Genomic DNA, 55,198 nt, shown 5'->3' on the forward strand with positions numbered 1-55,198 from the left:
AAACTTTCTGGGCATGGGTGAATTCCCTTTCTGGGCGGAAAGTTGGAATTAGTTGAGGCCGCCAGTCGGCGAGGTGGACAGCTGGTAGCGGATGGTCTTGCTGCCCTGGTGGTATTGCTGGAGGGCATGCCAGGTGAACCCGTATGCCCGCAGCATCGGGAGGCCCCGGCCGGACTCGGTCAGCAGGTCGAGCGCGGTGGGGGTGGGTTCGGGCAGAAGCGGTATGGCCGGGCTGGGGTCGGTGACGTCGATGCAGAACCCGGTGGGCGTCCGGTCGATCACCAGGCGGTATGACCATGCGCTGCCCTGGCGGTTGACGGCGGCGGCGGCCCGCACCGCGTTGGTGGCCAGCTCGGAGACAACCACCTCCAGGTCTTCGGGGTCGAGCGTGCCGGAAGGCAGCCAGCCCGGGGACTCGTAGAGGAGGCTCCGGAGCCATTTCCTGGCCTGGGAGACCGATTCGGGGACCGGCTGGAACAAGCACCACGCCGGCAATTCGTGATTCAGCGTCTGCATGACGCCTCCGTTTGTGCCTGGGCCCGCGATGGGCCACGCGCGAAGCATCGGAGGTTGGTGACGGTCAGTCAAAAACCTCTCGTGTCTGAGAGTGTGGGTTATATAACCTCTTGATCGCAAGCCGCTGAGTCATACTCACTCATGTGAGTGAACGACCTCCGCGTGGCGCGCTAGAGTTGCGGATGTTATGGACCGTCAGGAGGTGAGAGCGCTGTCGCAGGACCCGAGCGCGATGGTGCTCATGCAGTCCCTCGGGGCCGACCTCCGCAGGTTCCGCAAGGAACGCACGCAGTACAGCCAAGTGCAAGTGGCCCAGGCACTGGGCTGTACGCAGGCGTGGATCAGCAACATCGAGGCCGGCAAGAAGTCACCCACCGATGAGCAGCTGCGCGCGATGTGCGCGCTCTACGGTGTCGACCAGCGCACCCGGGGTCGCCTTGAGGGCCAGTTGGACGCGATGCGGACGCTGCGGCAGAAGTGGTGGCTCAGCCCCGAGTACCGGAACTTCTTCGATGCCGATGACCAGCGGTACTTCGCTCTGGAGGACGCGGCGCAGCGGATCCAGACCCACTCGGGTACATACGTGCCTGGCCTGCTCCAGACCGAGGAGTACATCCGCTCCATTGCCGAGTTCGGTCGTACCCATGAGAGCGCGGCAAGACGGAACCTGTTCGTGGAGATCCGCCTGCGGCGGCAAGCAGAGCTGTTGAACAAGCCCAACCCGCCGAGGTTGGAGGTAGTGATGCTTCAGGCCGCCCTGGTTGCACGCGTTGGCGGAGTCCGGGTGATGCGTAAGCAGTTGACGCATCTTCGGGAGGCTGTAGAAGAGCCGAATGTGACGCTCCGGGTGGTGCCGCTCAGTGTCGGAGCGGCAAGTGCCATGGGGATGCCGATCAGTATCCTGGAGTACCCGGCAAGCGAGTCGCCCCCGGTAGTCGTCACCGAGGGAGACATCGGATCACGCCTCTCTCGTGATGCCGGCCTCATTTCGTGGTCCCGGCGGAGACTCCAGGCATTGCGGGGAGAAGCCTTGTCCGCAGCCGACTCAAGCAAGTTGATCGAGAGAGTCAAGGAAGAACTGTGAGTAGCAGCAAGGCGATCGTCCTTCCCAGCGGCGCGATTAAGTCGTCCCACAGCGGGGCCAACGGCAACGGCTGTGTTTCGCTCCGAGCAGACGGGGATGCCGTGGTGATTGCCCACTCCGTGCGTCCTGAACTCGGTTCGGTGGCCTTCACGCCGCATGAGCTCGCTGCGTTCATCCTTGGAGTCCGGGATGGCGAGTTTGATCATCTTGCAGACTTCAGCGAGTTCGAGCGGTAGGCGTTCGGCAGGCGGCCTGAAGGCGCCGGTTCGCCTGCCATGGTGATCGGACGCTAAGGCTGGGATGGTTACTCCAGTGGCACCCAGACCTGCACGGCGTCGAAGGATTCGATTGCCATCCTGACGGCTTCCACCCCGTCCTCGTCGGGGCCCAGGCCGCTGGTCATGATCAGCAGGAATCCTGCTTGCTGCTGGATCAGGGCCCTCAGCATCGGGGTCAGGCCGGCGCTCCAGACCTCCACCGCATATCTCACTGCAATTTCGGTGCTGCTGAAGTGGACCGCAAGTCGGTCCGGGGCGACTGTCGGGATCTGCGCCTTCCATAGTGGGGCAGCACCGCTCGACAGGGCATGGTTCCAGGGATCGGCGCTTCCGACCATCCTCCAGGTGTCGCCGTCCAGAGTCAGGGAACTCTGTTCGAGGCGCGGGTTGACGATCAGGGCTGGGCGGAGGACCCCGTCGTGATCAGGAACTGCTGCCGAGTGCGACCGCCAATTCAGCCCTGCGTTGCGCGTGAATTCTTGAAGGGCTGAGTCGTTCCAACGGGGGTACCGACAAACGGCGAGGTGGTACAGGTTCGCGCGTCCACCGGTGTAATCGTCGGTGACTTGCAGGGCGGGGATGCTCTCGCCCAGTGGGAAGCCGCAGTCGAAGCAGTCTCCGGCCCACAACGTGCTCATCAGGAGCTGGACCTCCTCCGGTCCGAGCTTCGCGAGGGTCGTGTCGTCGATTGCGATTCGGCTGAGGCCGAGTGCTCCCTCATGCCCGTGGATGATCTGCCAGGGAGCGCTGTAGCCGTCAGCCTGTGCCAGTTCCCACCAATGGGTAGCGCCATCCGTGTCCTGGATGGCGTTGGCGATGAGCCCCGCGATGCCAGCCTGTACCGCGTCGCCGAGTCGGGCTTCTCGTACTGCGAGATCGTAGGCACGTACCAGGTAGTCGTTGGCTGACTCCGGGTCCTGCCTGATGAGGAGCGTTCCGGCGTAGGACAACATGGCGATGGGCAGGCCGGCATCAGCGGCCACGCGAAGGGCGGCCAGGGCTTCGTCGGATTCCCATTTTGAGCGGAGCCAGTGTGAGTAGCTGAAAGCGCTGGCAGCGTCGCCGTGTTCGGAACCGATTCGCCATTGGGCCGCAGCCCCGTCCTCGTCTCCGAGGCGTTCGAGCACCAGCCCGAGAGGTGCACGTGACTGTTCCAGTCCTGCGTCGATGGCGCGCTGGAACCAGGCTTGGGCCGATTCCAACTCCCCGTTCTCCTGGGCCAGGACGCCGGCATTGTGGGCACCCATGGGGTCGCCACAGTCTGCGGCCTTCTCGAACCACTGCGCCGCTTCGTCGGTCTGGCCAAGCCGTACGAGCATGGCACCGAGGTTGATCATCCCGTCAGGGTTGCCTTGGGTCGCCTCGGTGCGCCACAGCGTGGCCGCTATGTCGTATCGGCGGGCAGCCTGAGCGACCAGCATCACGACGTCTCGGCGTTTCTCGTCCACCAGGGACAAAGCCTCGTGCCAGACCAGGTCAGGAATGGTCTTGGGGTCGTTGTTGCGTGCGACGTCGGAAACGAGGTAGTCAAACGGGCGCCACCGCTGGCCGGTAGCGGGGATGAGTGGGCTGGTGACACCCAGGACGATGGCACTGGCCCACTCCCATGCCTTCTGCAAGGGTTCGGGACGCAAGGCGGGACCGCCGTAGGCGTCAAGATAGTGCTCGTGGAGCCGCTCGATGGAATCGGCAGGCGAAGCCACATCAAGTCCCGTTCTGGCCAGGTCGATCGAGGCCGCGACCAGAGCGGCGCCGCGTGGGTGCCCGCCAGCTCGGACGGCCCGCTTCCACCGCTGGAGTACCTGCGGTCCCGAAGCGAGGTATTCCGCCAGACCGTGTGCTCGATCAGCGCGAAGAGCTTCGCGAACACGCGGATCTGACAGCGCGGCAGCAGCCTCTCGCTCCGGATCTTCCCATTGGCGTTTGATCTCTATCGTCGCGGCCCGGCGCAAGATGAGCCATGCCGAGCTGGTTCCGCCGGCTATCTGTCGACCGCCGTTGTCAACGTCCGGTGGCTGGCTCAGAAAGTCGACGTACTCGGAGCGAAGGGTTCCCAGGACCACCACTCGGGCCTGCTGGAGACCGGCCAAGGTGGTAGAGGTGAGTCCATCGGGGCGAAGGAAGAGATGTATCTCGTCCAACCACAGGACAGCAGATCCAGCTGTGCCACGGGACAGCAGCGGGATCAGCTGACGCAGATCTGCATCGGGCTCAGGAATGTAGACCTGATGTGCCGGGAAGAGGCGCTTCATGGCCTCGAACATTGATCTGCTCTTGCCTGCGGCGGAATCGCCGGTAGCGATGAGGAGGCCACCTGTGGGCGCGATGGCAGCTAGCTTTCGGTCGAGCTCGCTATCGATCAACCGTGGAATGTAGGGGAGTTGAGTGGGAAGACTCTCTATCTCGGCAAGCGGGTGCATGCCGAAGTCACGTGCCACGGAGTCGGATACGGCCATGCGGACGAAGGAACTTCCCGCTGCGTCCGACTGCTCCGCATGGATGCTTGCGAGTACCGGAGGAGTGCCCGCATGCTCGGTCAGGAGCTGTACGAAAGCGGGATCCGCCAGTAAGGAGGATGCAGGAACGGCTTCGACGCGGCCGTGGGCCCAGTTGGTCGGGTCACCCGAAACCACACCGACCAGCGCCGACCTCGCGAAGACGGCCGCGCCGGACATCCCGGCCCATGGCGAGCCTGTCGCAGTGCTTGGGGGACTGGAGTGTGCACTGTCCAGAACGTATCGGCCCCGCAGGATCGAGGAGCCTGGCTTGAGGGTTCCCACCAACTGCTCGGTGTCAGGCAGGGCCTGTGAGTTGCGCGCGACAGCCGGGAAACCCACTGCCTCGCATCCAGGGACGGCGCTCAGGTCGTCAGTAGTTCCCCAAGCCATCTGTGCGAGGTGTTCCCCCGCCTCGATGAGGTCGGTCGATGACAGTAGGAGCGCGCCATCGCACTGGTCGTCCAGACGCCGCCACACCACTGAGCAGGGATGCAGACCGGTCTGTCCCGGAACGGCCACCGAAACCTGGTCTCCGACGACAACATGAGCCGAGGTGAGGATCAGACGCCGAGTCAGCAGATAGCCACTCCCCTGTCTGGCAGCGTGAACGAAAACGATGCGGTGCTTGGAAAGGACGCTCACGGGTGTCTACCTGCCTGTCAGTCGACGACTCCTCAACCGAATGCGGACAGATCCGCTGGTTCTTCGTTGGCGATGTCCAGAACGGCTCCGGTGTGCCGGTTCCGGGGCTTCAGCGTGAGGGAGACCGTATGCGTCTGTCGTCGCTCCCGCGTCGCTGAGGCTTCGCCTGTGAGAACCCAGGCCTTGAAGCCAGCCTTGGCGGTCACATCGACCTGGATCTCCACGGTGAACTCCAAGTGGATCTCGCCGACTTCGAGGGCTATCGGATCATCGGCGCCGTCTTGGGCTGCTGCCCGCAGCTCGTCGCGCAAGCCCTGTACGACGGTGGACAGCTCCACTCTGCTCAACGGCTGCTCCATGGTGACCCATCTCTATCTGAACACCGACTGACGCTTGGCTGCTTCTGGTGAGCCTTCATGACTACCATGCTTTGCCCTTAGCCACTTGCTGGTCTGAGAAAGCCGACGAACAACGCGCCCCGCCCGCACTGTCACAGGTGCCAAGTAAACTCTGCGGCTCGGGACGTAACCCCTGGTCAGTCGCAGGCGTACGGCGCCAGGGTGCCTGCGGCGAAGTCGGCGTAGAGGCCGAGGACGTCGTAGAGCAGTAGGGCCGCTGTGATGACTAGGAGCAGGACGGCGACGGCGATGGTGCCACCGGTGCGGCGGGCATAGAGGGCGGAGAGAGGACGGCTGTCACCGCTGCCGCCAGGGTCAGGGTGAGAGCGCTGTAGCCGGATGTCCAGGACATCACCGAGACCTTGCCGATGGTGTGGCAGTGGCTCAGCGGTGTGACCGTGCGCAGGTAGAGGATGCCGTGGTAGGTCTGCCAGATGGCGGCCAGGAGCAGCAGGCCGCAGGTGGTGGGGGTCTGCCAGGAGCGGCCCGGTGGGCGGGTGTAGTGGATCACGTGCCGGGACTGTAGCGGTCAGTGGCCGGGGAGGCTGCCGCCGCCCTCCAGGTGCAGGGCCTGGCCGGTGATGAAGCCCGCATCGCGGCATTGAGGTCGAGCATCGGTCCGGAGGCTGTCCGGGGAGAGCGGAACGGCCGGTCGGCCCTCCCCGATGGGCGGGCCGACCGGCCGTCAGGCGGGTGAGTGTCAGTACTCCTTGACGACCACGGTCTTGCCCGCCTTGTCGTGGAAGCACTGCTGCAGCGGCTTGTCCCAGGTCAGCGAGAGCACGTTGATCAGGAAGAAGAGCGAGCCGAGGCAGTAGACGGCCTGTGGGAGGGCGAACACCGCGGCGCGGCTCACGAGCTGGTTGTCGGTGGGGCGGCCGCCGTCGGCGACGGCGACCACGCGCAGCTTCATGGCCTTCTTGCCGACGCTCTGCTGGCCCTGGGTGAGCAGCATCAGGGCTTCGTAGCCGAAGTAGATGGCCGCGTCGACGAGCGCCGTCACCCAGATGCCGAGGGTGGCGCTGACCGCGACCTGGAGGATCACGACCGGGATCGCCAGGATGACCGCGTCGATCAGGCGGGCCAGGAAGCGGTCGGCCGCGCTGGCCAGGGTGCGGCTGCCGGGCTGCGGCGGACCGTACGGGCTGGGCGGCGTCATCCAGTAAGGGAGCTGGGGGTACGCCGGGTTGGGGGCGTACCCCGTGGGCTGCTGGGGGTAGCCGGGCTGCGGGGGAGCGGCGTAGTCGGGTTGGGGCTGGTGCGTGTAGCCGGGCTGCGGGTCGTACGGACCCTGCGGCACGCCGTAGCCGGGCTGCGGGGACGACGGCTGCTGGCCGTAGGGGTTCTGGGGGTTCTGGGGGTCCGAAGGGTAGCCGTAGCCGGGAGGTGGGTTGGTCATATCGCCGCTCGTCTCGTAATGACTTGACCCTCAGAGGTTCTACCGGGTTTGACAATCCTTTAGGAAGAGCATTTTCTCAACTGGTATGAGAACAGCCGAGATTTATTGGCAGCGCCTGCTTGACGGCTGAGGTGAACGCGGCGACCGCCGGATGCCCGCTCGCGCCCTCCCGGACCGCCACCGCGGTGCGGCGCGACATCGGCAGCCGGTGCAGCCGCACCCCGGGCGGCGGGGCCAGCAGCGCCAAGTCCGGCACCAGCGCCACGCCTTGGCCGGCCGCGACCAGGGCCAGCACGGTGTCGAAGTCGTCCGCCCGGTGCCGGATCCGGGGAGTGAACCCGGCGGCCTGGCAGGCCCGGATCGCCATCGCGTGGCAGAGGGTGCCGTGGGTGGCCAGGATCCACGGCTGGTCGCGGTAGTCGACCAGCCGGTCACTGCCCCCCTGTCGATGAGCACTGCCCGGGGCGGCCAGGTGCATCGCCTCCGCGAACAGCGGTTGCCGCTCGATCCCGGGCTCGGCGGTGGGCGGCACGAAGTCGTAGTCGTGCACCAGCGCCACGTCCAGCTCCCCGGAGCGCAGCAGGTCGCCCACCCCGGCCGGGTCGACCTCGGACACCATCGGCTCCAGCTCCGGGCAGTCGACGGCCAGCGCCGCCAGCGCGGGCGGGATCAGCACCCGGGCGGCGGACGGGAAGGTGCCGATCCGCAGCGGCCCGGCCGGACTCCGCCGGGCGCCGGCCAGTTCGCTCTCGGCCAGCTCCAGCCGGGCCAGCACCGCCTCGGCGTGGCCGACCAGCTTCTCGGCGGCCGGGGTGAGCCGCACCCGGCGCCCGGTGCGCTCCAGCAGCGCCACGCCGGCCTCCCGTTCCAGGGCGGTGAGCTGCTGGGAGACGGCGGAGGCGCTGAAGGCGAGGGCCTCGGCGACGGCGGCGATGGTGCCCCGGTGGGCCAGCTCCCGCAGCAGTCGCAGACGACGGACATCGAGCATCGGCTCAGCTTACGCTTTGCATCGGAAATGCGAACTGGACCTGCACGATCGCCATCGGCGAGGGTCAGAAGCATGGAAACCACGTTGCGCGGGATCTACGTCCCCCTGGTCACCCCTTTCACCGCCGACGGCCGCCTCGACCTGGCCGCCCTGGAGAAGCTCGCCAACGGCGTGCTGGACGACGGCGCGGCCGGCCTGGTCGCGCTGGGCACCACCGGCGAGCCCGGCGCGCTGGACACGGCCGAGCAGTCCGCCGTGGTCGAGACCTGCACCCGGGTCTGCCAGGACCGCGGAGCCGCCCTGGTGGTCGGCGTCGGCGGCGGCGCGACCCGTCAGGTGGCCGCCGCGCTCCGGGAGCTGACCCCGGCGGCGACGGCCGCGCTCACCCTGGTGCCGCCGTTCGTCCGGCCCGGGGCGGCCGGGGTGCTGGCGCACTTCAAGGAGCTGGTGGCGGCCAGCCCGGTGCCGCTGGTCGCGTACCACATCCCGTACCGCACCGGGCAGTCGCTGGACGCCGAGGCGCTGCGCGAACTGGCCGCGCTGCCCGGCATCGCGGGCGTCAAGCTGGCCACCGGTGCGGTCGACCCGGAGGTCGTGGCGCTGCTCGGCGGTGAGCTGCCGCCGCACTTCGCCGTGCTGGGCGGGGACGACGTGGTGCTCCCGCCGCTGCTGGCGCTCGGGGCGGCCGGCGGCATCATGGCCTCCGCGCACATCGCGACCGCCCGCTGGGCGGAGCTGGTGGACGCCTGGCAGGCCGGTGACGTCGCCCGGGCGCGCGACCTCGGGCACCGCCTCTCCCGGCTGGCCGCCGCGCTGTTCACCGAGCCCAACCCCACCGTGGTCAAGGGCGTGCTGCACGCCCAGGGCCGCATCTCCTCGCCGGCGGTCCGCCTGCCGCTGCTGCCCGCGAGCGAGGCCTCGGTGTCCCGGGCACTGGACCTCGCGGTGTCCACTGGGTGAAAGCCATGCCGGTTCGGAACCGGTGACCAGGCAAGATGAGTCTGAGCAGGTAGGCAGGAGGAGGAAGTATGAAGATCGGTATCGTCGGTGCCACCGGGCAGGTGGGCAGCGTGGTCCGCGAGATCCTGGCCGAGAGGGCCTTCCCGGTGACGCAGCTGCGGCTGTTCGCCTCGGCGAGGTCGGCGGGCAAGACGCTGCCCTGGCAGGGTGGCGAGGTGGTCGTGGAGGACGCGGCGACCGCCGACTACGCCGGTCTGGACATCGTGATCATGTCGGCCGGCGGCGGCACCTCCAGGGCGCTGGCGCCCAAGGTCGCCGCTGCGGGCGCCGTGGTGATCGACAACTCCTCGGCCTGGCGCCGTGACCCCGAGGTCCCGCTGGTGGTGGCCGAGGTCAACCCGCAGGCGATCGCCGACCGCCCCAAGGGCATCATCGCCAACCCGAACTGCACCACCATGGCCGCCATGCCGGTGCTGCGCCCGCTGCACGCCGAGGCCGGACTGACCGCCCTGGTGGTCGCCACCTACCAGGCGGTCTCCGGCAGCGGCGTGGCCGGCGTCGCCGAGCTGCAGGAGCAGACCGCCAAGGTGGTGGACGGCGCGGCCGCGCTGGCCCTGGACGGCAGCGCCGTGCCGTTCCCCGAGCCCAAGGTCTACGCCCGCCCGATCGCCTTCAACGTGATCCCGCTGGCCGGCTCGCTGGTGGACGACGGGCTGAACGAGACCGACGAGGAGCAGAAGCTCCGCTTCGAGAGCCGCAAGATCCTTCAGATCCCGGAGCTCAAGGTGGCCGGCACCTGCGTCCGGGTGCCGGTCTTCACCGGCCACTCGCTGCAGGTGCACGCCCGGTTCGCCGGCCCGATCAGCCCGGAGCGGGCGGCGGAGCTGCTCGCCGCCGCGCCCGGCGTGGTGCTGACCGACATCCCGACCCCGCTGCAGGCGGCCGGGCAGGACCCGAGCTACGTCGGCCGGATCCGCCGGGACGAGACCGTGGAGCACGGCCTGTCGCTCTTCATCTCGAACGACAACCTGCGCAAGGGCGCCGCGCTGAACACCGTGCAGCTGGCCGAGCTGGTCGCGGCCGAGCTGAGCCGCTGAGGAGCTCGACCAAGTAGCTCAACGCGGCGGGCCGGGCACCACCCCCATGGGTGCCCGGCCCGCCGCTCTCCGTTCGGATTTCCGTTCGGAGCTACGCCGCCAGCGCCGGCTGCGCCACCTCGGCCCGCCGCTCCCGCAGCAGCACCGCCGCCGCGACGAAGGCGAGCGCCAGCAGCCCGGCGGCCACCGCGAAGGAGAGCCGGTAGCCGCCGGCCAGCGCGCCGACCGCGTCGTGCCCGGCGGCCCGCAGCCCCGCGGTGTGCCCGGCCGCCACGGTGGAGAGAACGGCCACGCCGAGCGCCGAGGCCACCGTCTGCGAGGTGTTGAACAGACCGGAGGCGACCCCCGAGTCCTCCGGGGTGGCGTCCGCCATCGCCAGCCCGGCCAGCGTCGGCAGCACCAGGCCGCCGCCGGCGATCAGCAGCAGCGCGGGCAGCACGTCCACCGGGTAGGACGCGTGCTCGGGCAGCCGGGCCAGGTAGGCCAGCGACAGCACCAGCATCCCGGCGCCGGTCAGCAGCACCCTGCGGGCGCCGAAGGCCCGGGTGAGCCGGGCCGACAGGCCCAACGCGACGGCGGCGATGGCCAGTCCGGTGGGCAGCATCCCGAAGCCGGTGGCCGCCGCGCCGTAGCCGAGCACGTTCTGCAGGTAGAGCGCGATCAGCACCTGGAAGCCGAACATCGCCGAAATCATCAGCAGTTGCACCAGGTTGGCCCCCGAGGTGCGCCGGGACCGGAAGAGCCGCAGCGGCAGCAGCGGACGGGCCGCCCGGGCCTGCCGCACCAGGAAGGCGGCCAGCAGCACCAGCGCCGCCACGCCGTAGCCCAGGGTGTGCGCCGAACTCCAGCCGTGGGTACCGGTGCTGACGATGGTGTAGACGGCGAGCATCAGGCCGGCCGTGACCAGCAGCGCGCCCAGCGCGTCGGCGCCCTGCCGCAGGCCCTGGCCCGGCTCCGGGGCGAGCAGCCGCATCGCGGGCAGGCCGGCGGCCAGCGCGATCGGCAGGTTCACCAGGAAGATCCAGTGCCAGTCCAGGAGTTGGGTCAGCACCCCGCCGAGCACCATGCCGAGGGAGGCGCCGGCCGCGCCGACGAAGCTGAACGCGCCGATCGCGCGGCCCCGTTCGGCCGGGTCGGGGAAGAGCGTGACGATCATGCCGAGGCTGACCGCCGAGACCAGCGCCCCGCCCGCGCCCTGCACGAAGCGGGCGGCGATCAGCATGCCCGCCGAGCTCGCCAGCCCGCACAGCGCCGAGGCGGCGGCGAACAGCACGAGGCCTGCCAGGAAGACCCGCTTGCGACCGAGCAGGTCGCCGAGCCGTCCGGCCAGCAACAGCAGTCCGGCAAAGGGGATCTGATAGCCGTTCATCACCCAGGACAGCCCGGTGTCGCTGAAGCCCAGGTCGTGCTGGATGGCGGGCTGGGCCACCGTCACGATCGTCCCGTCCAGGATGATCATCAAAGTGCCGGCGCAGAGCACCAGCAGGGCGTACCAGCGGCGCCGATCGGCCCCAACAGGCTTGCCGGATATGACTTCGCCAGGCTTGGCAGACATGGCTTGACCTCCGAAGGTGCACGTCTTGTTACGTGGACCATCCTGTGTGACCATCAGATCCCATGGAAGAAGGCACTTTTTTGTCACAGGGGAACACCTGTGTACCGGGACCGCTCAGGGCGGGTGACACGGTGGAGCGTGGCGCGTGCGCGGTCACCGAGGTGCTCGACCGGGTGGGCAGCAAGTGGAGCATCATGGTGATCGTCTCCGCGGCGGCCGGACCGATCCGGTTCACCGAGCTGGAGCGCAAGATCACCGGCATCAGTCGGCGGATGCTCACCCTGACGCTCCGCAACCTGGAGCGGGACGGGCTGATCTCCCGCACCGTCTATCCGACCGCGCCGCCCAAGGTGGAGTACGCCCTCACCGAGGTCGGCATCGAGCTCAACGAGTACCTGGCGCAGCTCACTACGTGGGCCGAGCGGCACCGCACCACCATCCACCAGGCCCGCACCGCCTACGACGCCGCGCGTGCGGCGGGCTGACGCCGGACGCGCCGTACCGGCTGTGAAAGCGCCGCAGGTCGACACCGAAAGCGCCGCGGGCTGATAGCACGAATGTTCGGTCGAACCGGACTTGGCGGTTTGTGCACCGACCGCGCACCCGGGTGATTCACACCGCCTTCGGGGGGTAAAGGTGATCGCAACGGTCAGACCGGGTGCCAGGTGAGACCTCGCTCGGGCAGACTGCCTCCAGGCGGCGTCAGCGGGCACAACCACGGGGGCCGACCGGGAGAAAGGTGCGGAATGTGGACCGCTGCGTTGTCCTTGTGGACGCCGGGTACCTGCTGGGTGCCTCCGCCAGCCTGCTCGCCGGAGAACCATCCCGCTCCCGGGTGATGGTGGACCACACCGCGCTGATCGCCTCGTTGCGCGAACGGGCCGAGGAGGAGACCGGCCTGCCGCTGCTGCGGATCTACTGGTTCGACGCCGCCCCGGAGCGCCGGCCGCTGCCCGAGCACCGCCGCCTGCGGGTGCTGCCCCGGGTCACCGTGCGGCTCGGTGCGCTCACCCGGGCCGAGGGCCGCTGGGTGCAGAAGGGCGTGGACGCCGCGATGCACGCCGAACTCTCCGAGCTCGCCCGCAACCGGGCCTGCGCCGACGTGGTGCTGGTCACCGGGGACGGTGATCTGCTGCCCGGCATGATGAGCGCCAAGGAACACGGCGTGGCCGTCCACCTGTGGGCGCTGCAGGCCGCCGACGGCGACTTCAACCAGTCGGAGGACCTGGTCGGCGAGGCCGACGAGCGCCGGGTGCTGGACCGCGACTGGATCACCCGCTCGGTCAGCCTGCGCGAGCAGCTGCCGCCGTTCCCGTCCTCGGGGCCGCCGCCCGAGATCGCCAAGATCCTCGCCGCCCCGCCCGCCTCGCCTCGCCCGGCCGCCGCCGAGACGCCCGCCCCGCCCGCCGAGCCGGAGCCGTCCGCGCCGCACAAGGTCGTCCCCACTCCCAAGGACCTGGCCGGCCGCGCCCAGGCCCACGTCCAGCCGGCGCCGCAACCGGTCGCCCCCGCCGCTGCCAACGGCCCGGTGCTGCGCTGGTCCTCCGACCGCGGCTACGTCGACCGCCCCGCCGAGCAGCCCTGCGCCGCCGACTCGCTGCCCACCCTGGCCCAGTTGACCACCGCCGAGCAGCGCTGGGCCGACCGCGAGGAGGACATCACGGCGATCGGCGGCGACCCGCACGAGGTCGGCCAGGTCTTCGCCCGCCGCTGGACCGAGCGGCTGGGCGACAAGGAGCGGCTGACCGTCATCTGGTCCGACTATCCGCGGATCCCGCACAAGGTCGACGGCGAACTGCTGCGCTATGCCGCCCGGTTCGGCCTGCTCGCCCACAAGGACGACCAGATCGACGAGCACGACCGGTACGCGATCCGGGCCGGCTTCTGGAAGGAGCTCGCCGCCCGGGTGCCGGGCGGCGAGCAGATCGTGGTGGACGACTGACGGCGAGGACGGGTCGTGGTGGACGACTGGCGCCGAGGGCGGGTCGTGGTGGACGGTTGGCGCCGCCACCGAAGACGACTGCCACCGCTGCCGAAAACTGCTGACGCCGCTGCCGAAGACTGCTGACGCCTGTCGGTACAGCTGATCACCGGCCGGGGTGACCCCGGTCCGCTTTGCGCGCAATCGGCGCGTAGAGTCTTCGGTCGTGAGCCACGCCCCCCTGCCCTGCTGCTCCGTCCGGGGCCTCACCAAGAGTCACGGTGAGATCCGCGCCAACGACGGGGTCGACCTGGAGATCCGCCAGGGCGAGATCTTCGGCCTGCTCGGGCCGAACGGGGCCGGCAAGTCCACCCTGGTCCGCCAGCTCACCGGACTGCTGCGGCCCGACGCGGGCAGCGTGCAGATCCTCGGCCACGACATCGTGCGCCACCCGGAGCGGGCCGCCCGCCTGCTCGGCTACCTCGGCCAGGAGTCCACCGCGCTCGACGAGCTGACCGTCGCGCTCGCCGCCGAGACCACCGGCCGGCTGCGCGGGCTCAGCCGCTCGGCGGCCCGCGCCGAGACCGCCGAGGTGCTCGCCGAACTGGGCCTGGAGCCGCTGGCCGCCCGCCCGCTGGCCAAGCTCTCCGGCGGCCAGCGCCGACTCGCCTGCTTCGCGGCCACCCTGGTGGGGGAGCGGCCGCTGCTGGTGCTCGACGAACCCACCACCGGCATGGACCCGGTCGCCCGCCGCGCCGTCTGGTCGGCCGTGGACCGCCGCCGTGCGGAGCGCGGCACCACCGTGCTGCTGGTCACCCACAACGTCATCGAGGCCGAGACCGTGCTCGACCGGGTCGCGGTGCTGGACGAGGGCCGGGTGATCGCCTGCGACACCCCCGGCGGACTGAAGGCGCTGGTCGACGGCGACGTCCGGCTCGACCTGGTGTGGCGCGGCGAGGCCCCGCTGACCGTCCCGGCCGTGGCCCGGCTCGCCGAGCGCGCCGACTGCTCCGGCCGCCGCTGGACCGTGCGCACCACCCCGGAGGAGGCCAGGGAACTGGTCGCCGCCGTCACCGCCGGGCCGGCGTTCGCCGCCCTCGACGACTTCACCCTGGCCACCCCGAGCCTGGAGGACGCCTACCTCCGGCTCGGCGGCCGCCACCAAGGACTGGCGAAGTGACCGCCGTGCTCACGTACTCAGCTCGCGAGGACCGGTGACGTGACCGTACTCACCCCTGCCCCCGCGGCCCCCGCCGCCGCGCCGACCGCCGCCCCGCTGGGCCCGGCGGCCCGCCTGCTGCCCGCGCTGGCCGCCGTCTACCGGGCGCAGCTGGCCCGGGCCAAGGTCGCCCGGATCCCGCTGATGTTCGTCGCCACCTTCCAGTCCGTGGGCATCCTGGTGATGATGCGCGGCGTGGTGGACAGCGGCGACAACCCGTCGTCCCGGGCCGTGGTGGCCGGTTCCGCCGTGCTGGTGGTCGCCTTCGTGGCGCTCAACCTGCTCGCCCAGTACTTCGGCAAGCTGCGCGCCACCGGCGGCCTCGATCACTACGCCACGCTGCCGGTGCCGGCAGCTGCTGTGGTGCTCGGCGCGGCCGGTGCCTACGCCTCCTTCACCCTGCCCGGCGCGCTGGTCACGGCCGGCTTCGGCGCAGTGCTGTTCGGGTTGCCGCTGGCCCATCTGTGGGTGCTGCTGGCGGTGGTGCCGCTGGCCGGGGCAGCCCTGTCGGGGCTGGGCGCGGCGCTCGGCCTGCTCGCGCCCAAGCAGGAGATCGCCACCATGCTCGGCCAGCTGGGCATGTCCGCCGCGCTGCTGCTCGGCGTGCTCCCGGCTTCCCGGCTGCCCGGCGCCGTCCAGGTGCTGCGCGATCTGCTGCCGTCCACGTACGGCGTCAACGCCTTCGCCGACAGCTTCGCGGCCCGCCCCGACTGGGGTGCCGTGCTGGGCGACCTCGGGGTCTGCGCGGCGGTCGGGCTGCTGGCGCTCACCCTGGCGACGTACGCGTACCGGCGGGTGGCGACGCGGTAGGTGCCGCGGTAGCCGGGGCGTGGGCTGGGTGCCGTGGGCCCGAGTAGCCGGTTCGCGGGGCCGACGTGAAACGATGGTCGGGTGACCGTACCGAACACTCCTGCGGAACCCGACCCGCTGTCGACGGCCCCGGGCGAGCTGATCTCGGAGCCCCGCAGCAGCACCGTCCTGACCCGCCTCTGGGCCGAGCTGCGGATCGCCCTCCCGATCGGGTTCGGCTGCCTGCTGCTCGGGCTGCTGATGGGCGCGCTCTGGTACTGGCTGGCGCCCGAGGTGCCGCTGGTGGTGCAGGGCAACTCGGTGCTGTACGGGGACCCGGAGGGCGAGCAGTCGGCCGGCGCGGTCGGCACCTTCGTGCTGCTCGGCCTGGCCTTCGGGCTGGTCACCGCGCTGGTCGCGTTCCTGCTCACCCGGCGGCGCGGCGGCGGCATCGCGATGGCCGTCGCGCTCGGGCTCGGCGGGGTGGGCGGCTCGCTGATCGCCGTCTGGCTGGGCGAGAAGCTCGGTCCGACCAGCAACATCATCGCGCACGCCAAGCAGGTCGGGGACGGGCACACCTTCTACGAGAACCTGACGCTGCCCGCCCACGGGGCGCTGCTGGCCTGGCCGATCGCCGCCATGGTGCTGCTGCTCGCCCTGACCGCCACCTTCGGCAGGCGCGAGGAGCAGCCGGAGCCGCAGTGGGTCGGGCCGCTGCCGCCCGCCGCCGACGGATCGGACAACCCGTGGGCCCCGCCGGCCGCCTCGCCGCCCGCTGACGGGTCACAGGCGCCGTCGCACACCGAAACCGGCCGCTGAGCGCCCGCTCCTAGCTGCTGCCAGCTGTGCTCCTAGCTGCTGCGGCTGATCTCCGCGCTGACCGCGCCGGTGAGCCGCAGCAGCTCCGCCGGGGCCAGCTCCACCTCGAGGCCCCGGCGCCCGGCCGAGACGTAGACGGTCGGGTGGGCCAGCGCCCCGGCGTCCACCACCGTGCGCAGCGGCTTGCGCTGGCCCAGCGGTGAGATCCCGCCCCGGACGTACCCGCTGCTGCGCTCGGCCGCCGCCGGATCCGCCATCGCGGCCCGCTTGCCGCCCACCGCGGCGGCCAGCGCCTTGAGGTCCAGCTGCCCGGCGACCGGGACCACGCCCACCGTGAGCGCGCCGTCCACCTCGGCCACCAGGGTCTTGAACACCCGCTCCGGCGCCACTCCGAGCGCCTCGGCCGCCTCGGTGCCGTAGGACGGCGCGGCGGGGTCGTGCTGGTAGGCGTGCACGGTGAACGCCACGCCGGCCTTCTCCAGGGCCACCGTCGCCGGGGTGCCCTTGCCGCCGGCGCCGTTCTTCTTCGCCACGGGCCCTGGTCCTCTCCTGTCGGGGGTGCTGCTCAGTTGGGGCTGAACGGCTGCCGGGTCAGCTCCACGGCCGGCACTGACGGCAGCCAGTTGATCAGGGCGGTCTCCTTGCGCAGCAGCTCCAGCTCGGTGCTCAGCCGGGAGGCGGTGTCCGGGCAGGCCAGCAGCTTCTGCTTGACCGGCACCTCCAGCACCGCGGCGGCGGCCACCAGGTAGGAGAGCACCTGCGGGTCGTCCGGCAGCTCCTGCTCGCCGGCCAGGCTCGCCTGCCGGGCCCCGGCCAGCCGCTTCTGGTAGGCCCGGAACGCCCGCTCGACCCCGCCGGCCAGCACGCCGGCGCCGCTGCCGTCCTGCTCCTCCAGCGGTTCGCAGTCGCCGATCAGGTACGGCCCGCTGGTGTCCACCGCGCTCAGCCGGAACCGGGTGGTGCCGGTGACCAGCAGCTCGTAGCGGCCGTCGGTGTGCGGGGTCACCGATGCCACGTCGGCGACGCAGCCGATGTGGTACAGCGCCTCCAGCGGGTCCCCGGTGGGCGTGCCGAGGCCGTCCAGCGGCCCGGCGGGCTTGTCGCTCTCGGTGACCGGCGCGACCTCCCGCCCGTCCTTGATCGCCAGCACCCCGAACCGCTGCGGCTGGCCCTCCGGCAGCGCCACCAGATCGGCGACCAGTCGCCGGTAGCGCTCCTCGAACACCTGCAGCGGGAACACCAGCCCCGGGTAGAGCACCGCGTCGAGCGGGAAGATCGGCAGCCGTTCTGTCACGGCGCACAGCGTAGCCGCCCGCGGGGACAGGGCGGCGACCCGTCTCGCCCGTTCCCGTCGGTTCCCGCCCGCTGACCGGCCGGCCCGGCCGGCTCGTGCTCCCCGCGCGCGGGTGGTCAGCCGTGCGGGCGGCCCAGGTCCGCGATGGCCATCGCCCAGGCGTAGAACGCGGCTCTCTCACCGGACTTGATCCGCAGGTGCGCAGGTATCCAATCGGCGGTGGCGGCGTCGAGCAGGTCGGCGAGGCCGAGGTGGTGCCAGTCCTGGTGGACGGCGTTGTAGGCGCGCATGACCGGGGCGACCCTGGCCCGGATGCCGGCCACCTCGTCCGCACCCAGGTCGGCCCGGCCCAGGCGGACCTGGGCGGCGGCCTGGCGCTCCGTGGTGAACTCGGTGTCAAGGAAGGGTTCGAGGAGGTCGCCCCACACATCGGGTCGGGACCGCAGGGGAATCCGGTTGGCTGCGCAGAAGTTCTCCAACTCGGCACGCTGTTCGGCCGGGACGAAGAGGGTCGCTCCCGAGACGGTGCGGATCTCCGGTGGAGCGGCGTCCGGATCGGCGTCCCGTACGGCCGCGGCGGGGATGGTGCCCTGTGGAGCGGAACCGGCGGGCACGACGGCGGATTTGGGAAGGCGGACGTGGTCACCGGCGAACACGACGTGGAGGTTCACGCGGCCATCCTGGCCGATGACGGGCGAGACGAGGGGCGGGTGGCGATGACGCGGTCGGCGAGCACGGTGGTGCTGATGTGCGGGCTTCCGGGGTCCGGCAAGACCACGTACGCGATGGGGTTGGTGCGCGAGGGGTACGTACGGCTGTCGATCGACGAGGCGGTCTGGCAGCGGATCGGGCAGCGGGACGCCGGGTTGGTGCTGGACGCGGCGCGGTACGACGAGCTCAAGGACGCGGTGCGGCGCGAACAGCGGCTGGAACTGGTCGAGTTGATGCGGGCGGGGCGCGATGTGGTGGTGGACTACAGCTTCTGGAGCCGCGCTGCCCGGGACGACTACAAGGCGCTGGTCGAAAGCCACGGCGGCCGCTGGGAGTTGCTCCACCTGAAGGCCGACCGGTCAACACTGGAGCGCCGCCTCGCGGTGCGCAACCGCGAGGTCGGCGCCAACGCCGTCACCGTGGACGAGCGCTTGTTCGCCCGCTACTGGGCGCACTTCGAGGAGCCGGTGGGGGAGGGCGAGGTGGTGCTGGCGCAGCCGGCGGCGTGACGGCGCCTGGCTCGACGAGATCGGGTGCGGGCCCGTGCCCGCCTGACTCGCTCATATGTTCGATATCTGGGTTAGCCTGGAGGCATGACCGTGCACCTCCAGGCCTCCCTGTTCGACTCCGCCGAGGCTGCGCCGCTGCGGTTGACCGACCTGGCGGCGTTGCGGCGCACCGAGCTGTCGCACGGCGCCTGGATCGACGTGCTGCCCGGCTGGCTCACCGGGTCGGACGCACTGTTCGAACACCTGGCGGCCCAGGTGCCCTGGCGGGCCGAGCGGCGCCAGATGTACGACAACGTGGTGAGCGTGCCCCGCCTGCTGGCCCACTACCGGAAGGGGGAGCCGCTGCCCCACCCCGTGCTCGCCGCGGCCCGCGACGCGCTGAGCGCCCACTACGCCGAGGAACTCGGCGAGCCCTTCGTCACCGCCGGCCTCTGCCTCTACCGCGACGGGCGGGACAGCGTCGCCTGGCACGGCGACCGCATCGGGCGCGGCCGCACCCACGACACGATGGTGGCGATCCTCTCCGTCGGCGAGCCGAGGGCCCTGGCGCTGCGCCCCTGTGACGGCGGGGCGGCGCAGCACCGGTTCCCGCTGGGCCACGGGGACCTGGTGGTGATGGGCGGCAGCTGCCAGCGCACCTGGGAGCATGCCGTCCCCAAGACCGCCCGCGGCGCCGGGCCGCGCATCAGTATCCAGTTCCGGCCGCGCAATGTCGGCTGAACGGAGCTGAGCCGGCGGCAACTACTCTTGGCGCATGCTCGACCTGCACAGTGCCCTGGAGTGCCGCGAAGCCGCACTCCGGCGGTGGCTGCCGCGCGCGCTCCGCACGGCCGGGTTCCTGCTGCTGCCCTGGATCCTGGTGCTGGCGCTGAACGTCAGGGGGCACTTCGGCAAGCGGAACCTCTCCAACGCCTGGGTCTGGTTCGACGCGATCGAGGTGGTCGCGCTCTTCGTGCTCGCCGCGCTGGTCGGCCGCCGCCACCGGGCCACCAGTCCGCTGGCCGCGGCGACGGCGGTGCTGCTCGCCACGGACGCGTTCTTCGACCTGTGGTCGGCGCACCGCGGCTCGGCCTACCTGCTCGCCCAGGTGCTGGCCTACACCGCGGAGCTGCCGAGCGCCGCGGTCCTGGCGGTGCTGTCGTGGTACTCGCTGGCGTGGGCTGCCGAGCCGCGTGCCCCGGGACGGCAGCGCGGCACGGCAGAGCACCAGGGGTAGGCGGACGCTACGCGCCCACCACCCCGTCGACGCCCTCGCGCAGGAAGTCCGCGTGGCCATTGTGGCGGCCGTACTCCAGCAGCACGTGCAGCATCACCATCCGCAGCGAGACCTCCTCCTCCCAACGGGGCTGGTAGCCGGGCGAGTCCAGGGACTCCACCGCTGCCTCGACCGCGCGGGAGTGGGCGACCTCGGCCTCCCAGGCGGCGAACGCCTCGGCGCGGGTCGAGTTGCTCGCGTCGTAGGCGGCCTGGAAGTCGACCTTGTCCGACCAGACCATCGGCGCCTCGTGGTCGTCGAAGACGCGGCGGAACCAAGCCCGTTCGACCTCGGCCATGTGGCGGACCAGGCCGAGCAGGGTCAGGGTGGACGGGGGCATGGAGCGCTCTCGGAGCTGCTCGTCCGTCAAGCCCTGGCACTTCAGCGCCAGGGTGGCGCGGTGGAGGTCCAGGAAGGCGCGGAGCATGTCCCGCTCGGGCGCGAAGTGGGGCGGGCCGATCCGGTCGTCGTCGATCATGGCGAGACCATATCCGCCTCGGCAAGTCGCTCCCGGAGGCGGGCGTGCCGGAACTCGTAGACGGGGCCGACCTGGCGCAGGATGCCCAGCCGGTGGGCGTCGGCGAGGAAGGCGGAGAGGCGGAGGGGGAGGCGGCCGGCGAGGGCGAGTTGGAGGCGGGCTTGCAATGCGGCGTACCAGAGGGAGCGGACCAGGCGGTAGAACCCGAAGTAGGCACCGACGGCCAGCGCGATCACCGCCAACTCCAGCCATCTGCCTGCCCCGGAGCCGACCGCGTCGAAGTGCATGGGCAGGAGCAGCAGCGCGGTGCAGGACACCCAGAACAGGCCGGCCACCACCGCCGGCAGTACGGCGCGCCGCCGACCCAGGGCCAACGCCCGTGCCGGGTCCACCGATTCGTTCCGCCGCGGTACGCCGGGCGCCAAGCGCTCGAACCACTCGTTCGCCGCGAACGCCATCGCTACCGTCAGGAACGCCACTGGGAACAGGCTCGGTTCGGTGCCGTGGTGGTTCCGGTCCCACCGCAGATAGGAGATCACCGACGCTGACGACCAGCCGAGCCAGAGCGCCAGCACCAGCACGGGCACGCAGATCAGCACCGGGCGCGGCACGCGCGACAACGGTGAGCCGGGCTGGATCCGGTAGTGCTCCCGAAGCTTGGGCACCACCTCCGCGAACCCCACCGGGCGCCAGGCGAGCTGCGCCAGAAGCACCGCCGCGGTGCTCGCGAACAGGCCGATCACCGCCCAGTTCTTCAGCCCACCCGGTGGCCAACTCAGCACCCCGCCCAGCACCATCACCGTCACGGTCGCCAGCCAGCCGATCACCCCCGCGCCGAGCGCCCGCTGCCAGTCGGTGGCCCGCCGGTGCAGCTGCCACCAGGCCAGTTCAGCACTCTGACGATCAGTCATGTCCCAAGCCAGCCACCGCAGCCACCGCTCCGCCGGCCCGGCCCGCCACCGCGGACCGTCCGGCCGGGCCGCGAACACCGTCGGCACCAGCGCATCCAGTAGGAAGTCCTCCAACTCCCTTGCCCCGCCGAACCGCAGCAGCACGGCCGGATCACCCTGCCCGCCCGCGAAGACCCGCAGCAGGCCCAGCATCAGCGGGCTGGCTGCCACCGACAGCAGCGGGCTCGGCGACTCCTCTTCGAGCGTGGCGAACACGCCCTCCCAGGCGGCATGCCGCTGCGGTACCACCACCGTTCTCAGGTACTCCAGGGCGTCCTGCGGTGTCACCGGCACGGCCCGAACCACGGCGGCCCCGCGCAGCAGCACCGCGTCCTCGCTCACCAGGTGGTCGTACTCGGCGGCCCGGCAGCTCAGGATCAGCGGGGTGCCGTCGGCCCGGGACTCGTTGAGCCGGGTCAGCGCCATGCCGCGCCGGTGCGGCGACATCTCGTCGAGGCCGTCCAGCACCGGCACGATCAGCCGTGCCGCCAGCAGCCGTTCGGCGACCTCGGCACCCCCGAGCGCCGGGTAGTCCTCGGCCAGCCGCTGCGCCAACCAGGTGCCGGGCAGCTGCTGGTGCGGATCCCAGGAGCCCAACGACAGCAGCACCGGCACCGGTTCGCCGGCCTCGCGCCGCTCAAGCAGGGCGAGCAGCAGCAGGAGGGCCACGCTCGACTTGCCCGATCCGGCGTCGCCGAGCAGGACCAGGCGCTGCTTCGGCAGGGCGCGGAACGCCTCGGCGAACGAGTCCAGGTCGCCGGCGTGCTCCTGCTCCAGGTGCCCGGCCAGTTGCTCGTGGTCCCCGTGCGCCGCCTGGTCGGCCACCCAGCGGGTGGCCAGCGGCACCGGGTCCAGCAGGCCGCGCACGTCGGCCTCGCGGTACCACTGGCGCTGCACCAGCCGGGCCAACTGCCGCGCGAGCCGCTCGTCGGGGTCCTCGGGGCCGTGATCGCCACGTTCACCGGCGCGTTGATGCTGCCGGCCTGGATCACGAAGACCGCGCGGCCGTTGAACTCGTTGTGAACCTGCACGGAACGTCCTAACCCCGCTGCAGGACCCGGGTCGCCCCGGTGACCACGGTGGAGGCGAGCACCCAGCCGGTGACCACCAGGGCGGCGCTGAGCCACTGGCTGAAGCCGGCGGGCGCCCAGCCGTCCTGGCCGAAGTTGACGATCGGGAGCACCAGGCTGGCCGAGTACAACGCGGCGTTCCAGTGCGGGTGTTCGTCGTGCTTGATGGGCTCGGGCTGGTGCCAGGCGAACCACAGGGTGCCGACCAGCCAGGCGGCGAGCAGCCACAGGGCGGCTCGGCCGGGGCGGTAGCCGTAGCCGACGGTGATGTCCTGCAGGCGGTACCAGAGCCGGCCGGGCAGCGGCAGGGTGCGGGCCCGGCGGCGCTGCTTGGCGTACTGCACATGGCGGGCGTCGTCGTCCAGGCCGTCGCGGCGCAGGGCGGCGGCCAGTTGCTCGTACGGCTCGGGGCGGAACTTGTCCAGGCCGGCGTCCAGCCAGTCGATCCGCTGCCCCACCGGGTAGTTGGTGCCCTCCGGCGGGCGCAGCGCCTCGTAGGAGAAGCCGGTGAGCCGTACCTTGTGGTTGCGGGGCCAGGCCGTGTGGGTGTCCACCAGATTGCCGACCCGGGCGCGGGAGAGCGCCACCGTGCCGGTCGGCGGGGTCTTGGTGGTGAACCGCAGCTCCGGGGTCTGGATCCGGCGCAGTGACAGCTCCTGCTTGCCGTTCAGGTGGAACTCGGCGTTGTTGATCAGGACGGCGGCCTCGAAGTGCGCGTCGTCCAGCCGGACTCCGCCGTAGGCGCGGAACGGGATGGTGCCGTCGTCCGCCCCATCGCCGAAGTCCTGGCCGTACATGCTCTGTTCGCGTTCCTCCTGGTCCCCGTCGTCGGCGTCGTCGTCGTTCGCCAGGACGGGGCGCGGCGCCGGCACACCGCCGCCGTGGAACGGGCCCGGGACGGCACCGGTGTGGTACGGCCCGGGGTCGTACTGGGCGCGGCTGTAGCGCACGTCGGGCACGTTGTTGAGCTGCGCCTGGGCCGCTGCCTGTGCGGCGGCGGCCGCCGATCCGGCCAGCGGGCCGGCGGACGGGTCCCGACTCTGCGGTGTCCAGGCGGAGTTGCCCTTCGGGTCCCGCCAGCCGGTCAGGTAGCAGGTGCTGCCCACGGTGAGGCGGGCCGCGTTGAGGCAGTTGGGCTTGCCGGGTCGGCCGTGCAGCTGGGCGCCGCGCAGCGAGAGCCGGCCGCCCACCCGGGCGGTGCGCAGGCTCACCTCGCCGTCGCTGGTCAGCCGGTCGGCCTCGAAGTCCTGGTGCACCGTCAACCCGTCGGCGGAGAACCCCCGGCCGAACTGGTCGCCGCCCACCGTCAGGTAGTTGGCGATCAGGTCGGTGCCGATCTGCGCGTCGGTGAGCCGCACGCCGTACGGGATGGTGCAGCGGGCCAGCACCAGGTCACCGGCGGTGTCCAGCCGGGAGGCGTCGAGCCGGGGCAGCCAGCAGCCGTCGAGCCGCACCGTGCCGGCGTGCGCCTCGGAGAGCACCGCACCGGTGTCGAAGTAGCAGTCGTGCAACTCGACGAAGCTCTCCCAGCGCCCGCCGGCCAGCCAGAGCCGCCCGGCGATCCGGGCGCCGATCAGCTTGAGCCCGCGCACCTTGCCCGGCAGCGCGTCGGGGCCGGACAGCAGCAGCCGGGCCAGCACCTCGGCGCGCACCGTGCGCTCCGGCCCCAGTCCGCCCCGCCGGCCGGGTTGTCGGCGGCCAGGTTGCCGGCCGACAGGTCGAGCACCTCGCTGCACCGGAACATCTCCCAGAGCCGCGACTCCGCCTCGGTCCAGCCCTCCGGAGCGAGCTGCTCCGCCCCACAGTCACCTGCATCCCCCCTGTCCGATCAGCCCCGCGACCGCCGTGTGATCAGGTTCACGACGAAGGTCTCAGTGTTCGTATCACGGACTGATATGTGGGGCCAGCAATTCCGCCCACTCCTTACACTTGGCCCTGTGATCTCTCGAATCGACCTGCGCGGCTCGACTGCCGACCCGCGCGAGCTGCTGCCCCGTGCCGAGTTCGACGTGGAGGACGCCCTGGAGAAGGTGCGCCCGATCTGCGACGACGTGCGCCATCGCGGCGTGGCGGCGCTGATCGAGATCACCGAACGGTTCGACGGGGTGCGGCTTTCCTCCACCCGGGTGCCGCAGTCCGACCTGGACGAGGCGCTGACCGGCCTGGACCCGAAGGTCCGGGCCGCGCTGGAGGAGACCATCCGCCGGGTCCGGATCGTGCACCGCGCGCAGCGCCGCACCGACCACACCACCGAGGTGGTCCAGGGCGGCACGGTCACCGAGCGCTGGGTGCCGGTGGACCGGGTCGGCCTCTACGTACCGGGCGGACTGGCCGTCTACCCGTCCTCCGTTGTGATGAATGTGGTCCCGGCGCAGGAGGCCGGTGTCCAGGGCATCGCGGTGACCTCCCCGCCGCAGAAGGCGTTCGGCGGCAAGGTGCACCCGGCGGTGCTGGCGGCCTGCGCGCTGCTCGGCGTCACCGAGGTGTACGCGGTCGGCGGCGCCCAGGCGGTCGCGATGTTCGCCTACGGCACCGAGGAGTGCGCCCCGGTCAACATGGTGACCGGCCCCGGCAACATCTTCGTGGCCGCCGCCAAGCGCCTGCTCAAGGGCCGGATCGGGATCGACGCCGAGGCCGGGCCGACCGAGATCCTGGTGCTCGCCGACGACACGGCCGTGCCCGCCGAGGTGGCCGCCGACCTGATCAGCCAGGCCGAGCACGACCCGATGGCCGCCTCGGTGCTGGTCACCGACTCCGTGACGCTGGCCGACGCGGTCGACGTCGCGCTGGAGAAGCAGGTCGCCGAGACCAAGCACCGCGAGCGGGTCACCACCGCGCTGTCCGGCCGGCAGTCCGCCACCGTGCTGGTGGACGACCTGGAGCAGGGCCTGGCCGTCGCCAACGCCTACGCGGCCGAGCACCTGGAGATCCAGACCCGGGACGCGGCCGCGGTGGCCGCCCGGGTGCGCAACGCCGGCGCGATCTTCGTCGGCCGCTACGCCCCGGTCTCGCTGGGCGACTACGCGGCCGGCTCCAACCACGTGCTGCCCACCGCGGGCTGCGCCTGCCACTCCTCCGGCCTGTCGGTGCAGTCCTTCCTGCGCGGCATCCACGTGATCGACTACAGCAGGGACGCGCTGGCGGACGTCGCCGCGCACGTGGTCAACCTGGCCAACGCCGAGGACCTGCCCGGTCACGGGGACGCCATCCGGGCTCGCTTCGACTGGACGGTGCCGAACAACTGATGAAGATCGACGACCTGCCGATCCGCGACGAGCTGCGCGGCCAGTCCCCTTACGGCGCCCCGCAGCTGGACGTCCCGGTCCAGCTGAACACCAACGAGAACCCCTACCAGCTGCCCGACGAGCTGGTCGCCCGGATCGCCGAGCGGGTCGCCGAGGCGGCCCGCGACCTGAACCGCTACCCGGACCGGGACGCGGTCCAGCTGCGCACCGAGCTGGCCGCCTACCTGAACCGGACGAACGGCCTGAACGGCACCGCCGGCACCGAGCTGGACGTCCGGCAGGTCTGGGCGGCCAACGGCTCCAACGAGATCATCCAGCAGCTGCTGCAGACCTTCGGCGGGCCGGGCCGCAGCGCGCTCGGCTTCGAGCCGAGCTACCAGATGCACGAGCTGATCTCGCGCGGCACCGGCACCCGCTGGATCGCCGGCCCGCGCAACGCGGACTTCACCATCGACGAGGCCGCCGCCGCGGCCGCCCTCGCCGAGCACCGCCCGGACGTGCTGTTCATCTGCTCGCCGAACAACCCGACCGGCACCGCGGTGGCCGCCGAGACCGTGCTGCGGCTCTATGACGCCGCCCAGGCGGTCAAGCCGACCATGGTGGTGGTGGACGAGGCCTATGTGGAGTTCTCCCACCAGCCCTCGCTGCTGCCGCTGCTGGCGGGCCGCCCGCTGCTGGTGATCACCCGCACCATGTCCAAGGCCTTCGGCGCGGCCGGCCTGCGCCTCGGCTACCTGGCCGCCGACCCGGCGGTGGTGGACGCCGTGCAGCTGGTCCGGCTGCCGTACCACCTGTCGTCCGTCACCCAGGCGACGGCGCTGGCCTGCCTGGAGCACACCGACACCCTGCTGGGCTACGTGCGCCGACTCAAGGAGGGGCGCGACGAGGTGGTGGCGCGGCTGGCCGCGCTCGGCCTGGAGGTCACCGCCTCGGACGCCAACTTCATCCAGTTCGGCGTCTTCCAGGACCCGCAGGCCGTCTGGCGGGCGCTGCTCGACCAGGGCGTGCTGGTCCGCAACAACGGCGTTCCCGGGCGACTGCGGGTGACCGCTGGCACCCCCGAGGAGAACGAGGCCTTCCTGGCCGCCGTCGCCACCGTCATCAAGGAGCTGTCACCCGTATGACCCCCCGCATCGGGCGCGTCGAGCGCACCACCAAGGAGACCACGGTCCTGGTCGAGATCAACCTCGACGGCACCGGCCGGACCGACATCTCCACCGGTGTCGGGTTCTACGACCACATGCTCGACCAGCTGGGCCGCCACGGTCTCTTCGACCTCACCGTGAAGACCGAGGGCGACCTGCACATCGACACCCACCACACCATCGAGGACACCGCCCTGGCCCTGGGCGCCGCCTTCAAGCAGGCGCTCGGCGACAAGGTCGGCATCTACCGGTTCGGCAACTGCACGGTGCCGCTGGACGAGTCGCTGGCCCAGGTGACCGTCGACCTCTCCGGCCGCCCCTACCTGGTGCACACCGAGCCCGAGGGCATGGCGCCGATGATCGGCACCTACGATGTCACGATGACCCGGCACATACTCGAGTCCTTCGTGGCTCAGGCGCAGATCGCGCTGCACGTCCATGTGCCGTACGGGCGCAACGCGCACCACATCGTGGAGGCCCAGTTCAAGGCGCTGGCCCGGGCCCTGCGGTACGCCGCCGAGTTCGACCCGCGGGCGGCCGGGATCCTGCCTTCGACCAAGGGTGCACTGTGAGCAAGTCCGCCATGCTGATGATCGCCGCCGGGCTCTTCCTGGGCGGTGGGGTCTACTCCTTCTGGAAGCAGAAGGTGGCCAAGGGCGTGATCGCCGTGCTCGCCATCGGCGCGGTCATGTGCCTGTCCGCCGGCATCATGCGCCTCTAGCCCGGGCCCCAGGCCTTCGTGCCTTCGGAAACAGACAGGAACAGCTTGATGGGCAAGAACGTCGTCGTCCTCGACTACGGCTCCGGCAACCTGCGTTCGGCGCAGCGGGCCGTGGAGCGCACCGGCGCGAACGTCACCGTCACCTCCGACTTCAAGACCGCGATGGACGCCGACGGGCTGCTGGTCCCCGGCGTGGGCGCCTTCGAGGCCTGCATGCGCGGGCTGAAGGCGGTCCGCGGCGAGCAGATCATCGGCCGCCGGCTGGCCGGCGGCCGCCCGGTGCTCGGCATCTGCGTGGGCATGCAGATCCTCTTCGAGCGCGGGGTGGAGCACGGTGTGGAGACCGTCGGCTGCGACGAGTGGCCGGGCACCGTGGAGCCGCTGCAGGCGCCGGTGATCCCGCACATGGGGTGGAACACCGTCGAGGCGCCGCAGGGCAGCCGGCTGTTCGCCGGGCTGGACCCGCAGACCCGCTTCTACTTCGTGCACTCCTACGCGGTGCGCCGCTGGGAGCTCCAGGTCACCAACGAGAAGATCAACCCGCCGCTGGTCACCTGGGCCACCCATGGCGAGCCGTTCGTGGCGGCCGTGGAGAACGGCCCGCTGTGGGCCACCCAGTTCCATCCCGAGAAGTCCGGCGACGCCGGCGCCGCGCTGCTGACCAACTGGGTCGACACCCTCTGACGCTCCTCGAATCCTGGAAAGACACACATGAGCCGCCTCGAACTGCTCCCCGCCGTCGACGTCCGCAACGGCCAGGCGGTCCGCCTGGTCAAGGGCGCCTCCGGCACCGAGACCTCCTTCGGTGAGCCGCTGGCCGCCGCCCTGGCCTGGCAGCAGGCCGGTGCCGAGTGGCTGCACCTGGTCGACCTGGACGCCGCCTTCGGCACCGGCGACAACCGCGACCTGGTCGAGGAGATCGCCCGCACCCTGGACATCAAGGTCGAGCTCTCCGGCGGCATCCGCGACGACGAGTCGCTGGCCCGCGCGCTGGCCACCGGCTGCACCCGGGTCAACCTGGGCACCGCGGCCCTGGAGTCGCCCGACTGGGTGGCCAAGGTGATCGCCGAGCACGGCGACAAGATCGCGGTCGGCCTGGACGTGATCGGCACCCAGCTGCGCGGCCGCGGCTGGACCACCGAGGGCCCCGACCTGTTCGAGGTGCTGGCCCGCCTGGACGCCGAGGGCTGCGCCCGCTACGTGGTCACCGACGTCAACCGGGACGGCACCCTGAGCGGCCCCAACCTGGAGCTGCTGCGCCGGGTCTGCGCCGCGACCGACAAGCCGGTGGTGGCCTCCGGCGGCGTGTCCTCGCTGGACGACCTGCGTGCCATTGCCACCCTGGTACCGGAGGGCGTCGAGGGCTCGATCATCGGCAAGGCCCTCTACGAGCAGAAGTTCACCCTCGCCGAGGCCCTGGAGGCAGTGTCATCGTGACAGACCGTCAGATCGTGCGCGGCCGGCTGCTCGGTTCCTCCTACTGGGAGGAGCAGCTCGGCTCGGCCCGCGCGGTGGCGGCCGGTGACCTGGTGCTCGTCTCGGGCTGCACGGCCTGGCGGGACGCGAAGATCGAGCCCGAGGGCGACCCGTTCGGGCAGACCCTGGCTGCCTTCGGCACCGCCGTCGAGGCGCTCGCCGCCTACGGTCTGACCGCGGGCGACGTGGTCCGCACCCGGATGTACATCACCCATGTCCGGGACGCCGACGAGGTGGGCCGGGCCCACCAGCAGCTGTTCGGCGCGATCCAGCCGGCCACCACCATGGTGGTGGTGGCGGGCCTGGTCGACCCCCGGATGATGGTCGAGATCGAGCTCGAAGCGCACCGCGCCGGGCTCGCCAACTCCCTGGAAGGCAACACGAGATGACCCTCGCGGTCCGAGTTATCCCCTGCCTGGACGTGGACGCCGGACGGGTCGTCAAGGGCGTCAACTTCCAGAACCTGCGCGACGCCGGCGACCCGGTCGAGCTGGCCAAGCGGTACGACGCCGAGGGCGCCGACGAGCTGACCTTCCTCGACATCACCGCCTCCTCCGGCGACCGCGAGACCACCTACGACGTGGTGCGGCGCACCGCCGAGCAGGTCTTCATCCCGCTCACCGTCGGCGGCGGCATCCGCACCGTCGAGGACGTCGACAAGCTGCTGCGGGCCGGGGCCGACAAGGTGGGCGTCAACACCGCGGCGATCGCCCGCCCGGAGCTGATCCGGGAGATCGCCGAGCGGTTCGGCCGCCAGGTGCTGGTGCTCTCGGTCGACGCCCGCCGCTGCCCGCCCGGCACCGAGACGCCCTCTGGCTACGAGGTGACCACGCACGGCGGCCGCCAGGGCACCGGCCTGGACGCCGTCGAATGGGCCCGGCAGGCCGCCGAGTTGGGCGCCGGCGAGATCCTGCTCAACTCGATGGACGCCGACGGCACCAAGGACGGCTACGACCTGGCGATGATCCGCGCGGTCCGCGAGCTGGTCTCCGTCCCGGTGATCGCCTCCGGCGGGGCCGGCAAGCTCGCCGACTTCGCCCCGGCGATCGACGCCGGCGCGGACGCCGTGCTGGCCGCCTCGGTCTTCCACTTCGGCGACCTGACCATCGGGTCGGTCAAGGACGCGCTGCGCGACGCCGGCCACCCGGTGCGCTAACCCTTCAGCGGCGCGGTCAACTTGGTGCCGCCTCCCGGTCGGAGGCGGCCAGCAGGCAGCTGGCGTCACGGTAGCCCTGGCTGTAGTACTTCAGCGAGGGCCCGGTCGGCAGGCTGAACCAGGTGCCGCCGCCCTGCTTGGCCTCGGCGGCCGCCGCATAGGGCTGGCAGAGCCGCTCCAGGGTCAGGGCGATCTGACTCTCCTTCAGCAGGCCGTCGGGCAGCAGCGGATTGCCGATCGACTCGGCGTCGTGCTGCCCGTCGCACTGCTGGGGCCTGGCCACCGTGATCACCGGGCTCAGCTTCGGGTGGTCCAGGCAGGCGCCGACCGGGAACCACGGGTACGGCAGCTGCTTGCTGGGGCTCGGGCTGGGGGAGGGCGACGGCGAGGCGGTGGGCGACGGGGGCGGCGGTGCGGCCGCCTTGTGCTTCGGACTCGGCCAGAGCAGCACGACGGCCAGCACGGCCACGACGAGCAGCAGGACCAGGGCCGGCAGGACCAATCGGCCGGCGGCGCGCGCGGACTGGGTCATGCGCACCAGAATCCCGCAGCCCGGCCGTCCGTGTGAGGCTTTCCCGGCAGTTGGTCAACGGCCCCGCCCGCCCCGCGAGCCTGCCAGAATGGCGTCATGTCATCCGCAACGCCGTCCAGCCCCGCCGCCCCGGCAGCACCCGGCTCGACCCCGCCATCGCCGCCCGCCTCAAGCGCACCTCGGACGGCCTGCTGCCGGCCATCGCGCAGCAGTACGACACCGGCGAGGTGCTGATGCTCGGTTGGATGGACGACGAGGCGCTGCACCGCACCCTGACCACCGGCCGCTGCACCTACTGGAGCCGCAGCCGCCAGGAGTACTGGGTCAAGGGCGACACCTCCGGCCACCTGCAGCACGTCAAGTCGGTGGCCCTGGACTGCGACGGCGACACCCTGCTGGTCCGGGTCGACCAGGTCGGCGCGGCCTGCCACACCGGTGCCCGCACCTGCTTCGACGAAGACGTGCTGCTCGCCCCCTGACCTCGAACGACCCTCGACGAGATTGGTGCTCCCGACGATGGACCTCGACGCCTTCCGCAAGCTCGCCGTCGACACCAGGGTCATCCCGGTCACCCGCCGACTGCTGGCGGACGGCCTGACCCCGATCGGCCTCTACCGCAGCCTGGCCGCCGAGCGCCCCGGCACCTTCCTGCTGGAGTCGGCCGAGCAGGGCCGCAGTTGGTCCCGCTACTCCTTCGTCGGGGTGCGCAGCGCCGCCGCCCTGACCGTGGACGAGCAGGGCGGGGCCCGCTGGCTCGGCACCCCGCCGGTCGGCATCCCGCGCGACGGCGACCCGCTGGAGGTGCTGCGCGCCGCCCTGGCCGCGCTGCACACCCCGCGCCTCGGCGACGACGGGCTGCCGCCGCTCACCGGCGGCCTGGTCGGGTACCTCGGCTACGACATCGTCCGCCGCCTGGAGAAGCTGCCCGACCTCAACCCGGACGACCTGCGGCTGCCCGAGCTGACCATGCTGCTCGCCACCGACCTCGCGGTGCTCGACCACGTGGACGGCACGGTGCTGCTGATCGCCAACGCGGTCAACCACAACGACCGGGCCAGCGGCGTGGACGAGGCCTACGCCGACGCGGTGGCCCGGCTGGACGCCATGGAGGCGGAGCTGGCCCGCCCGGTCGACCCGGGGCTGGCCGTCATCCGCCGGGTGCCCGCGGTCGACGTGCACTCGCCGTTCGGCGGCGCGCCCTACCAGGCGGCCGTGGAGCAGGTGAAGGAGCGGATCCGGGCCGGCGAGGCCTTCCAGGTGGTCCCCTCGCAGCGGTTCGAGGCGCCCTGCCCGGCCTCCGCGCTGGACGTCTACCGGGTGCTGCGCACCACCAACCCCAGTCCGTACATGTACCTGTTCCGGTTCCCCGGCCCGGACGGCGGCGCCGAGGGCGGCTTCGACGTGGTCGGCTCCAGCCCCGAGGCGCTGGTCAAGGTGACCAACCGGCAGGCGATGCTGCACCCGATCGCCGGCACCCGGCACCGCGGCGACACCCCGCAGCAGGACGCCGAGCTGGCCGCCGAGCTGCTGGCCGACCCCAAGGAGCGGGCCGAGCACCTGATGCTGGTCGACCTGGGCCGCAACGACCTGGGCCGGGTCTGCGCGCCGGGCAGCGTCGAGGTGGTCGACTTCATGTCGGTGGAGCGGTACAGCCATGTGATGCACATCGTCTCCACCGTCACCGGCGAGGTCGCCGACGGCAGCACCGCCTTCGACGTGCTCACCGCCTGCTTCCCGGCCGGCACCCTCTCCGGGGCGCCCAAGCCGCGCGCGATGCAGATCATCGAGGAGCTGGAGCCGACCCGGCGCGGCCTCTACGGCGGCTGCGTCGGCTACCTGGACTTCGCCGGGGACGCCGACACGGCGATCGCCATCCGCACCGCCGTCCTGCGCGACGGCACCGCCTACGTCCAGGCGGGCGCCGGCGTGGTGGCCGACTCCGACCCGGTCAGCGAGGACACCGAGTGCCGCAACAAGGCGGCGGCCGTGCTGCGGGCGGTGGCTGCGGCGAACACCTTGCAGGCGCCGGTGGTGTGAGAAGCCCCGCCCGTTCACGAGACCCCCTGACCCGGTGCGGGGCGCCGAACCGTCCCGGGGGATAGTGGACGGGTGACTGCCGCACCCGCACCCGCCCCCGAGTCCGCCGCCCCCGCTGCCGAGACCGTGCCCGCTCGCCCCGCCGCGGCGCGGCGCAGCTTGGGCGTGATGCTGCTGCTGATCGTGGTCGGCGCCACGCTGGTGCTGTGGGCGGTCGGGCGTGGCTGGGCCTCGGGAAAGGTCGCCGGGCTGGACGTGACGGCGAGCGGGAGTGACATCTCGGGGCTGCCGAGCGCCCTCGCACTGGTCTCGCTGGCCTCGGGCGTGGCGGTCTTCGCGGTGCGCGGTGCGGCCCGCGCGGTGGTCGGTGGGCTGGTCGTGCTCGCCGGCCTGGGCACCGCCGCGGCGGCCGGCCTCGGGCCGGGGACACCGCCGCGCTGGACTCCGACGCGGCCCGCAAGCTGGGGCTGACCGGGGTGACGGCCGAGCACGTCGGCCACACCGCCTGGCCGTGGGTGGCGCTGCTCGGCGGGCTGCTGCTGGCGGTGGCCGGGCTGCTGACGATCCGTCAGGGCAAGGCCTGGCCGAGCATGGGCGCCCGCTATGACGCGCCGACCGCCCGGCGCACCGCCACCGCCGCCAAGAGCGCCGGCACCCCGGCCGATCTGTGGAAGGCGCTGGACCGCGGCGAGGACCCGACTGCCTGACGTTCCCGAGTGAACGCTCTGCGAAGCGTGACGGTCCTCACTCGGACCCGGCTTGGGAGCGCCGAAAGGCGTCGGCAACAATGGTGGGTGACAGACCCGCGGAACCAAGGAGTACCCACACATGTCACGGCAAGCCCATGGACACACCACTGCTGCCTGGACCGGCGTGGTCATCGCCTTCGTAGGTTTCTGCATCTCCGGCGTCGGCATGATCATGGCCTCGCCGGTCATCGTGATCGCCGGTCTGGTCGTCGTGCTCGCCGGTGGTGCGGCCGGCCTGGCGATGAAGGCGGCGGGCATGGGCAGGCAGCCCGACCCGAAGGTCGAGCAGATCAAGGCCGAGTACCGTGCGCTGCGCACCGCGCAGACCGGCGCCCCCGAGGCCGTCACGGCCAACGCCTGACGCTGCCGTAGCGAACGTCCCGGACCGGGGCGCCAGGGCCATGCGGGCCCGGCGCCCCGGTCCGCGTGTTTATGCGACCGGCGGCGCGCGGCGCCCGCCCGCACCCCTGCCGCCGCGCGGCGCTGCGCGTGCCCTGGCGGCACCCGGGCAGAATCAGCACCGTGACCGCACCGAGCACCACCGCCGGCGGGCCGGTCCTGCGCCGGCTGAGCCGCCCGTTCGCCGCCCTGGCCGCCACCGCGCTGCCGACCGCCTACATCGCCGCCGTCGACCCGAACACCCCCGGGCACTATCCGCTCTGCCCGTTCCGGCAGGCCACCGGCTGGTGGTGCCCCGGCTGCGGCGGACTTCGCTGCGTGCACGCGCTGGCCCACGGCGAGTTCACCGCCGGCCTGCACGACAACCTGCTGGCCGTGGTGCTCTTCGTGGTCCTCGGGGTGCTCTGGGTGCGCTGGGCCTTCGCGGCGCTGACCGGCGGCCCGGGCCGCGGGTGGCGATGGGGCCGGCCCGGCTGGTCGCGCTGGGGCTGGTGCTGGTGGCCTTCACCGTGCTGCGCAACCTGCCGGCCGGCGTGCACCTGGCGCCGTCGGCCGTCTGACTCCCGGCGCTCCCGGCTGCCCGCCCCTGGGCCGCCCCTGGTGACCTGCGCCGCTACCGGTCCGCAGGGCGAGACGGGCGCCGGGTGGATGCTCTGCGCGCCCCCCGGTGCGGCTACCATCGAGTTGCCGATGGACGTGTGCTGGTCGCGGCCGCCGCATGATCCGATCGGGCCCCTGGAAGATTTCGGGTGTAGAGAGGTGCGCGGTGCGCGAGGCACGTGACATTCCGGCCGTGATGGCCAGGGGAGAGGCAGCCTGATGAGCGTGCTGGACGACATCGTCGCCGGAGTCCGCGAGGATCTCGCCGAGCGGCAGGCGCGGGTCAGCCTGGACCAGCTCAAGGAGCTGGCCGCCAAGGCTCCGCAGGCCAAGGACGGCGTGGCCGCGCTGCGCGGCGAGGGCGTGCGGGTGATCTGCGAGGTCAAGCGCTCCAGCCCGTCCAAGGGTGCGCTCGCCGCGATCGCCGACCCGGCCGCGCTGGCGGCCGACTACGCGGCCGGCGGTGCCGCGGCGATCAGCGTGCTCACCGAGCAGCGCCGGTTCGGCGGTTCGCTCGCCGACCTGGACGCGGTCCGCGCCGCGGTCGACACCCCGCTGCTCCGCAAGGACTTCATCGTCACCGCCTACCAGCTCTGGGAAGCCCGCGCGCACGGCGCCGACCTGGTGCTGCTGATCGTCGCCGCGCTGGACCAGCCGGCCCTGGTGTCGCTGATCGAGCGGGCCGAGTCGATCGGGCTGACCCCGCTGGTGGAGGTGCACGACGAGGAGGAGATCGCCCGCGCGGTCGACGCCGGCGCCCGGGTGATCGGGGTGAACGCGCGCAACCTCAAGACCCTCGAGGTGCACCGCGACACCTTCGCCAATGTGGTGCACGCGATCCCGGACCGCATCGTCAAGGTGGCCGAGTCCGGTGTGCGCGGCCCGCACGACCTGATCGCCTACGCCAACGACGGCGCCGACGCGGTGCTGGTCGGCGAGTCCCTGGTGACCGGCAAGGACCCGCGCACCGCGGTCGCCGACCTGGTCGCGGCCGGTGCCCACCCCGCGCTGCGGAACAAGGGCTGATCACCATGTCGCTCAGCGCCCGCCTGGCCCCCGGCTGCCGCCCGCGCGGCTGCCGGGCGCCCGCGCGCCGGGTGCTGGGGCGGCGGGTGCGCTATGTGATCGGGTGCGAGCCGGGGCAGGTGCCCGGTCGCCGATGGCGTCGGACGGATCGTCACTCCAGCTGACTTCCGCTTCATCGTCATCCAAGGATCACAACTGACATGTCAGATCATCTGACGGGCCCTCAGGTGCCCGACGGCCGCGGCTACTTCGGTGCCTACGGCGGCCGCTTCATCCCCGAGGCGCTGGTCGCCGCCGTGGAGCAGGTCGCCGAGGAGTACGAGAAGGCCAAGCAGGACCCGGCCTTCGCGGCCGAACTCGACCTGCTGCTCAAGGACTACACCGGCCGCCCGAGCGCGCTGACCGACGTGCACCGGTTCTCCGCCGAGGCCGGCGGCGCCCGGGTGCTGCTCAAGCGCGAGGACCTCAACCACACCGGCTCGCACAAGATCAACAACGTGCTGGGCCAGGCCCTGCTCACCCGCCGGATGGGCAAGACCCGGATCATCGCCGAGACCGGCGCCGGGCAGCACGGCGTGGCCACCGCCACCGCCTGCGCGCTCTTCGGCTTCGACTGCACCATCTACATGGGCGAGGTGGACACCGAGCGCCAGGCGCTCAACGTCGCCCGGATGCGGATGCTCGGCGCCGAGGTGGTGGCCGTCAAGTCCGGCAGCCGCACCCTCAAGGACGCGATCAACGAGGCCTTCCGCGACTGGGTGGCCAACGTCGACTCCACCCACTACCTGTTCGGCACGGTGGCCGGCCCGCACCCGTTCCCGGCCATGGTCCGCGACTTCCACCGGGTGATCGGCATCGAGGCCCGCCGGCAGGTGCTGGAGCGCACCGGCCGACTGCCCGACGCGGTGGTCGCCTGCGTCGGCGGCGGCTCCAACGCCATGGGCATCTTCCACGAGTTCATCCCGGACGCGGGCGTGCGCCTGGTCGGCTGCGAGCCGGCCGGTGAAGGCCTGGAGACCCAGCGCCACGGCGCCACCCTCACCAAGGGCACCCCGGGCGTGCTGCACGGCATGCGCACCTACGTGCTGCAGGACGAGGACGGCCAGACCGTCGAGAGCCACTCCATCTCGGCCGGCCTGGACTACCCGGGCGTCGGCCCCGAGCACGCCTGGCTCAAGGACACCGGCCGCGCCGAGTACCGCACGGTCACCGACGACGCCGCGATGCAGGCGCTGCGCCTGCTGTCCCGCACCGAGGGCATCATCCCGGCCATCGAGAGCGCCCACGCGCTCGCCGGGGCACTGGAGTTGGGCCGCGAGCTGGGACCGGAGGCCACCATCCTGGTCAACCTGTCGGGGCGCGGCGACAAGGACATGCACACCGCCGCCCAGTACTTCGGCCTCTACGACGAGCCGGCCAAGGGGGAGAACCGATGACCTCCAAGCTCACCACGGTCCTGGCGCGGGCCGCGTCCGAGAACCGGGCGGCCCTGATCGGCTACCTGCCGGCCGGCTTCCCGACCGTCGACGGCGGCATCCGGGCGGTCAACGCGCTGATCGAGGGCGGCTGCGACGTCGTCGAGATCGGCCTGCCGCACTCCGACCCGGTGCTGGACGGCGCCACCATCCAGACCGCCGACGACATCGCGCTGCGCGGCGGCGTGCGGATCACCGACGTGCTGCGCACCGTCAAGGAGGTGGCCGAGGCGCACCCGGCGGCCGCCGTGCTGGTGATGACCTACTGGAACCCGGTGGACCGGTACGGCATCGCCCGGTTCGCCGCCGACCTGGCCGCCGCCGGGGGAGTGGGCGTGATCCTGCCCGACCTGCCGGTGGAGGAGTCCGGCGAGTGGCGCAAGGCGGCCGCCGAGCACGGCCTGGACACCGTCTTCGTGGTCGCGCCGTCCAGCCGGGACGCGCGGCTGGCCGAGGTGACCGCGGCCGGCAGCGGCTTCGTCTACGCCGCGGCCGTGATGGGCGTGACGGGATCCCGGGCCCAGGTCGGCGAGCTGGCCGAGGACTTGGTGGCCCGCACCCGGGCCGCCACCGAACTGCCGGTCTGCGTGGGCCTGGGTGTCTCCACCGCTGCGCAGGCCGCCCAGGTGGCCGGTTTCGCCGACGGGGTGATCGTCGGCTCGGCCTTCGTGCAGCGGATCCTGGACGCCGGCGCGGACGAGGCGGCCGCGCTCGACGCGGTGCGCGCGCTGGCGGGCGAGCTGGCGCAGGGCGTGCGCTCGCGCTGAGCCGCCCTGGGCAATCTCCGACGGCCCGTCGCTTCCCCGACTCCGGGGGGCGCGGGCCGTTGCCATGCGCCGACCCATTCGGGTGAAATTAACGGACCTGACGTGTTACCGACGCGGACCGGACGTTGTATCCGGTGCGGCTGCGGGGAATGCTCCCGGTCTCCGCCGTTCGCGTAACTCACAACCACCGGGAGGCGAGGCCGTGGCCGGGATCCACCGCGCGGTCCTGCTGCGAGCGGTTGCCGCCGCCGTGGTGCTGGCCGTGGCATTCGGCAGCGAGCACGTGGTGGGCCACGCGCTCGCCCGCAGGGGTGCCGAACTGGCGTCCCATCAGCAGCAGGACAGGCAGCACCACGCGCCCGCACGGCAGGTCAACCTGCTGCACCATTGACGCGCCATCACCCATTCGGGTGAATCGGACACTTTGGACCATTTCGCATCTATCCCCTACGGTTCGTCAGGTAGCTCCGGCGGGCCCGCTGGCCCGGCAGCGGACGTCGTCGAGGGGGTAGGCAGCATGGTCGAGGCGGTGGCGGTGGGCAGCATGCGTCGGGTGGTTGACGGACCGGCGGCGGAGTGGCTCAGCACCGTCGTGCGGCTGGCCCTGGCAGTGGTCTGGGCCTGGGCGGGCCTGGCCAAGATCTCCGATCCGGCCGTGGCCGCGCAGGCGGTCCGGGCCTATCGGATCCTGCCCGAGGGGCTGGTCAAACCGGTCGGCTACGGGCTGCCGTTCCTGGAACTGGCGCTGGCGCTGCTGCTGCTGGTCGGCCTCGGGGTGCGGATCGTCGCGGTGATCTCGGTGGTGCTGCTGCTCACCTTCATCGCCGGGATCAGTTCGGCCTGGGCGCGCGGCATCTCGATCGACTGCGGCTGCTTCGGCGGCGGCGGCGCGGTGGCCAAGTCGCAGACCCAGTACGGCCAGGAGATCCTGCGCGACTGCGGATTCCTGCTGCTGGCGCTCTGGCTGGTCTACCGGCCGCGCTCCAAGGCCTCGGTCGACGCCTGGCTCGCGCTCTGACCCACTCGGTGCACTGGAACCAGCCGCACCGCCAACTTTCCCGGAAGCCTGAATGTCATTGAGTGAGAAGAACCGCGACGGCAAGCGCTCTGCCCGCGAGCGGATGCAGGACGAGCGCGCGGCCCAGCAGGCCAAGGCCGCCCGGCGCAAGAAGCTGCTGGTCATCGGCACCGTGCTGGTGGTGATCGGCGCCGGGGTCGGCATCGGCATCGCGGTTCAGAACAACCGCTCGGCGCCGTCCACCCCGACCGCGGCGCCGGCCGGGGCGATCGGCGACAAGAAGCTGATCATCCCGGACGGCCCGGCCAACGCCCCGTCCACCCTCACCGTCTACGAGGACCCGCGCTGCCCCGCCTGCGGCGGCTTCGAGCACCAGTTCTCGGCCACCATCGACCAGTTGCAGGACCAGGGCAAGCTCTACGGCAACTACCACATCGTCTCGTTCATCGACCGGCACGACAGCGGCCACGGCTCCAAGAACGGTGCCAACGCGCTGGCCTGCGCCCAGGACGCCGGGTACTTCCGGGCGTACCACGACGTGCTCTACAAGAACCAGCCCGACGAGACCGTGGACACCTGGAAGGACAAGTCCCAGCTGATCGCCCTGGCCAAGCAGGTCCCCGGTCTGGACACGCCGGCCTTCGAGAACTGCGTCAACAGCCAGCACTTCAAGAGCTGGGTCTCGGCCGTGGAGCAGGACTTCGACAAGACCGGCTACACCTCCACCCCGACCGTCCTGCTGAACGGCAAGTCGATCTATCCGAAGAACGGCAACGACGAGATCTCCCCGGACAACCTCGTGAAGTGGGTCGACGAGGCCAACCAGGGCAAGCCGCTGGGCACCACCGGCAGCGCCTCGGCCAGCCCGGCGCCGACCAGCACCGCGGCGGGGGCCGTGCCGCCGAACTGACCCGGGCCATCCGGTGTCACGGTCCGGTTCCGTGCCCGAACCGGTTTCGAACCGGTACGGCGGGCGGTTCGGGCTTCAAAGTCAGGACACGGTAGCGTCGGTGATGTCATGGAACTCGCTTACATTCCGAGCCCGTCGCGGGGCGTCCTCCACCTGGGACCGATCCCGCTGCGCGCGTACGCCTTCTGCATCATCATCGGTGTTGTTGTCGCCGTCTGGCTCGGCAGCAAGCGCTGGGTCGCCCGCGGTGGGGCCAAGCACACGGTGGGCGACATCGCCGTCTGGGCAGTGCCGTTCGGCCTGGTCGGCGGCCGGCTCTACCACGTGATCACCGATCACCAGCTGTACTTCGACCCGGGCCGCAACCCGTGGAACGCCTTCAAGATCTGGGAGGGCGGCCTCGGCATCTGGGGTGCGATCGCGCTCGGCGCGGTCGGCGCCTGGATCGGCGCCCGCCGCCGGGGCGTGCCGCTGCCGGCCTACGCCGACGCGATCGCCCCCGGCATCGCGCTGGCCCAGGCCTGCGGGCGCTGGGGCAACTGGTTCAACCAGGAGCTCTACGGTCGGCCGACCTCGCTGCCCTGGGGCCTGAAGATCCACAAGGTGGATGCGGACGGCACCGTGATCGACGGGGTCTTCCAGCCGACCTTCCTCTACGAGTCGCTCTGGTGCGTCGGGGTGGCGCTGCTGGTGCTCTGGGCCGACCGCCGCTTCAAGCTGGGCCACGGGCGGGCCTTCGCGCTCTATGTGATGGCCTACACGGTGGGCCGGGCCTGGATCGAGTACCTGCGGATCGACGAGGCGCACCACATCCTGGGCCTGCGGCTCAACGACTGGACGTCGATCGTGGTGTTCGCCGGTGCGCTGGCCTACTTCGTGGTCGTCGGGCGGCTGCGCCCGGGCCGCGAGGCGCCGGACTCGATCGACCCGGTCGGCGTGCGGGAGGAGGCCGAGGCCGCCGCCGGCGCGGCGGGGTCCGAGGCGCCGACCGAGTCGGAGACCGCGACGTCCACCGAGAAGCCGACTGCCGGGAAGCCCGCCGACCAGCCGGTCACCGAGAAGCCGGTCACCGAGGACGTCTGACGGCTCGGCGCAGGCGCAACATCCGTCACATCGTCATCAGAGGGACCCGGAGTTGCCACTCCGGGTCCCTCTTTCGTGGTAGCCGCCGGCATCGCCGCAGGTCAGCGAGGTAAGCCAGGGCTGGCTTGCTGGAAACTGTCAGACCCTGCGATTAACGTCAAGGGGTCACGCAGTTGCAGGAGGTTCCGCCATGAGTGCTGTCATCACCCGCCCGGCCATCGACGAAGCCCCGGTCCCCCGGGTGCCCAACGCCGGGCACCACCGCGATGTCAACGGCGGCTGGCTGCGGCCCGCGGTGTTCGGCGCGATGGACGGCCTGGTCTCCAACTTCGCCCTGATGACCGGTGTGGTGGGTGGCGCGGCCGGCCACAGCACGGTGGTCCTCACGGGTCTTGCGGGTCTCGCGGCCGGGGCCTGCTCGATGGCGGCGGGGGAGTACACCTCGGTGGCCTCCCAGCGGGAGCTGGTCGAGGCCGAGATCGCCGCCGAGCGGATCGAGCTGAACCGCAACCCGCGCGGCGAGCTGGCCGAGCTGGCCCAGCTGTACGTCGAGCGCGGGGTGGAGCCGGAGCTCGCCGCCGAGGTGGCCCGGCAGCTGACCAGGGATCCGGAGCAGGCGCTGGAGGTGCACGTCCGGGAGGAGCTCGGCGTGGACCCGCACGACCTGCCCAGCCCGCTGGTGGCCGCGGTCTCCTCGTTCGGCTGCTTCGCGATCGGCGCGCTGCTGCCGCTGCTGCCCTATCTGCTGGGGGCCGCCTCGCTGCTGCCGGCGCTGCTGCTGGCGGTGGTCGGCCTGTTCCTGTGCGGCGCGGTGGTGGCCCGGGTGACGGCGCGCAGCTGGTGGTTCAGCGGGCTGCGCCAGCTGCTGCTGGGCAGCGCCGCGGCCGGGGTGACGTACCTGCTGGGCTGGCTGATCGGCGGCCATGTGGGTTGACGGTGGGCTGACCCCCGATGTGTGGAACATCACGCATCCCCCCGCATAGCAATACAATTTTTACGGCCCGAGGCGCCCTGGACCATCAGACCAGCGCCTCGGGCCGCGTCATTCCGGCGAAATCGCAGGACGGATGCCACGCAGTCGGGGTCAAGGTGATTTCCAGGCTGTTTCGGGTCTTGACCGGCAGGGCACACTGTCAGGAGTTCGACCCCGGGGCTACCCGGCGGTAATAGCCGCTGACCTGCGGTCCTGTCCACCATTTGGACTAGAGATTCCACTTCCCGGGATTTTCGGCATGATGTAACCTGCACGAAATCGCAGAGGGCCAACGTCGTCCCTGTTGCAAAGCTCCCCCAGCCCGAGGCTGGGCGGCACCACCACTTGCCAATGACGACGACGGGAGAGCCGATGCTTTCTGCATCCATGCACTCCGCCAACGGGCCCCAGGGCGACGGCCGTTCGCCGTACCGGCTCGTTCCGGATGCACGACCTGCAGCTCAGGGCCTGTACGACCCCCGCAATGAACACGACGCCTGCGGCGTCGGCTTCGTGGCGACCCTGACCGGCACCGCCGACCATGCCATCGTCGAGCAGGCGCTCACCGTGCTGCGCAACCTGGAGCACCGCGGCGCCACCGGCGCCGAGCCGGACTCCGGTGACGGCGCGGGCATCCTGACCCAGGTCCCGGACGCCTTCCTGCGCGCCAACGCCGGCTTCGAGCTGCCCCCGGCCGGGGAGTACGCGGTCGGCATCGCCTTCCTGCCCGTCGACGACCAGGGCGCGGCCACCGCCGTCTCGGCCATCGAGACGATCGCCGCCGAGGAGGGCCTGACCGTCCTCGGCTGGCGCGAGGTGCCCACCGCCCCCGAGCTGCTGGGCGCCACTGCCCGTTCGGTGATGCCGCGGTTCAGCCAACTCTTCGTCAGCGGACGGGGATTGGCCGGCCTGGAGCTGGACCGGACCGCCTTCGTGGTCCGCAAGCGCGCCGAGCGCGAGGCCGGTGTCTACTTCCCGTCGCTGTCCGCCCGGACCATCGTCTACAAGGGCATGCTGACCACCGGTCAACTGGAGCCGTTCTTCCCGGACTTGTCGGACCGGCTGTTTGCCTCCGCGATCGGCCTGGTGCACTCCCGGTTCTCCACCAACACCTTCCCGAGCTGGCCGCTCGCCCACCCGTACCGGTTCGTCGCGCACAACGGCGAGATCAACACCGTCAAGGGCAACCGGAACTGGATGACCGCGCGCGAGTCGCAGCTGGCCACCGACCTGATCCCGGGCGACATCAGCCGGATCTTCCCGGTCTGCACCCCGGACCACTCCGACTCCGCCTCCTTCGACGAGGTGCTGGAGCTGCTCCACCTCAGCGGCCGCTCGCTGCCGCACTCGGTGCTGATGATGATCCCGGAGGCCTGGGAGAACCACGCCACCATGAGCCCGGCGCGGCGCGCCTTCTACCAGTACCACTCCAACCTGATGGAGCCCTGGGACGGCCCGGCCTGCGTCACCTTCACCGACGGCAACCAGATCGGCGCCGTGCTGGACCGCAACGGCCTGCGCCCGGCCCGGTACTGGATCACCGAGGACGGCCTGGTGGTGCTCTCCTCCGAGGTCGGCGTGCTCGACCTGCCGCAGGAGAGCGTGATCCGCAAGGGCCGGCTGCAGCCCGGCAAGATGTTCCTGGTCGACGTCGCCGAGCACCGGATCGTCGAGGACGAGGAGATCAAGGGCGCGCTGGCCGCCGAGCACCCCTACGAGGAGTGGGTGGCCGGTGGCCGGATCCAGCTGGCCGAGCTGCCCGAGCGCGAGCACATCGCGCACACCCACGCCTCGGTGACCCGCCGTCAGCAGACCTTCGGCTACACCGAGGAGGAGCTGCGCGTCATCCTGGCGCCGATGGCCCGCACCGGCGCCGAGGCGCTCGGCTCGATGGGCACCGACTCGCCGATCGCCGCGCTCTCCGAGAAGCCCCGGCTGCTCTTCGACTACTTCATCCAGCTGTTCGCCCAGGTCACCAACCCGCCGCTGGACGCCATCCGCGAGGAACTGGTCACCTCGCTGCACAGCAGCCTCGGCCCCGAGGTCAACCTGCTCACCGCCGGGCCCGCGCACTGCCGTGCGGTCGGCATCACCTTCCCGGTGATCGACAACGACGAGCTGGCCAAGCTGATCCACATCAACGTGGACGGCGACCAGCCCGGCCTCAAGGCGGTCACCCTCTCCGGCCTCTACCGGGTGGCCGGCGGCGGCGAGGCGCTGGCCGAGCGGCTGCGGGAGATCGCCGCCGAGGCCGACGCGGCGATCGCCGACGGCGCCCGGATCCTGCTGCTCTCCGACCGCCACTCGGACGCCGAGCACGCGCCGATCCCCTCGCTGCTGCTCACCTCCGCGGTGCACCACCACCTGATCCGCACCAAGCAGCGCACCAAGGTCTCGCTGCTGGTCGAGGCCGGCGACGTCCGCGAGGTGCACCACGTGGCGCTGCTGATCGGCTACGGCGCCAGCGCGATCAACCCCTACCTGGCGATGGAGTCGGTCGAGGACCTGGTGGCCCAGGGCACCTTCCTCACCGGGACCGACCCGGAGAAGGCGATCCGCAACCTGATCAAGGCGCTCGGCAAGGGCGTGCTCAAGGTGATGTCCAAGATGGGCATCTCCACCGTCGCCTCCTACCGCGGCGCCCAGGTCTTCGAGGTGATCGGCCTCTCCCAGGAGACCGTGGACGCCTACTTCGCCGGCACCACCAGCAAGTTGGGCGGCATCGGGCTCGACGAGATCGCCCGCGAGGTGGCCGCCCGGCACGCCAAGGCCTACCCGGCCTCCGGCATCCCGGCCGCGCACCGCGCGCTGGAGATCGGCGGCGAGTACCAGTGGCGCCGCGAGGGCGAGCCGCACCTGTTCGACCCCGACACCGTCTTCCGCCTCCAGCACGCCACCCGCACCCGCCGCTACGACATCTTCAAGCAGTACACGGAGCGGGTGAACGAGCAGTCCGAGCGGCTGATGACGCTGCGCGGCCTGTTCAAGCTGGGCGCGGGCGCCCGCACCCCGGTGCCGATCGACGAGGTCGAGCCGGTCAGCGAGATCGTCAAGCGGTTCTCCACCGGCGCCATGTCCTACGGCTCCATCTCGATGGAGGCGCACGAGACGCTGGCGATCGCCATGAACCGGCTGGGCGGCAAGTCCAACACCGGTGAGGGCGGCGAGGACCCGGAGCGCCTCCACGACCCGGAGCGCCGCTCGGCGATCAAGCAGGTCGCCTCCGGCCGGTTCGGCGTCACCTCCGAGTACCTGGTCAACGCCGACGACATCCAGATCAAGATGGCCCAGGGCGCCAAGCCCGGCGAGGGCGGCCAGCTGCCGGGCCACAAGGTCTACCCGTGGGTGGCCCGCACCCGGCACTCCACCCCGGGCGTCGGCCTGATCTCCCCGCCGCCGCACCACGACATCTACTCGATCGAGGATCTGGCCCAGCTGATCCACGACCTGAAGAACGCCAACCCGCAGGCCCGGATCCACGTCAAGCTGGTCTCCGAGGTCGGCGTCGGCACCGTCGCGGCCGGCGTCTCCAAGGCGCACGCCGACGTGGTGCTGGTCTCCGGCCACGACGGCGGCACCGGCGCCTCCCCGCTGACCTCGCTGAAGCACGCGGGCGGCCCCTGGGAGCTCGGCCTCGCCGAGACCCAGCAGACCCTGCTGCTCAACGGGCTGCGCGACCGGATCGTGGTGCAGACCGACGGCCAGCTGAAGACCGGCCGCGACGTGGTGATCGCCGCGCTGCTCGGCGCCGAGGAGTTCGGCTTCGCCACCGCCCCGCTGGTGGTCTCCGGCTGCGTCATGATGCGGGTCTGCCACCTGGACACCTGCCCGGTCGGCGTCGCCACCCAGAACCCGGTGCTGCGCGAGCGGTTCTCCGGCAAGCCCGAATTCGTGGTCAACTTCTTCGAGTTCATCGCCGAGGAGGTCCGCGAGCTCCTCGCCGAGCTGGGCTTCCGCTCGATCGAGGAGGCCGTCGGCCACGCCGAGCACATCGACGCCGCCGCCGCGATCGACCACTGGAAGGCCGTCGGGCTCGACCTGGCCCCGCTCTTCCACGTGCCCGAGCTGCCGGTCGGCGCGGCCCGCCACCGCACCATCGAGCAGGACCACGGGCTGGACAAGGCGCTCGACAACCAGCTGATCGAGCTGGCCGCCGAGGCCCTGGAGCACGGCGAGGCGGTCCGCATCCAGCTGCCGATCCGCAACGTCAACCGCACCGTCGGCACCATGCTCGGCCACCAGGTGACCAAGCGCTACCGGGGCGCCGGCCTGCCCGAGGGCACCATCGACGTGACCTTCACCGGCTCGGCCGGCCAGTCCTTCGGCGCCTTCCTGCCCAAGGGCGTCACCCTGCGCCTGGAGGGCGACGCCAACGACTACGTCGGCAAGGGCCTCTCCGGCGGCGTGCTGGTGGTCCGCCCGGCCCGCGACGCCGCGGTGATCGGCGCCGACGCCCAGCAGCACGTGATCGCCGGCAACACCATCGGCTACGGTGCCACCGCGGGCCGGATCCACCTGCGCGGCAAGGCCGGTGAGCGGTTCGCGGTGCGCAACTCCGGCGCCGTCCTGGTCGTCGAGGGCGTCGGCGACCACGGCCTGGAGTACATGACCGGCGGCCGGGTGGTGATCCTCGGCGAGACCGGCCGCAACCTGGCCGCGGGCATGTCCGGCGGCATCGGCTACGTCCTCGACCTGCGCCCGGCCAGCGTCAACGGCGGCATGGTGGGCATCGAGGCCCCCGACGCCAAGGACCGCGAGTGGCTGCGCGAGACCGTCCAGCAGCACTACGAGGAGACCGGCTCCACGGTCGCCGCCGAACTGCTCGCCGACTGGGGCAGCGGGGTCTCCCGGTTCTCCAAGATCATGCCCACCGACTACAAGGCAGTGCTCGCCGCCAAGGACGCCGCTGAGCGCGATGGCCTCTCCGAGGCCGAGACCACTCGCAAGATGATGGAGGCGGCACATGGCTGACCCCAAGGGCTTCCTGACCACGCCCAAGCAACTGGCCGAGCGGCGGCCGGTGGACGTGCGGCTGCGCGACTGGAACGAGGTCTACGTCGAGCGCGCCCTGCTGCCGATCATCAGCAAGCAGGCCGGGCGCTGCATGGACTGCGGCATCCCGTTCTGCCACAACGGCTGCCCGCTCGGGAACCTCATCCCCGAGTGGAACGACCTGGCCTACCGGGACGACTGGGCCGGCGCCATAGAGCGCCTGCACGCCACCAACAACTTCCCGGAGTTCACCGGCCGGCTCTGCCCGGCCCCCTGCGAGTCGGCCTGCGTGCTCGGCATCAACCAGGACCCGGTGACCATCAAGAACGTCGAGGTCACCATCATCGACCGGGCCTGGGACAACGGCGGGGTCCGCCCCCAGGTGCCGGAGCGGCTGTCCGGCAAGACCGTCGCCGTGGTCGGCTCCGGCCCGGCCGGCCTGGCCGCCGCCCAGCAGCTCACCCGGGCCGGCCACACCGTGGTGGTGTACGAGCGCGCCGACCGGATCGGCGGCCTGCTGCGCTACGGCATCCCCGAGTTCAAGATGGAGAAGCGCCACATCAACCGCCGCATCGAGCAGATGCGCGCGGAGGGCACCCGGTTCCGCACCGGCGTGCACGTGGGCGAGGACATCACCGGGCAGCAGCTGCGCGAGCGCTTCGACGCCGTGGTGGTCGCCGCCGGCGCCACCACGGCCCGCGACCTGCCGGTGCCGGGGCGCGAGCTGGCGGGCATCCACCAGGCGATGGAGTACCTGCCGCTGGCCAACAAGGTCCAGGAGGGCGACTACGTCGCCTCCCCGATCAGCGCCGAGGGCAAGCACGTCATCGTGATCGGCGGCGGTGACACCGGCGCCGACTGCCTGGGCACCGCGCTGCGCCAGGGCGCCGCCTCGGTCACCCAGCTGGAGATCATGCCCCGCCCCGGCGAGGACCGCCCGGCCCACCAGCCGTGGCCGACCATGCCGATGGTCTACAAGGTCACCTCCGCGCACGAGGAGGGCGGCGACCGGGTCTACTCGGTCAGCACCACCCACTTCACCGGCGACGAGCACGGCAACGTCCAGGAGCTCCACCTGGTCGACGTCGAGTTCAGGGACGGCCGCTTCGAGCAGGTGCCCGGCACCGAGCGCTCGATCCCGGCCCAGCTGGTCACCCTGGCCATGGGCTTCACCGGCACCGACGTCAGGAACGGCCTGGTGGAGCAGCTGGGCGTCGAGCTGGACGCCCGGGGTAACATTGCCCGCGACGGCAAGTTCGCCACCAATGTCGATGGCGTCTACGTCTGCGGCGATGCCGGCCGCGGCCAGTCGCTGATCGTCTGGGCGATCGCCGAGGGCCGCTCCGCTGCCGCCGCGGTCGACGCCTACCTGGGTGGCAAGACCCCGCTGCCCGCCCCGATCCACCCCACCGACCGCCCCCTGGCGGTCTGACCCTCCCGCACACGCCCGCCGCCGTTGGCGGGCCGCGCCCTGCTGACCCGCCAGCGCTGCCGGTCCACCAGCGGAGCTCGAACCGATGGCGCCTGCGCCCGACCCCGACCAAGAACCGGGTGCAGGCGCCGTCGGCGTACCCGGGGCCAGGTGCCGAGCCGAACGGCGAGTGCCAGCAGTGCAGTTGCCTGCCGTGGTCTGTGGTCCCAGTGGCCTTTGTTCGCCGGCCAAATCCATGGGGATCAGCGGGACTGCGGGCGTTTCCGGGTTGCCCCCGGCCAGCGAGATCGTGGTCAACGTTCGGCGTAGGACCACTGGAACAATGGGTCTACGGTAGATCGCCAGGTGAGAGCGGAACGAGGAAATCGCCCTCCTGCGGCCCAGTCTCGGACCAACGGGGCCCCAACGCTGTGGATCCCTCTACGCTCGGCTCATGACGAATCGTGACTTCATCGTGGTGACCACCACGCACGACGCCGAGGACAAGGCTCGCGCGCTGGCTGCGGCTGTGGTCCGTGAGCGCCTTGCCGCCTGCGCCCAGGTTTACTCGATCAACTCGGTCTACTGGTGGGACGGAGAGGTGCAGACCGAGCCGGAGTGGCGCATCGACTTCAAGACCCGCGCGGACCTGGGCGACCGCCTGGCCGCCTTCATCGGCGAACAGCACAGCTACGACACCCCGGAGATCGTCGGCCTTCCCGTGGTCACTGGCAGCACGGCGTACCTGGATTGGGTGAACTCCGAGACCGTCAGCTAGCGGTGCTCAGCGCCGGGAAAGCACCCTGCTTGACTGCTTCGATGAACGCGGACCACGAACCCGTCGGGAACGCGAGGGTTCCTTGGTCGCGCGCTTTGGTGTCGCGAACCAACTCGATGCCGTCGAGCCTGCGGCCATGCTCCACGCAGTTCTGCCCGCTGCCGCTATACGTGCTGACGTGCCAGGTCACCACGTTGAGTGCCGTATCGTCCGTAACGTGATGTGCCGTCATGCGAACTCCTTCATTACTTCGGAAATGTACTTGAGCGATTCGCCTGGCGGAGACGCTGCTGCCGTGTGGTCATCCCAGGCTTGTTTGTAGCGCGTAACGTCCTGTTCCCGCTCCAGCACCGTAGCGCCGGTCAGGTGCTCGAGCCAGACGTATTCGGCATGCGGGGCTTCCGCCATGGTGAAGATGGTATAAGGGGCGTATTGGCCCGGAACCTGCATGGGCACCCGCAGGGGGAGTACCTGGATGCTGAGGTTCGGCATCTGGGCCATGTCCAAGACGCGGTCAAGTTGCGCGTGCATGATCTTGCTGCTGCCAACGACGCGGTGCAGGGCCGCGACATCGATGATCAACCGTACCCGCGTCCCACGCGCGATGAAGAAATCCTGCCGCTTCTGGCGGGTCTCCATCATCACGTCGATCTCGCGCAGCGAGCGGTTGGGTCGGAAGACCTCACGCATGTAGTCAGGCGTCTGAAGCAGGCCGGGCAGCACGTGGAACTCGTAGGTCCTCGTGAGGGAGCTGTCCGCCTCCAGTGTCAGATAGTCCTTCAGGTCCTCCCAGAGCAGCGGACCTTGACTGCTCCACCAGTCCTGCTGGCGCACCTGACGCGAGAGCCGCACGAAGGCCTCACGTGTGGGCGGGTCTTCCACGCCGTACAGAGTCAGCATGAGGTCCAGGTCGAGCGGGCGGACCGACTGGTGACCGGACTCAATCTTGCTCACTTTGGGCTGGCCGCAGTGTAGGTGTGCGGCGACCTCGCCCATGGTCATGTTCTTGCCCTCGCGGAGTGCGGCCAGCTCGCGGCCGAGGCGACGGCTCCTCATCGTGGGCAGCTCAGTCATGCCGAACATGATGATCCGTCAGTGGCTCGTCGGGCAACTTCCTCACTCGGTCGGATGAGTTCTGGCGGAATACTTGCTTGCGGCATGGCATGCAGTCCATGATGGGCAAACCTGCCACGGAGAGTGATCCTTTAGCCACCAAGTGCTACTTGATCGAGATGCGTCCGTGCGCCAACAAGGGGACGCGAATGACTCTGACTGCTGAAGCTCCGCCCGTTCCGCCTGCTTCCTGCGGCCTCATCACCGCCCGGCTGTACTTCTCCCTGCGTGACCTGGCCTCCCGGGCGCAGCTCATTGGTGACATCAGGAAGCAAGTGCGGGAGGTGGCCCACATGTTCGGGAACCTCGACCGGCTGAGGATCGCCGACGTGGAGGTCGGGCTCACCGAGTTGCTGGTCAACGTCGCTGAGCACGTTCCCGACGAACGAGCCCTTGTCACGGTCGAGTTCCTGGATGCTGGCGGAGTCGTCGTCCAGGTCTGGGACTCCTCCGCCCAGCCGCCGGTGATCGGCGAACTCGGCGAGGGCGATGACTGGTTGAACCTGGATGAGGGCGGGCGTGGGCTCGCGCTCATCAGGGCCACCGCCTCCAGTCTGAGCTGGCGTCAGGTCGCTGACGGGAAGATCGTCGAGGCTGCCTATCTGACGTGAGCACGGGCGCCGACGACGCCCACTGCCTGATCGGCGTCGTCGGCTGCCCGAGTACCCGATAGCGTCGCCCCGAATCCCAAGCTCACCTGGAAGAGGGATAAGTCATTATGACCGCAACTGAGTTCGAAGCGAAGCTCCTCAATATCCAGCCCGAGAAGATCCGTACCCTGCTGGTCGAGGCTGGGGCAACGCATCTGGGCGACCGATTCCAGCGGCGCTACGTCTACGACATCCCCGACCGGCCTGGCACGTGGGTTCGGCTGCGCGACACCGGTATCGAGGTCACGCTGTGCGTCAAGGAGATCCACTCCGACGCGATTGACGGAGTGACTGAGACGGAGACGACCGTCGGCGACTTTGACGCCACCAACATGCTTCTCGGAAAGCTGGGTTACCAGCCGAGGGCGTACCAGGAGAACCGCCGGTCCTCCTGGGCACTGGGCGGCGCGGCCATCGAGATCGACCACTGGCCACTGATCCCCCCGTACTTGGAGATCGAGGGGGACAGCGCCGAACACGTCCACTCCACCGCGCTCGCGCTCGGGCTTCCGCTGGACGAGCTGACGAGCGAGAACACCACCAAGGTCTACCGCCGGTACGGGATCGACATCGAAGCGATTCCCAGGCTCACTTTCGATTGACAGGAGACAAGCCTTGTCCGCAACTCAGGGGCCGGCGGTCCGAATCGTCCGGGACAGGACCATCCGCATCAAGGTGATCGACGACTGCGGGTTGGCCTGCACGTTCTGCCACAACGAGGGAACGCCGGTCACCGCCGACCACAAGGGCCGCACGCTGCTGCCCTTCCCGTCCGGGCCGGGCAGGACCGGGCGCGTGTCGATCTTCTCCGAGACGAACGGCGTCGACTTCCTCTCGGCGAAGATGGCTCCGGACGTGTCCTTCCGACGGGCCGTTCGGACTGTGGCGCGGGCCTTCGACGCCGACGAAGTCCACCTCACCGGAGGGGAACCCACTCTCCACGCAGAGGTGTCATCGCTGGTCTCGGTACTCACCGGGATGGGCTTGAACGTCGGGATGACCAGTAACGGGGAGCGCGGTCGGCAGGTGATGCCTGACTGCTCGGCGGCCGGCCTCAACCGGGTCAACGTCTCGGTGTTCGGGACGACCGCCGCGGAACTCCAAGCCGTCCAGGCCGAGCGCTTCAGGTCGGCCGGTCTGGCCGACGCGAAGATCCGCGCGGCGGAACAGACCGTCCGCGCTGCCGTATCCAACGGTGTGAAGGCCTCCGTGAACATCGTCGTTCCTGGCATGCCCCATGTGGACCGGGTCGTCAAGCTGGTTGAGTCCTACGGCCAGTTCGCGGATGTGCGCATGCTCACCAGCATCCAAGACGGACCGGAGTCGATCGCGGCGATCTCCGAGGTGCTGGCCCGGGTCGGTGCGGAACCGGTGCTCCGGACCTTCACCGCAGGCACCTCCGACGAACGCACCCTCTACCGAGCCCTCGGCGGCCGGGCGGTCTACGTCAAGCAGCTGCTCCCGGTGCGGCTTCCGGACAGCTGCGCGTCGTGCCGCTTCAACAACGACACGGACTGCCAGGAAGGTTACTACGGCATCCGCCTGTACCTCACCGAGCAGGGGGAGTACATGGCTGGTGTCTGTATCCAGCGCATGGACTTGTGCGTGCCCGTGGCGGAGCTGTCGAGGAGCGGGATTGTGGAGGAGGTGCGGGCGTTCAAGGATGCCGAAGTCCGGCGGTTGTCACGTCAGTACGGTGCTGTCGCCTGAACTGGGATGTACGGCCCGAGTAGTCGCGGAACTTGCCCGTGCGACCTCTGCGCCCCAGGAGCCATGGCAGGGTTCCTGGCCTTCACCGATTGTGCCGAAGGGGCTTGGGATCCCGGCTTCGGGAGTACTCGGCTTCTTGGCTCGGGAGCCGCGAAAGCGGTGGCGTTCTCATCCGTGCGTGTTGGCCTCCCCATTTGAGCATTCGATTTTGTGTGAACTATGTTCCATCGTATGAAGATTGTGGTTCGGGTGAAGCTGGAACCGTCGCCGTGTCAGGCCGACGCGCTCACCGCGACACTGCGGGCGTGCAACCGGGCCGCGAACCACATTTCCGAGGTTGCGTTCGCCAAAGGTGAGATCCGCCGCAACGGGCTGCAGCCATTGGTGTACCGGCACGTCAAGAACGCCTACGAGCTCGGGGCGCAGGCCACTGTGCGGTCGGTGAAGAAGGTCTGCGACGCGTACGCGACGCTGAAAGCCAACCTTCGGGCTGGGAACCTCGGCCCGAAGGGAAGCAAGCGACGCAACAAAGCAGAATCCAGGCCGATCGCGTTCCACCCCGAGGCGGCCCAGCCCTTCGACGACCGGATGCTGTCATGGAACACCGACGAGAAGACGGTGTCGATCTGGACAACGGCCGGGCGACTGAAGGGCATCGGATTCCGCTGTTCCTCAGCTGCGCTGCGGATGCTTACGGAGCACCGGCGTGGCGAGTCCGATCTCGTCCACCGCGACGGCCAGTGGTACCTGTACGCGACCTGTGACATCCCTGCCCCACCCTTGGCCGAGCCCACCGACTGGATCGGCGTAGACCTCGGGATCGTCAACATCGCCACCACATCGGACGGAGTGGTATGGGCTGGGCGAGGCCTGAACCGGCACCGCGCCCGCATGGTCGCCCTGCGCGCCAAGCTCCAGAGGAAGGGCACCAAGTCCGCCAAGCGGGCCCTCAAGCGGCAGCGCCGCAAGGAGTCGCGTCGGGCAACTGAGATCAACCACATCATCTCCAAAACCATCGTCACAGCCGCTGAACGCACCTCACGTGGAATCGCCTTGGAAGACCTGACGGGCATCCGCGAGAGGGTCAAGGCCAAGCACGACCAGCGGTATCTCCTCCACTCCTGGGCGTTCGCCCAGCTCGGAACATTCGTGGAGTACAAGGCCCAACGCGCCGGTGTCCCGGTCGTACGCGTCAACCCGGCCTATACCTCCCGGCAGTGCTCCGCCTGCTGGCATACTCACAAAAAGAATCGAGTGGACCAGGCCACGTTCGCGTGCCGCGCCTGCGGAATGACCATGCACGCGGATGTCAACGGCTCCCGCAACATCCGCCATCGCGCGGCTGGTGCGTGGCAGCGGGGCACAGTCAACTGCCCCACCAGCACCGGTCGGAGTGCTGGTCAGACGCGGACGCCGTCGAGGGGCGACTTCTCGGGGACACGGTGAGCTGCAAGCCCGGGACTTCAATCCCAGGCAGTTGACAGCATTCACTTAATGCTTGTGACGCACCTTCATGGCAGACTGCCGCGCGTAGCGGGCGGTTCGAGGAGGACGGGGCGGATGAACAGCACGGTGGGCAGCGGCAGCGGGGTGACGGTTCGTCGGCTGCTGCTGGGATCCCAGCTGCGCCGGCTGCGCGAGGCGCAGGGGGTGAGCCGGGAGGACGCCGGCTACGAGATCCGCGCCTCGGAGTCGAAGATCGGGCGGATGGAGCTGGGCCGGGTCAGCTTCAAGGAGCGTGACGTGGCCGACCTGCTCACCCTGTACGGCGTGAGCGACCCCAAGCAGCGCGGCGAACTGCTCGGCATGGTCCGGATCGCCAACGCCGTGCCCTGGTGGCACGACTACACCGACGTGGTGCCGGCCTGGTTCCAGAGCTACCTGGGCTTCGAGGAGGCGGCCGACCGTATTTGTGCCTACGAGGTGCAGTTCGTCCCCGGCCTGCTGCAGACCGAGGAGTACGCCCGCGCCGTGATCCGGCTCGGCAGCCAGAGCGCCCCGGAGGGCGAGATCGAGCGGCGGGTCGAGGTGCGGATGCGCCGCCAGCGCCTACTCACCGGCGAGCAGGCCCCGCGGCTGGCCATGGTGATCGACGAGGCGGCGCTGCGCCGGCCGTGCGGCGGGCCCGAGGTGATGCGCGGGCAGCTGCTCCACCTGCTGGAGCTGGCCGAGCGCCCCGGCATCGAGTTGCAGGTGATGCCGCTGGGCAGCGCCGGACTGCGGGCCGAGAGCGGCACCTTCTCGCTGCTCGGCTTCCGCGAGCCGGACCTCGCCGACGTGGTCTACCTGGAGCAGTTCACCACCGCCCTCTACCTGGACCGGCCGCGCGAAGTCGCCGAGTACCGCGACACGTTGGGCCGATTGCGGGAGGACAGCCTGAGCCCGGAATCGAGCCGGGAGCTTCTGTCGAGGATGCTCCAAGAGGCCTGACGCATCAGTAGGATGATCGGCTGTCAGTTCGCGCCAACTCGCAAGGGGCTTCAGGTGTCGCACTTTACGGAACTCGCCCTGCAGTACATCGACGGACAGTGGCGCCAGGGCAGCGGCTCCTGGGAGATCGTCGACATCAACCCGTTCGACGGCGAGAAGCTGGCCAGCATCACGGTGGCCACCGTCGGCGAGGTCGACGAGGCCTACCGCGCGGCCGAGCGGGCGCAGAAGGAGTGGGCGAAGCAGAACCCCTACGCCCGCCGGCTGGTCTTCGAGCGGGCGCTGCGGCTGCTCGAGGAGCGCGAGCAGGAGATCACCGAGACCATCATCGCCGAGCTCGGCGGCACCTACCTCAAGGCCGGCTTCGAGCTC

Annotated in this window: 59 protein-coding genes and 1 pseudogene (2 of these 60 cut by a window edge); 43 read left to right on the top strand and 17 right to left on the bottom strand. The window is 70.8% G+C overall.

Annotation, left to right across the window (positions count from 1 at the left end; all coding sequences use genetic code 11):
* Together E6W39_RS30780 and E6W39_RS30785 are read right to left on the bottom strand one after the other, a co-directional pair.
* Positions 1-15, bottom strand: the 5' end (the start) of a protein-coding gene (locus tag E6W39_RS30780; RefSeq protein WP_141636270.1) for a hypothetical protein. Its footprint begins 168 nt before the window's first position; the window shows 15 of its 183 coding nt (coding positions 1-15); the start codon lies at positions 13-15; its stop codon lies off the left edge, out of view.
* 33 nt (positions 16-48) lie between these two features.
* Positions 49-516 carry an ATP-binding protein gene (locus tag E6W39_RS30785; protein WP_181799512.1) on the bottom strand — a complete coding sequence of 156 codons (468 nt, stop codon included), beginning with the start codon at positions 514-516 and terminating at the stop codon, positions 49-51.
* A 187-nt stretch (positions 517-703) separates the two neighbouring features.
* Between E6W39_RS30785 and E6W39_RS30790 the strand changes: the two genes are divergently transcribed.
* Together E6W39_RS30790 and E6W39_RS30795 are read left to right on the top strand one after the other, a co-directional pair.
* On the top strand, positions 704-1,600 hold the full coding sequence (locus E6W39_RS30790; RefSeq protein ID WP_141636272.1) for a helix-turn-helix domain-containing protein: 897 nt from the start codon (positions 704-706) through the stop codon (positions 1,598-1,600).
* A complete protein-coding gene (locus tag E6W39_RS30795; protein ID WP_141636273.1) occupies positions 1,597-1,836 on the top strand; it encodes a DUF397 domain-containing protein in 240 nt (79 codons plus the stop codon). The genes E6W39_RS30790 and E6W39_RS30795 overlap by 4 nt, the downstream gene beginning before the upstream one ends.
* Before the next feature lie 68 nt (positions 1,837-1,904).
* Here the strand turns inward: E6W39_RS30795 and E6W39_RS30800 are convergent, their stop codons facing one another.
* The 5 genes from E6W39_RS30800 to E6W39_RS30820 form a co-directional block, all read right to left on the bottom strand.
* On the bottom strand, positions 1,905-5,018 hold the full coding sequence (locus E6W39_RS30800; RefSeq protein WP_141636274.1) for a serine protease: 3,114 nt from the start codon (positions 5,016-5,018) through the stop codon (positions 1,905-1,907).
* 32 nt (positions 5,019-5,050) lie between these two features.
* Entirely contained in the window at positions 5,051-5,377 is a 327-nt protein-coding gene (locus tag E6W39_RS30805; RefSeq protein ID WP_141636275.1) for a trypco2 family protein, read from the bottom strand.
* Between the two features lie 265 nt (positions 5,378-5,642).
* The gene (locus E6W39_RS30810) at positions 5,643-5,927 is read right to left on the bottom strand and encodes a hypothetical protein (RefSeq protein WP_141636276.1); all 285 of its coding nucleotides are present in this window, start codon (positions 5,925-5,927) and stop codon (positions 5,643-5,645) included.
* A 189-nt stretch (positions 5,928-6,116) separates the two neighbouring features.
* On the bottom strand, positions 6,117-6,815 hold the full coding sequence (locus E6W39_RS30815) for an RDD family protein (protein ID WP_141636277.1): 699 nt from the start codon (positions 6,813-6,815) through the stop codon (positions 6,117-6,119).
* Between the two features lie 76 nt (positions 6,816-6,891).
* A complete protein-coding gene (locus E6W39_RS30820) occupies positions 6,892-7,803 on the bottom strand; it encodes a LysR family transcriptional regulator (RefSeq protein ID WP_141636278.1) in 912 nt (303 codons plus the stop codon).
* 72 nt (positions 7,804-7,875) lie between these two features.
* On the opposite strand from E6W39_RS30820, the gene E6W39_RS30825 reads away from it, so the two are divergent.
* Positions 7,876-8,763: a dihydrodipicolinate synthase family protein gene (locus E6W39_RS30825; RefSeq protein ID WP_141636279.1), complete on the top strand. Its 888-nt coding sequence runs from the start codon at positions 7,876-7,878 to the stop codon at positions 8,761-8,763.
* Positions 8,764-8,831: 68 nt separating this feature from the next.
* Positions 8,832-9,860: an aspartate-semialdehyde dehydrogenase gene (locus E6W39_RS30830; RefSeq protein ID WP_141636280.1), complete on the top strand. Its 1,029-nt coding sequence runs from the start codon at positions 8,832-8,834 to the stop codon at positions 9,858-9,860.
* A gap of 91 nt (positions 9,861-9,951) precedes the next feature.
* On the opposite strand, the gene E6W39_RS30835 is transcribed toward E6W39_RS30830, so the two are convergent.
* Positions 9,952-11,415, bottom strand: a complete 1,464-nt coding sequence (locus E6W39_RS30835; RefSeq protein ID WP_141636281.1) for an MFS transporter — start codon at positions 11,413-11,415, stop codon at positions 9,952-9,954.
* An 80-nt stretch (positions 11,416-11,495) separates the two neighbouring features.
* Here E6W39_RS30835 and E6W39_RS30840 point away from each other — a divergent pair, with 80 nt between their 5' ends.
* From E6W39_RS30840 to E6W39_RS30860, 5 genes are all read left to right on the top strand, one after another.
* A complete protein-coding gene (locus E6W39_RS30840) occupies positions 11,496-11,900 on the top strand; it encodes a winged helix-turn-helix transcriptional regulator (RefSeq protein WP_407658642.1) in 405 nt (134 codons plus the stop codon).
* Positions 11,901-12,163: 263 nt separating this feature from the next.
* Positions 12,164-13,357 (top strand): NYN domain-containing protein, encoded by a 1,194-nt coding sequence (locus E6W39_RS30845; protein WP_141636283.1) that lies wholly within the window; start codon positions 12,164-12,166, stop codon positions 13,355-13,357.
* A 205-nt stretch (positions 13,358-13,562) separates the two neighbouring features.
* The gene (locus tag E6W39_RS30850) at positions 13,563-14,516 is read left to right on the top strand and encodes an ABC transporter ATP-binding protein (RefSeq protein WP_141636284.1); all 954 of its coding nucleotides are present in this window, start codon (positions 13,563-13,565) and stop codon (positions 14,514-14,516) included.
* Between the two features lie 39 nt (positions 14,517-14,555).
* Positions 14,556-15,365 carry an ABC transporter permease gene (locus E6W39_RS30855; protein WP_141636285.1) on the top strand — a complete coding sequence of 270 codons (810 nt, stop codon included), beginning with the start codon at positions 14,556-14,558 and terminating at the stop codon, positions 15,363-15,365.
* Positions 15,366-15,446: 81 nt separating this feature from the next.
* On the top strand, positions 15,447-16,163 hold the full coding sequence (locus E6W39_RS30860) for a hypothetical protein (RefSeq protein WP_181799513.1): 717 nt from the start codon (positions 15,447-15,449) through the stop codon (positions 16,161-16,163).
* Positions 16,164-16,195: 32 nt separating this feature from the next.
* On the opposite strand, the gene ybaK is transcribed toward E6W39_RS30860, so the two are convergent.
* The 3 genes from ybaK to E6W39_RS30875 all read right to left on the bottom strand — a co-directional run bounded on the left by ybaK (position 16,196) and on the right by E6W39_RS30875 (position 18,128).
* Positions 16,196-16,696, bottom strand: a complete 501-nt coding sequence (gene ybaK / locus E6W39_RS30865) for a Cys-tRNA(Pro) deacylase (RefSeq protein ID WP_141636286.1) — start codon at positions 16,694-16,696, stop codon at positions 16,196-16,198.
* 32 nt (positions 16,697-16,728) lie between these two features.
* The gene (locus E6W39_RS30870) at positions 16,729-17,457 is read right to left on the bottom strand and encodes an LON peptidase substrate-binding domain-containing protein (RefSeq protein ID WP_141636287.1); all 729 of its coding nucleotides are present in this window, start codon (positions 17,455-17,457) and stop codon (positions 16,729-16,731) included.
* A gap of 116 nt (positions 17,458-17,573) precedes the next feature.
* Positions 17,574-18,128, bottom strand: coding sequence for a hypothetical protein (locus tag E6W39_RS30875; protein WP_141636288.1), 555 nt, complete (start codon positions 18,126-18,128; stop codon positions 17,574-17,576).
* A gap of 45 nt (positions 18,129-18,173) precedes the next feature.
* Here E6W39_RS30875 and E6W39_RS30880 point away from each other — a divergent pair, with 45 nt between their 5' ends.
* The 3 genes from E6W39_RS30880 (at position 18,174) to E6W39_RS30890 (ending at position 19,893) form a co-directional block, all read left to right on the top strand.
* The gene (locus E6W39_RS30880) at positions 18,174-18,677 is read left to right on the top strand and encodes an AAA family ATPase (RefSeq protein ID WP_141638046.1); all 504 of its coding nucleotides are present in this window, start codon (positions 18,174-18,176) and stop codon (positions 18,675-18,677) included.
* Between the two features lie 84 nt (positions 18,678-18,761).
* Entirely contained in the window at positions 18,762-19,397 is a 636-nt protein-coding gene (locus tag E6W39_RS30885) for an alpha-ketoglutarate-dependent dioxygenase AlkB (RefSeq protein ID WP_141636289.1), read from the top strand.
* Between the two features lie 34 nt (positions 19,398-19,431).
* Positions 19,432-19,893 carry a hypothetical protein gene (locus tag E6W39_RS30890; protein WP_141636290.1) on the top strand — a complete coding sequence of 154 codons (462 nt, stop codon included), beginning with the start codon at positions 19,432-19,434 and terminating at the stop codon, positions 19,891-19,893.
* A gap of 7 nt (positions 19,894-19,900) precedes the next feature.
* On the opposite strand, the gene E6W39_RS30895 is transcribed toward E6W39_RS30890, so the two are convergent.
* The 3 genes from E6W39_RS30895 to E6W39_RS30905 all read right to left on the bottom strand — a co-directional run bounded on the left by E6W39_RS30895 (position 19,901) and on the right by E6W39_RS30905 (position 24,082).
* Complete coding sequence (locus E6W39_RS30895) at positions 19,901-20,410, bottom strand: DinB family protein (protein WP_141636291.1); 510 nt, start codon at positions 20,408-20,410, stop codon at positions 19,901-19,903.
* The gene (locus tag E6W39_RS30900) at positions 20,407-22,257 is read right to left on the bottom strand and encodes an NACHT domain-containing protein (RefSeq protein WP_181799514.1); all 1,851 of its coding nucleotides are present in this window, start codon (positions 22,255-22,257) and stop codon (positions 20,407-20,409) included. Before E6W39_RS30900 ends, E6W39_RS30895 begins: the two co-directional genes overlap by 4 nt.
* 142 nt (positions 22,258-22,399) lie before the next feature.
* Positions 22,400-24,082, bottom strand: a complete 1,683-nt coding sequence (locus E6W39_RS30905) for an oxidoreductase (RefSeq protein ID WP_141636293.1) — start codon at positions 24,080-24,082, stop codon at positions 22,400-22,402.
* Positions 24,083-24,367: 285 nt separating this feature from the next.
* Here E6W39_RS30905 and hisD point away from each other — a divergent pair, with 285 nt between their 5' ends.
* Genes hisD through hisF form a run of 8 tightly spaced genes read left to right on the top strand, consistent with a single transcriptional unit; the run spans position 24,368 to position 30,173 of the window.
* Positions 24,368-25,675 carry a histidinol dehydrogenase gene (hisD, locus tag E6W39_RS30910; RefSeq protein WP_141636294.1) on the top strand — a complete coding sequence of 436 codons (1,308 nt, stop codon included), beginning with the start codon at positions 24,368-24,370 and terminating at the stop codon, positions 25,673-25,675.
* Complete coding sequence (locus E6W39_RS30915; RefSeq protein ID WP_181799727.1) at positions 25,672-26,799, top strand: histidinol-phosphate transaminase; 1,128 nt, start codon at positions 25,672-25,674, stop codon at positions 26,797-26,799. Before hisD ends, E6W39_RS30915 begins: the two co-directional genes overlap by 4 nt.
* Positions 26,796-27,392 (top strand): imidazoleglycerol-phosphate dehydratase HisB, encoded by a 597-nt coding sequence (hisB, locus tag E6W39_RS30920; protein ID WP_141636296.1) that lies wholly within the window; start codon positions 26,796-26,798, stop codon positions 27,390-27,392. The genes E6W39_RS30915 and hisB overlap by 4 nt, the downstream gene beginning before the upstream one ends.
* Entirely contained in the window at positions 27,389-27,541 is a 153-nt protein-coding gene (locus tag E6W39_RS39850) for a hypothetical protein (RefSeq protein ID WP_180356219.1), read from the top strand. Before hisB ends, E6W39_RS39850 begins: the two co-directional genes overlap by 4 nt.
* A 48-nt stretch (positions 27,542-27,589) precedes the next feature.
* Positions 27,590-28,225: an imidazole glycerol phosphate synthase subunit HisH gene (gene hisH / locus E6W39_RS30925; protein ID WP_141636297.1), complete on the top strand. Its 636-nt coding sequence runs from the start codon at positions 27,590-27,592 to the stop codon at positions 28,223-28,225.
* 27 nt (positions 28,226-28,252) lie between these two features.
* Complete coding sequence (priA, locus tag E6W39_RS30930) at positions 28,253-28,978, top strand: bifunctional 1-(5-phosphoribosyl)-5-((5-phosphoribosylamino)methylideneamino)imidazole-4-carboxamide isomerase/phosphoribosylanthranilate isomerase PriA (protein ID WP_101379890.1); 726 nt, start codon at positions 28,253-28,255, stop codon at positions 28,976-28,978.
* Positions 28,975-29,406, top strand: coding sequence for a RidA family protein (locus tag E6W39_RS30935; RefSeq protein ID WP_141636298.1), 432 nt, complete (start codon positions 28,975-28,977; stop codon positions 29,404-29,406). Before priA ends, E6W39_RS30935 begins: the two co-directional genes overlap by 4 nt.
* Positions 29,403-30,173 (top strand): imidazole glycerol phosphate synthase subunit HisF, encoded by a 771-nt coding sequence (gene hisF, locus E6W39_RS30940; protein ID WP_141636299.1) that lies wholly within the window; start codon positions 29,403-29,405, stop codon positions 30,171-30,173. Before E6W39_RS30935 ends, hisF begins: the two co-directional genes overlap by 4 nt.
* Before the next feature lie 16 nt (positions 30,174-30,189).
* Here the strand turns inward: hisF and E6W39_RS30945 are convergent, their stop codons facing one another.
* Positions 30,190-30,705 carry a hypothetical protein gene (locus E6W39_RS30945; RefSeq protein WP_141636300.1) on the bottom strand — a complete coding sequence of 172 codons (516 nt, stop codon included), beginning with the start codon at positions 30,703-30,705 and terminating at the stop codon, positions 30,190-30,192.
* 101 nt (positions 30,706-30,806) lie between these two features.
* Here E6W39_RS30945 and hisI point away from each other — a divergent pair, with 101 nt between their 5' ends.
* The 17 genes and pseudogenes from hisI to cutA all read left to right on the top strand — a co-directional run bounded on the left by hisI (position 30,807) and on the right by cutA (position 48,923).
* Positions 30,807-31,184 (top strand): phosphoribosyl-AMP cyclohydrolase, encoded by a 378-nt coding sequence (gene hisI, locus E6W39_RS30950; protein ID WP_141638047.1) that lies wholly within the window; start codon positions 30,807-30,809, stop codon positions 31,182-31,184.
* 37 nt (positions 31,185-31,221) lie between these two features.
* A complete protein-coding gene (locus E6W39_RS30955) occupies positions 31,222-32,742 on the top strand; it encodes an anthranilate synthase component I (protein WP_141636301.1) in 1,521 nt (506 codons plus the stop codon).
* A 72-nt stretch (positions 32,743-32,814) separates the two neighbouring features.
* Positions 32,815-33,449: pseudogene (locus tag E6W39_RS30960) on the top strand (TIGR02234 family membrane protein).
* Positions 33,450-33,570: 121 nt separating this feature from the next.
* Positions 33,571-33,852: an HGxxPAAW family protein gene (locus tag E6W39_RS30965; RefSeq protein ID WP_141636302.1), complete on the top strand. Its 282-nt coding sequence runs from the start codon at positions 33,571-33,573 to the stop codon at positions 33,850-33,852.
* Between the two features lie 161 nt (positions 33,853-34,013).
* Positions 34,014-34,673 (top strand): DUF2752 domain-containing protein, encoded by a 660-nt coding sequence (locus E6W39_RS30970; RefSeq protein ID WP_228718427.1) that lies wholly within the window; start codon positions 34,014-34,016, stop codon positions 34,671-34,673.
* A 36-nt stretch (positions 34,674-34,709) separates the two neighbouring features.
* Positions 34,710-35,516, top strand: a complete 807-nt coding sequence (trpC, locus tag E6W39_RS30975) for an indole-3-glycerol phosphate synthase TrpC (RefSeq protein WP_101379881.1) — start codon at positions 34,710-34,712, stop codon at positions 35,514-35,516.
* Between the two features lie 5 nt (positions 35,517-35,521).
* The gene (gene trpM / locus E6W39_RS44315; protein WP_407658506.1) at positions 35,522-35,680 is read left to right on the top strand and encodes a tryptophan biosynthesis modulator TrpM; all 159 of its coding nucleotides are present in this window, start codon (positions 35,522-35,524) and stop codon (positions 35,678-35,680) included.
* 36 nt (positions 35,681-35,716) lie between these two features.
* Positions 35,717-36,952: a tryptophan synthase subunit beta gene (gene trpB, locus E6W39_RS30980; RefSeq protein WP_141636303.1), complete on the top strand. Its 1,236-nt coding sequence runs from the start codon at positions 35,717-35,719 to the stop codon at positions 36,950-36,952.
* A complete protein-coding gene (gene trpA, locus E6W39_RS30985; RefSeq protein WP_141636304.1) occupies positions 36,949-37,758 on the top strand; it encodes a tryptophan synthase subunit alpha in 810 nt (269 codons plus the stop codon). The genes trpB and trpA overlap by 4 nt, the downstream gene beginning before the upstream one ends.
* A gap of 202 nt (positions 37,759-37,960) precedes the next feature.
* Positions 37,961-38,149: a hypothetical protein gene (locus E6W39_RS30990; protein WP_141636305.1), complete on the top strand. Its 189-nt coding sequence runs from the start codon at positions 37,961-37,963 to the stop codon at positions 38,147-38,149.
* 126 nt (positions 38,150-38,275) lie between these two features.
* A complete protein-coding gene (locus E6W39_RS30995; protein WP_220140284.1) occupies positions 38,276-38,776 on the top strand; it encodes a MauE/DoxX family redox-associated membrane protein in 501 nt (166 codons plus the stop codon).
* Between the two features lie 58 nt (positions 38,777-38,834).
* The gene (locus tag E6W39_RS31000; protein WP_141636306.1) at positions 38,835-39,686 is read left to right on the top strand and encodes a DsbA family protein; all 852 of its coding nucleotides are present in this window, start codon (positions 38,835-38,837) and stop codon (positions 39,684-39,686) included.
* 108 nt (positions 39,687-39,794) lie between these two features.
* A complete protein-coding gene (gene lgt / locus E6W39_RS31005; RefSeq protein ID WP_141636307.1) occupies positions 39,795-40,769 on the top strand; it encodes a prolipoprotein diacylglyceryl transferase in 975 nt (324 codons plus the stop codon).
* Between the two features lie 190 nt (positions 40,770-40,959).
* Positions 40,960-41,703 (top strand): VIT1/CCC1 transporter family protein, encoded by a 744-nt coding sequence (locus tag E6W39_RS31010; RefSeq protein WP_141636308.1) that lies wholly within the window; start codon positions 40,960-40,962, stop codon positions 41,701-41,703.
* Between the two features lie 411 nt (positions 41,704-42,114).
* A complete protein-coding gene (gene gltB / locus E6W39_RS31015) occupies positions 42,115-46,713 on the top strand; it encodes a glutamate synthase large subunit (RefSeq protein ID WP_407658508.1) in 4,599 nt (1,532 codons plus the stop codon).
* The gene (locus tag E6W39_RS31020) at positions 46,706-48,166 is read left to right on the top strand and encodes a glutamate synthase subunit beta (protein WP_141636309.1); all 1,461 of its coding nucleotides are present in this window, start codon (positions 46,706-46,708) and stop codon (positions 48,164-48,166) included. The genes gltB and E6W39_RS31020 overlap by 8 nt, the downstream gene beginning before the upstream one ends.
* Before the next feature lie 433 nt (positions 48,167-48,599).
* Entirely contained in the window at positions 48,600-48,923 is a 324-nt protein-coding gene (cutA, locus tag E6W39_RS31025; RefSeq protein ID WP_141636310.1) for a divalent-cation tolerance protein CutA, read from the top strand.
* On the opposite strand, the gene E6W39_RS31030 is transcribed toward cutA, so the two are convergent.
* Positions 48,916-49,155 (bottom strand): DUF397 domain-containing protein, encoded by a 240-nt coding sequence (locus tag E6W39_RS31030; protein WP_141636311.1) that lies wholly within the window; start codon positions 49,153-49,155, stop codon positions 48,916-48,918. The two genes, cutA and E6W39_RS31030, sit on opposite strands and share 8 nt — an antisense overlap.
* On the bottom strand, positions 49,152-49,997 hold the full coding sequence (locus E6W39_RS31035; protein WP_228718428.1) for a helix-turn-helix domain-containing protein: 846 nt from the start codon (positions 49,995-49,997) through the stop codon (positions 49,152-49,154). The genes E6W39_RS31030 and E6W39_RS31035 overlap by 4 nt, the downstream gene beginning before the upstream one ends.
* A gap of 158 nt (positions 49,998-50,155) precedes the next feature.
* Between E6W39_RS31035 and E6W39_RS31040 the strand changes: the two genes are divergently transcribed.
* The 6 genes from E6W39_RS31040 to E6W39_RS31065 all read left to right on the top strand — a co-directional run.
* Entirely contained in the window at positions 50,156-50,647 is a 492-nt protein-coding gene (locus E6W39_RS31040; RefSeq protein WP_228718746.1) for an ATP-binding protein, read from the top strand.
* Between the two features lie 107 nt (positions 50,648-50,754).
* Positions 50,755-51,288 carry a class IV adenylate cyclase gene (locus E6W39_RS31045; protein ID WP_141636314.1) on the top strand — a complete coding sequence of 178 codons (534 nt, stop codon included), beginning with the start codon at positions 50,755-50,757 and terminating at the stop codon, positions 51,286-51,288.
* Between the two features lie 13 nt (positions 51,289-51,301).
* On the top strand, positions 51,302-52,396 hold the full coding sequence (locus E6W39_RS31050) for a radical SAM protein (RefSeq protein ID WP_141636315.1): 1,095 nt from the start codon (positions 51,302-51,304) through the stop codon (positions 52,394-52,396).
* Positions 52,397-52,627: 231 nt separating this feature from the next.
* On the top strand, positions 52,628-53,842 hold the full coding sequence (locus E6W39_RS31055) for an RNA-guided endonuclease InsQ/TnpB family protein (protein ID WP_228718429.1): 1,215 nt from the start codon (positions 52,628-52,630) through the stop codon (positions 53,840-53,842).
* 114 nt (positions 53,843-53,956) lie between these two features.
* Entirely contained in the window at positions 53,957-54,826 is an 870-nt protein-coding gene (locus E6W39_RS31060) for a helix-turn-helix domain-containing protein (protein ID WP_141636316.1), read from the top strand.
* 54 nt (positions 54,827-54,880) lie between these two features.
* Positions 54,881-55,198: the 5' portion of an aldehyde dehydrogenase family protein gene (locus tag E6W39_RS31065; protein WP_141636317.1), read on the top strand. Its footprint extends 1,140 nt past the window's final position; only the first 318 of its 1,458 coding nucleotides appear in the window; the start codon lies at positions 54,881-54,883; its stop codon lies beyond the right edge, outside the window.

This window comes from Kitasatospora acidiphila (assembly GCF_006636205.1).
Taxonomy (GTDB): domain Bacteria; phylum Actinomycetota; class Actinomycetes; order Streptomycetales; family Streptomycetaceae; genus Kitasatospora; species Kitasatospora acidiphila.

What these genes read in the sequence shown, in the direction of transcription:
- E6W39_RS30785 (WP_181799512.1), bottom strand. Translation starts at nt 516, where the DNA reads ATGCAGACGCTGAATCACGAATTGCCGGCGTGGTGCTTGTTCCAGCCG.
- E6W39_RS30790 (WP_141636272.1), top strand. Translation starts at nt 704, where the DNA reads ATGGACCGTCAGGAGGTGAGAGCGCTGTCGCAGGACCCGAGCGCGATG.
- E6W39_RS30805 (WP_141636275.1), bottom strand. Translation starts at nt 5,377, where the DNA reads ATGGAGCAGCCGTTGAGCAGAGTGGAGCTGTCCACCGTCGTACAGGGC.
- E6W39_RS30815 (WP_141636277.1), bottom strand. Translation starts at nt 6,815, where the DNA reads ATGACCAACCCACCTCCCGGCTACGGCTACCCTTCGGACCCCCAGAAC.
- E6W39_RS30820 (WP_141636278.1), bottom strand. Translation starts at nt 7,803, where the DNA reads ATGCTCGATGTCCGTCGTCTGCGACTGCTGCGGGAGCTGGCCCACCGG.
- E6W39_RS30825 (WP_141636279.1), top strand. Translation starts at nt 7,876, where the DNA reads ATGGAAACCACGTTGCGCGGGATCTACGTCCCCCTGGTCACCCCTTTC.
- E6W39_RS30830 (WP_141636280.1), top strand. Translation starts at nt 8,832, where the DNA reads ATGAAGATCGGTATCGTCGGTGCCACCGGGCAGGTGGGCAGCGTGGTC.
- E6W39_RS30835 (WP_141636281.1), bottom strand. Translation starts at nt 11,415, where the DNA reads ATGTCTGCCAAGCCTGGCGAAGTCATATCCGGCAAGCCTGTTGGGGCC.
- E6W39_RS30880 (WP_141638046.1), top strand. Translation starts at nt 18,174, where the DNA reads ATGACGCGGTCGGCGAGCACGGTGGTGCTGATGTGCGGGCTTCCGGGG.
- E6W39_RS30885 (WP_141636289.1), top strand. Translation starts at nt 18,762, where the DNA reads ATGACCGTGCACCTCCAGGCCTCCCTGTTCGACTCCGCCGAGGCTGCG.
- E6W39_RS30890 (WP_141636290.1), top strand. Translation starts at nt 19,432, where the DNA reads ATGCTCGACCTGCACAGTGCCCTGGAGTGCCGCGAAGCCGCACTCCGG.
- E6W39_RS30895 (WP_141636291.1), bottom strand. Translation starts at nt 20,410, where the DNA reads ATGATCGACGACGACCGGATCGGCCCGCCCCACTTCGCGCCCGAGCGG.
- hisB (WP_141636296.1), top strand. Translation starts at nt 26,796, where the DNA reads ATGACCCCCCGCATCGGGCGCGTCGAGCGCACCACCAAGGAGACCACG.
- hisH (WP_141636297.1), top strand. Translation starts at nt 27,590, where the DNA reads ATGGGCAAGAACGTCGTCGTCCTCGACTACGGCTCCGGCAACCTGCGT.
- priA (WP_101379890.1), top strand. Translation starts at nt 28,253, where the DNA reads ATGAGCCGCCTCGAACTGCTCCCCGCCGTCGACGTCCGCAACGGCCAG.
- hisF (WP_141636299.1), top strand. Translation starts at nt 29,403, where the DNA reads ATGACCCTCGCGGTCCGAGTTATCCCCTGCCTGGACGTGGACGCCGGA.
- E6W39_RS30945 (WP_141636300.1), bottom strand. Translation starts at nt 30,705, where the DNA reads ATGACCCAGTCCGCGCGCGCCGCCGGCCGATTGGTCCTGCCGGCCCTG.
- E6W39_RS30955 (WP_141636301.1), top strand. Translation starts at nt 31,222, where the DNA reads ATGGACCTCGACGCCTTCCGCAAGCTCGCCGTCGACACCAGGGTCATC.
- E6W39_RS30965 (WP_141636302.1), top strand. Translation starts at nt 33,571, where the DNA reads ATGTCACGGCAAGCCCATGGACACACCACTGCTGCCTGGACCGGCGTG.
- trpC (WP_101379881.1), top strand. Translation starts at nt 34,710, where the DNA reads ATGAGCGTGCTGGACGACATCGTCGCCGGAGTCCGCGAGGATCTCGCC.
- trpM (WP_407658506.1), top strand. Translation starts at nt 35,522, where the DNA reads ATGTCGCTCAGCGCCCGCCTGGCCCCCGGCTGCCGCCCGCGCGGCTGC.
- trpB (WP_141636303.1), top strand. Translation starts at nt 35,717, where the DNA reads ATGTCAGATCATCTGACGGGCCCTCAGGTGCCCGACGGCCGCGGCTAC.
- trpA (WP_141636304.1), top strand. Translation starts at nt 36,949, where the DNA reads ATGACCTCCAAGCTCACCACGGTCCTGGCGCGGGCCGCGTCCGAGAAC.
- E6W39_RS30995 (WP_220140284.1), top strand. Translation starts at nt 38,276, where the DNA reads ATGGTCGAGGCGGTGGCGGTGGGCAGCATGCGTCGGGTGGTTGACGGA.
- lgt (WP_141636307.1), top strand. Translation starts at nt 39,795, where the DNA reads ATGGAACTCGCTTACATTCCGAGCCCGTCGCGGGGCGTCCTCCACCTG.
- E6W39_RS31010 (WP_141636308.1), top strand. Translation starts at nt 40,960, where the DNA reads ATGAGTGCTGTCATCACCCGCCCGGCCATCGACGAAGCCCCGGTCCCC.
- gltB (WP_407658508.1), top strand. Translation starts at nt 42,115, where the DNA reads ATGCTTTCTGCATCCATGCACTCCGCCAACGGGCCCCAGGGCGACGGC.
- E6W39_RS31020 (WP_141636309.1), top strand. Translation starts at nt 46,706, where the DNA reads ATGGCTGACCCCAAGGGCTTCCTGACCACGCCCAAGCAACTGGCCGAG.
- cutA (WP_141636310.1), top strand. Translation starts at nt 48,600, where the DNA reads ATGACGAATCGTGACTTCATCGTGGTGACCACCACGCACGACGCCGAG.
- E6W39_RS31030 (WP_141636311.1), bottom strand. Translation starts at nt 49,155, where the DNA reads ATGACGGCACATCACGTTACGGACGATACGGCACTCAACGTGGTGACC.
- E6W39_RS31035 (WP_228718428.1), bottom strand. Translation starts at nt 49,997, where the DNA reads ATGACTGAGCTGCCCACGATGAGGAGCCGTCGCCTCGGCCGCGAGCTG.
- E6W39_RS31040 (WP_228718746.1), top strand. Translation starts at nt 50,156, where the DNA reads ATGCGTCCGTGCGCCAACAAGGGGACGCGAATGACTCTGACTGCTGAA.
- E6W39_RS31045 (WP_141636314.1), top strand. Translation starts at nt 50,755, where the DNA reads ATGACCGCAACTGAGTTCGAAGCGAAGCTCCTCAATATCCAGCCCGAG.
- E6W39_RS31055 (WP_228718429.1), top strand. Translation starts at nt 52,628, where the DNA reads ATGAAGATTGTGGTTCGGGTGAAGCTGGAACCGTCGCCGTGTCAGGCC.
- E6W39_RS31060 (WP_141636316.1), top strand. Translation starts at nt 53,957, where the DNA reads ATGAACAGCACGGTGGGCAGCGGCAGCGGGGTGACGGTTCGTCGGCTG.